The 57671-nt window shown below is 55.5% G+C and carries 49 protein-coding genes (2 of these 49 running past the window's edge); 39 read left to right on the top strand and 10 right to left on the bottom strand.

The annotated features are described in order from the left end of the window. The 14 genes from FLT43_RS24655 to FLT43_RS24715 all read left to right on the top strand — a co-directional run. Positions 1 to 928, top strand: partial view of a RelA/SpoT family protein gene (locus tag FLT43_RS24655; RefSeq protein WP_087441623.1) — the end only. It extends 1250 nt beyond the left edge of the window; 928 of the gene's 2178 nt are visible here — the last part of the coding sequence; its start codon lies off the left edge, out of view; it ends in the stop codon at positions 926 to 928. A gap of 127 nt (positions 929 to 1055) precedes the next feature. Next, positions 1056 to 1499, top strand: coding sequence for a D-aminoacyl-tRNA deacylase (gene dtd / locus FLT43_RS24660; protein ID WP_087441622.1), 444 nt, complete (start codon positions 1056 to 1058; stop codon positions 1497 to 1499). A 169-nt stretch (positions 1500 to 1668) separates the two neighbouring features. Continuing rightward, positions 1669 to 1812 (top strand): hypothetical protein, encoded by a 144-nt coding sequence (locus tag FLT43_RS29495; protein ID WP_164776455.1) that lies wholly within the window; start codon positions 1669 to 1671, stop codon positions 1810 to 1812. A 191-nt stretch (positions 1813 to 2003) separates the two neighbouring features. After that, on the top strand, positions 2004 to 2435 hold the full coding sequence (locus tag FLT43_RS24665) for a flagellar basal body rod protein (protein ID WP_087441621.1): 432 nt from the start codon (positions 2004 to 2006) through the stop codon (positions 2433 to 2435). Positions 2436 to 2553: 118 nt separating this feature from the next. Next, complete coding sequence (locus tag FLT43_RS24670) at positions 2554 to 4122, top strand: coproporphyrinogen III oxidase (RefSeq protein WP_087441620.1); 1569 nt, start codon at positions 2554 to 2556, stop codon at positions 4120 to 4122. 536 nt (positions 4123 to 4658) lie between these two features. Next, the gene (gene hisS, locus FLT43_RS24675) at positions 4659 to 5909 is read left to right on the top strand and encodes a histidine--tRNA ligase (protein ID WP_087441619.1); all 1251 of its coding nucleotides are present in this window, start codon (positions 4659 to 4661) and stop codon (positions 5907 to 5909) included. An 86-nt stretch (positions 5910 to 5995) separates the two neighbouring features. Then, a complete protein-coding gene (gene aspS / locus FLT43_RS24680; protein WP_087441618.1) occupies positions 5996 to 7783 on the top strand; it encodes an aspartate--tRNA ligase in 1788 nt (595 codons plus the stop codon). Between the two features lie 118 nt (positions 7784 to 7901). Further along, entirely contained in the window at positions 7902 to 8654 is a 753-nt protein-coding gene (locus FLT43_RS24685) for a tRNA threonylcarbamoyladenosine dehydratase (protein WP_087441617.1), read from the top strand. A gap of 5 nt (positions 8655 to 8659) precedes the next feature. After that, positions 8660 to 9985, top strand: a complete 1326-nt coding sequence (locus FLT43_RS24690) for a replication-associated recombination protein A (RefSeq protein ID WP_164776456.1) — start codon at positions 8660 to 8662, stop codon at positions 9983 to 9985. A 90-nt stretch (positions 9986 to 10075) separates the two neighbouring features. Then, positions 10076 to 10528 (top strand): fluoride efflux transporter CrcB, encoded by a 453-nt coding sequence (gene crcB / locus FLT43_RS24695; RefSeq protein ID WP_244194118.1) that lies wholly within the window; start codon positions 10076 to 10078, stop codon positions 10526 to 10528. Further along, positions 10525 to 10890: a fluoride efflux transporter CrcB gene (crcB, locus tag FLT43_RS24700; protein WP_087441615.1), complete on the top strand. Its 366-nt coding sequence runs from the start codon at positions 10525 to 10527 to the stop codon at positions 10888 to 10890. The genes crcB (FLT43_RS24695) and crcB (FLT43_RS24700) overlap by 4 nt, the downstream gene beginning before the upstream one ends. 60 nt (positions 10891 to 10950) lie before the next feature. Beyond that, positions 10951 to 11484 (top strand): PCYCGC motif-containing (lipo)protein, encoded by a 534-nt coding sequence (locus tag FLT43_RS24705; protein ID WP_087441614.1) that lies wholly within the window; start codon positions 10951 to 10953, stop codon positions 11482 to 11484. A 169-nt stretch (positions 11485 to 11653) separates the two neighbouring features. Further along, positions 11654 to 11962: an ArsR/SmtB family transcription factor gene (locus FLT43_RS24710; RefSeq protein WP_006679667.1), complete on the top strand. Its 309-nt coding sequence runs from the start codon at positions 11654 to 11656 to the stop codon at positions 11960 to 11962. 223 nt (positions 11963 to 12185) lie between these two features. Continuing rightward, positions 12186 to 13529, top strand: a complete 1344-nt coding sequence (locus tag FLT43_RS24715; RefSeq protein ID WP_087441613.1) for a hemolysin family protein — start codon at positions 12186 to 12188, stop codon at positions 13527 to 13529. Positions 13530 to 13609: 80 nt separating this feature from the next. Here the strand turns inward: FLT43_RS24715 and mnmA are convergent, their stop codons facing one another. Further along, positions 13610 to 14710 (bottom strand): tRNA 2-thiouridine(34) synthase MnmA, encoded by a 1101-nt coding sequence (gene mnmA, locus FLT43_RS24720; protein ID WP_087441612.1) that lies wholly within the window; start codon positions 14708 to 14710, stop codon positions 13610 to 13612. Between the two features lie 222 nt (positions 14711 to 14932). Then, positions 14933 to 15202 (bottom strand): DivIVA domain-containing protein, encoded by a 270-nt coding sequence (locus FLT43_RS24725; RefSeq protein WP_279627753.1) that lies wholly within the window; start codon positions 15200 to 15202, stop codon positions 14933 to 14935. A gap of 288 nt (positions 15203 to 15490) precedes the next feature. Here FLT43_RS24725 and cymR point away from each other — a divergent pair, with 288 nt between their 5' ends. The 19 genes from cymR to FLT43_RS24820 all read left to right on the top strand — a co-directional run bounded on the left by cymR (position 15491) and on the right by FLT43_RS24820 (position 39171). Continuing rightward, positions 15491 to 15910, top strand: coding sequence for a cysteine metabolism transcriptional regulator CymR (gene cymR, locus FLT43_RS24730; protein WP_087441611.1), 420 nt, complete (start codon positions 15491 to 15493; stop codon positions 15908 to 15910). 19 nt (positions 15911 to 15929) lie between these two features. Next, positions 15930 to 17093, top strand: a complete 1164-nt coding sequence (locus FLT43_RS24735) for a cysteine desulfurase family protein (protein ID WP_087441610.1) — start codon at positions 15930 to 15932, stop codon at positions 17091 to 17093. A gap of 116 nt (positions 17094 to 17209) precedes the next feature. Beyond that, complete coding sequence (locus FLT43_RS24740; protein WP_087441609.1) at positions 17210 to 17707, top strand: PRC-barrel domain-containing protein; 498 nt, start codon at positions 17210 to 17212, stop codon at positions 17705 to 17707. Positions 17708 to 17733: 26 nt separating this feature from the next. Further along, positions 17734 to 17949 (top strand): hypothetical protein, encoded by a 216-nt coding sequence (locus FLT43_RS24745; protein ID WP_006679674.1) that lies wholly within the window; start codon positions 17734 to 17736, stop codon positions 17947 to 17949. Between the two features lie 234 nt (positions 17950 to 18183). Continuing rightward, positions 18184 to 20142: an anaerobic ribonucleoside triphosphate reductase gene (locus FLT43_RS24750; protein ID WP_087441608.1), complete on the top strand. Its 1959-nt coding sequence runs from the start codon at positions 18184 to 18186 to the stop codon at positions 20140 to 20142. Next, on the top strand, positions 20139 to 20624 hold the full coding sequence (gene nrdG, locus FLT43_RS24755) for an anaerobic ribonucleoside-triphosphate reductase activating protein (RefSeq protein ID WP_087441607.1): 486 nt from the start codon (positions 20139 to 20141) through the stop codon (positions 20622 to 20624). Before FLT43_RS24750 ends, nrdG begins: the two co-directional genes overlap by 4 nt. Positions 20625 to 20674: 50 nt before the next feature. Further along, positions 20675 to 21745 (top strand): AI-2E family transporter, encoded by a 1071-nt coding sequence (locus FLT43_RS24760; protein WP_087441606.1) that lies wholly within the window; start codon positions 20675 to 20677, stop codon positions 21743 to 21745. A gap of 230 nt (positions 21746 to 21975) precedes the next feature. After that, a complete protein-coding gene (locus FLT43_RS24765; RefSeq protein WP_087441605.1) occupies positions 21976 to 25290 on the top strand; it encodes a SwmB domain-containing protein in 3315 nt (1104 codons plus the stop codon). Between the two features lie 96 nt (positions 25291 to 25386). Continuing rightward, complete coding sequence (locus FLT43_RS24770; RefSeq protein ID WP_087441604.1) at positions 25387 to 25731, top strand: hypothetical protein; 345 nt, start codon at positions 25387 to 25389, stop codon at positions 25729 to 25731. Between the two features lie 928 nt (positions 25732 to 26659). Then, complete coding sequence (gene alaS, locus FLT43_RS24775) at positions 26660 to 29302, top strand: alanine--tRNA ligase (RefSeq protein ID WP_087441603.1); 2643 nt, start codon at positions 26660 to 26662, stop codon at positions 29300 to 29302. A gap of 159 nt (positions 29303 to 29461) precedes the next feature. Next, positions 29462 to 29722: an IreB family regulatory phosphoprotein gene (locus FLT43_RS24780; RefSeq protein ID WP_006287029.1), complete on the top strand. Its 261-nt coding sequence runs from the start codon at positions 29462 to 29464 to the stop codon at positions 29720 to 29722. A 49-nt stretch (positions 29723 to 29771) separates the two neighbouring features. Beyond that, on the top strand, positions 29772 to 30188 hold the full coding sequence (ruvX, locus tag FLT43_RS24785) for a Holliday junction resolvase RuvX (RefSeq protein WP_087441602.1): 417 nt from the start codon (positions 29772 to 29774) through the stop codon (positions 30186 to 30188). 9 nt (positions 30189 to 30197) lie between these two features. Next, positions 30198 to 30494, top strand: a complete 297-nt coding sequence (locus FLT43_RS24790) for a DUF1292 domain-containing protein (protein WP_006676956.1) — start codon at positions 30198 to 30200, stop codon at positions 30492 to 30494. Then, positions 30491 to 30793, top strand: a complete 303-nt coding sequence (locus FLT43_RS24795; protein WP_087441601.1) for a DUF1292 domain-containing protein — start codon at positions 30491 to 30493, stop codon at positions 30791 to 30793. The genes FLT43_RS24790 and FLT43_RS24795 overlap by 4 nt, the downstream gene beginning before the upstream one ends. An 81-nt stretch (positions 30794 to 30874) precedes the next feature. After that, positions 30875 to 31936, top strand: coding sequence for an endolytic transglycosylase MltG (mltG, locus tag FLT43_RS24800; protein ID WP_087441600.1), 1062 nt, complete (start codon positions 30875 to 30877; stop codon positions 31934 to 31936). 17 nt (positions 31937 to 31953) lie between these two features. Next, complete coding sequence (locus FLT43_RS24805; RefSeq protein ID WP_087441599.1) at positions 31954 to 32889, top strand: peptidase U32 family protein; 936 nt, start codon at positions 31954 to 31956, stop codon at positions 32887 to 32889. Between the two features lie 17 nt (positions 32890 to 32906). Beyond that, positions 32907 to 34250, top strand: coding sequence for a peptidase U32 family protein (locus FLT43_RS24810; RefSeq protein ID WP_087441598.1), 1344 nt, complete (start codon positions 32907 to 32909; stop codon positions 34248 to 34250). An 864-nt stretch (positions 34251 to 35114) separates the two neighbouring features. Beyond that, complete coding sequence (locus FLT43_RS24815; RefSeq protein WP_244194117.1) at positions 35115 to 37211, top strand: methyl-accepting chemotaxis protein; 2097 nt, start codon at positions 35115 to 35117, stop codon at positions 37209 to 37211. A gap of 118 nt (positions 37212 to 37329) precedes the next feature. Then, positions 37330 to 39171: a peptidoglycan D,D-transpeptidase FtsI family protein gene (locus FLT43_RS24820; RefSeq protein ID WP_087441597.1), complete on the top strand. Its 1842-nt coding sequence runs from the start codon at positions 37330 to 37332 to the stop codon at positions 39169 to 39171. Between the two features lie 89 nt (positions 39172 to 39260). Here FLT43_RS24820 and FLT43_RS24825 read toward each other — a convergent pair whose 3' ends face one another. Further along, entirely contained in the window at positions 39261 to 40409 is a 1149-nt protein-coding gene (locus FLT43_RS24825; protein ID WP_087441596.1) for an AI-2E family transporter, read from the bottom strand. Between the two features lie 144 nt (positions 40410 to 40553). Between FLT43_RS24825 and FLT43_RS24830 the strand changes: the two genes are divergently transcribed. The 6 genes from FLT43_RS24830 (at position 40554) to FLT43_RS24855 (ending at position 48159) form a co-directional block, all read left to right on the top strand. Then, the gene (locus tag FLT43_RS24830; protein ID WP_087441595.1) at positions 40554 to 41924 is read left to right on the top strand and encodes a polysaccharide deacetylase family protein; all 1371 of its coding nucleotides are present in this window, start codon (positions 40554 to 40556) and stop codon (positions 41922 to 41924) included. A 542-nt stretch (positions 41925 to 42466) separates the two neighbouring features. Next, complete coding sequence (locus FLT43_RS24835; protein WP_087441594.1) at positions 42467 to 44221, top strand: ABC transporter substrate-binding protein; 1755 nt, start codon at positions 42467 to 42469, stop codon at positions 44219 to 44221. 80 nt (positions 44222 to 44301) lie between these two features. Next, the gene (locus tag FLT43_RS24840) at positions 44302 to 45258 is read left to right on the top strand and encodes an ABC transporter permease (RefSeq protein WP_087441593.1); all 957 of its coding nucleotides are present in this window, start codon (positions 44302 to 44304) and stop codon (positions 45256 to 45258) included. Positions 45259 to 45273: 15 nt separating this feature from the next. Continuing rightward, complete coding sequence (gene opp4C, locus FLT43_RS24845) at positions 45274 to 46197, top strand: oligopeptide ABC transporter permease (RefSeq protein WP_087441592.1); 924 nt, start codon at positions 45274 to 45276, stop codon at positions 46195 to 46197. A gap of 10 nt (positions 46198 to 46207) precedes the next feature. Beyond that, positions 46208 to 47191: an ABC transporter ATP-binding protein gene (locus FLT43_RS24850; RefSeq protein ID WP_006676968.1), complete on the top strand. Its 984-nt coding sequence runs from the start codon at positions 46208 to 46210 to the stop codon at positions 47189 to 47191. Beyond that, complete coding sequence (locus FLT43_RS24855; RefSeq protein ID WP_087441591.1) at positions 47188 to 48159, top strand: ABC transporter ATP-binding protein; 972 nt, start codon at positions 47188 to 47190, stop codon at positions 48157 to 48159. Before FLT43_RS24850 ends, FLT43_RS24855 begins: the two co-directional genes overlap by 4 nt. An 89-nt stretch (positions 48160 to 48248) precedes the next feature. On the opposite strand, the gene FLT43_RS24860 is transcribed toward FLT43_RS24855, so the two are convergent. The 7 genes from FLT43_RS24860 to FLT43_RS24890 all read right to left on the bottom strand — a co-directional run. Beyond that, positions 48249 to 50150: a serine hydrolase domain-containing protein gene (locus tag FLT43_RS24860; protein WP_087441590.1), complete on the bottom strand. Its 1902-nt coding sequence runs from the start codon at positions 50148 to 50150 to the stop codon at positions 48249 to 48251. A gap of 258 nt (positions 50151 to 50408) precedes the next feature. Next, positions 50409 to 52655 (bottom strand): DUF2304 domain-containing protein, encoded by a 2247-nt coding sequence (locus FLT43_RS24865; protein ID WP_087441589.1) that lies wholly within the window; start codon positions 52653 to 52655, stop codon positions 50409 to 50411. 219 nt (positions 52656 to 52874) lie between these two features. Then, entirely contained in the window at positions 52875 to 53930 is a 1056-nt protein-coding gene (locus FLT43_RS24870; RefSeq protein WP_244194116.1) for a ferrochelatase, read from the bottom strand. Then, entirely contained in the window at positions 53923 to 54915 is a 993-nt protein-coding gene (locus FLT43_RS24875) for an ABC transporter substrate-binding protein (RefSeq protein ID WP_087441588.1), read from the bottom strand. Before FLT43_RS24875 ends, FLT43_RS24870 begins: the two co-directional genes overlap by 8 nt. Next, on the bottom strand, positions 54916 to 55785 hold the full coding sequence (locus FLT43_RS24880) for an ABC transporter ATP-binding protein (protein WP_087441587.1): 870 nt from the start codon (positions 55783 to 55785) through the stop codon (positions 54916 to 54918). Then, entirely contained in the window at positions 55782 to 56876 is a 1095-nt protein-coding gene (locus FLT43_RS24885) for a FecCD family ABC transporter permease (RefSeq protein ID WP_087441586.1), read from the bottom strand. The genes FLT43_RS24880 and FLT43_RS24885 overlap by 4 nt, the downstream gene beginning before the upstream one ends. 420 nt (positions 56877 to 57296) lie before the next feature. Further along, a protein-coding gene (locus tag FLT43_RS24890) for a hypothetical protein (protein ID WP_127510916.1) crosses the window boundary here: on the bottom strand, positions 57297 to 57671 show its 3' portion. It continues 21 nt past the right edge of the window; 375 of the gene's 396 nt are visible here — the last part of the coding sequence; its start codon lies off the right edge, out of view; its stop codon occupies positions 57297 to 57299.

Below are 57671 nucleotides of genomic sequence, written 5' to 3' on the forward strand. Positions count from 1 at the left end.
CCGGACGATAGGGGCGAAGGTGAACGGCCGTATTGTGCCGCTCGATCATCAGTTGAGGACCGGCGATATCGTCGAGATTCTGACGTCGAAGCATTCTTACGGACCGAGCGCGGACTGGGTCAAAATCGCGCAGTCGTCGCATGCCCGCTCCAAAATCAAGCAGTGGTTCAAAAAAGAGAAGCGGGAAGAGAACGTTCAAAAGGGCCGCGAAGGAGTCGAACGGGAATTGAAACGGCTCGGACTGGAGCCGTCGGCTTGGATGACCGACGACAAGCTGCTCGAGGTCGCGAAGAAATTCACCTTCAACGATATCGAGGACATGATGTCCGCCATCGGCTTCGGCGGCATTACCGCCTCCCAGATCGTGACCCGCTTGACGGAAAAGCTGCGCAAGGAAACGGAAGAGGCCAACCAGATCGAATTGACCCACGAGGTCAAGGAAGTCAAGAAGGAGCCGGAGCGCAAATCCCGGCCTGCCCATGGCGTCAAGGTCGAAGGCATCGACAATCTGCTCGTTCGCTTCGCCCGCTGCTGCAATCCGGTGCCTGGCGACGAGATCGTCGGGTATGTCACGCGCGGACGAGGCGTATCGATCCACCGGGCCGACTGCCTGAATATCCCGACGACGATCGACGGGGAAGAGGCGGAACGGATTATCGATGTGCAATGGGGCGATTCCTCAGAGGCGAATTACAGTGTCGACATCGAGATTACCGGCATGGATCGGAGAGGCTTCCTCAACGAGGTGTTGCAGGCCGTCTCCGAGAGCAAGACGAATATCGCCGCCGTCTCGGGACGTTCGGATCGCAACCGGCTGGCGATGATTCATATGACGATTCTCATCCGCAATACCGACCATCTCCATTCGGTGGTCGAGAAGATCAAACGTGTGAAGGACGTGTATACGGTGCAGCGGATCATGCAATGAGCTCGCTGCACTTCTTTGGCATGTTAAGAGGTACACATATTTTTTGAACACATATTTAAAGAGGTTTCTTCAAAAGAGGTAAGTCAATAGGCCGTTCAACTACTGCAGGAAGGGATGATAGGTTAGCATGCGAATCGTGGTTCAGCGGTGCAAGGAAGCCGCGGTAACGGTGGAGGGAGAGACGGTCGGGACCATCGGGCAAGGCTTGATGCTGCTCGTCGGCGTGACCCATGAGGATACGGAGCAGGACGTGAGCTGGGCTGCCGACAAAATTGCCGGGCTGCGCATCTTCGAGGATGAATCGGAGAAAATGAACCTGTCGGTTCAGGATGTAGGCGGGGCAATATTGTCTGTCTCGCAATTCACCCTGTACGGCGACTGCCGCAAAGGACGGCGCCCCAACTTCATGGCTGCCGCGCGGCCGGAACAGGCGGAGCTGCTTTATGACCGCTTCAATGAGCGGCTGCGCGGGCTGGGGCTTGCTGTGGAGACCGGCCGCTTCGGAGCGATGATGGATGTGCAGCTCGTGAATTGGGGGCCGGTCACGCTCATCTTGGACAGCCGGGAGTAGTCTCATCCCGGACAAGCTGGCCCTGCAAGCCTGGAGAGAATGCATGGAATAACGGAATAATTGATCGCGGACGCGGCCCATACTAGGGAGGAACCCTGCGCCTGCTGCCCTACCGTATGCTTTTCTTGGCATTCGGGACCGGCCGGCAGCTGCGGAAAGGAGCCGTATCGTGCGACAATCTTTGCATCAGCTCGCGATCCAGTACAGCACCTGGGCAGCCGTTCAATCCGTCAAGGAAGCGGCTGCGCTCTTGCGGGAGGAGCAGGCCGAGCAGGACGCTCTTCGCCGCCAAGGAGCCAATGTAAAGCGATAGCCGCGGTCATTCGATGCCCGGTCTTCTTCCATCAGGAAGGGGCCGGGCATTGCTGTCTGTTTCGCCGGCTGGGCCGCCGGGGTATAAAGTCGTACGGAAGGACTTCCGCCAGCAATCCGCAACTATATCTTGGCGCACAGGATAGGAAGGGTGACAAAATACGATATCAGGAGACGGCGAGGTGACGGAAGATGAAACGAATTCAGGCATATACGCGGACGGAGAACGAGGCGGAGACGCTGCGTACACAGCTTATCGCGGCAGGCTGTACGAGTATCGAGGTCGGGGAACTGGGAGGCCCGCTTGGCAGCAAGCAGATGCTGTTCGCTCCGTTCATAACCGGCAGTGCGAACGGCTCCGCTTATAACGGCGGGATATCTGCCGTAGGCCCGGGCGGCATCGTGTCGATGCGCGACGACGGGCAAGAGGCGCTCATGACGACCCCTGCTACGGAATTGACCGATAATGAAGGAGGGAGGGACGTTGCTTCCTCCGAGCGGATGGAGGAGCCGGACGGGCTGCGCTATGTCGTCACCGCCAAGGCCGATGATGCGGACTATGATGATGCCGTCCGGCTCATCCGCGAGAACGGCGGATATTTTGACCCGGGAGAAAAGGGCTGACATCTTCCCTTTATTTTGGAAAGTCAATATGATAGGATAAGGACTGGCGCCCGCATGGTTGGGCGCCTTTTTGGGACGAAGGGCCAACTGGGCCGTGTGAGGGGGAGCTTGCAGGAAAATGCGCATTACATTAATCGCCAATGAAGCGGCGTTTGAACGTTCGCTTATTCATATTGTTCAATTGTTCATCGAGCAGCCGGAGGTCACGTATCACGTAAGCCAGCAGCCGGAGGCGGAACGGGCAGAGGAAGCCGAAGCGGTCATCCGACTCGAGCAGACCGAGCCGGAGGGCGGGCTCGCGCCTGAATCGTTCCCGCTCGCGGCAGCGGGCCGCGTTCGCGTCCGGGCTACGCTTGAGCGGAAGGATGGCGCTTCGCTGGAAGCCGTCAATGAACGGCCGGTTCCTGTGGAAGCGACCTATGAGCAGTACCGCAAGCAGGTGAAGAATGCATTCTCCCATGCGCTGCTGCAGGTGCTGACCGCTTGGACCGGCATCGAGCAGCCGTGGGGCATTCTGACCGGCGTCCGCCCGACGAAGCTGATGCATGAGGCCCGGCGGCGCGGACTGTCGCAGGACGAAGCGAAGAAGATGCTTCGCGAAGAATATTTAATTACGGACGGCAAGATCGGGCTGATGGAACAGATTGTGGATCGCCAGTTGACGGCGCTGCCCGACTTGGATCAGCTTCAGAACCAGTTAAGCATTTATATCGGAATCCCGTTCTGTCCGACCAAATGTGCGTATTGCACCTTCCCGGCATACGACATCAACGGGCGTCAAGGCTCGGTCGATTCGTTCCTTGGCGGGCTGCACTATGAAATGCGCGAGATCGGACGCTTCCTGAAGGAGCGGAATATTCCGATCACGACGATATACTATGGCGGCGGCACCCCGACCAGCATCACGGCGGAAGAGATGGACATGCTGTATGAGGAAATGATGACCTCTTTTCCGAATGTGGAGCAGGTGCGGGAGATTACCGTCGAGGCGGGACGCCCGGATACGATTACGCCGGAGAAGCTGGATGTGCTGCGGAAGTGGAATATCGATCGCATCAGCATCAATCCGCAGTCTTACATTCAGGAGACGCTCGATATTATCGGCCGCCATCACAGCGTGGAAGAGACGGTGGAGAAATACAAGCTGGCGCGCGAGCTCGGCATGAACAATATCAATATGGATCTCATTATCGGGCTGCCGGGAGAAGGGACGGCGGAGTTCGCCCATACGCTGCGGGAGACGGAACGGCTCCTGCCGGAATCAGTGACGGTCCATACGCTCTCGTTCAAGCGCGCCTCTGAGATGACCCGCCACCGCGGCGAGGAGAAATTCAAGGTGGCCGCCCGGGAAGAGGTCGAGCGGATGATGACGATGGCGGCGGAATGGACGGGGGCGCAAGGCTATGTTCCGTATTATTTGTACCGCCAGAAAAATATCCTCGGCAACCTGGAAAATGTCGGCTATGCGATGCCGGGTACCGAGAGTCTGTACAATATTCTTATTATCGAAGAGATACAATCGATTCTCGGCCTGGGCTGCGGCGCATCCTCCAAATGGGTGCATCCGAAAACCGGCGCGATTACCCGCTTCGCCAACCCGAAGGAACCGAAAGTATACAATGACAATTATGTGGAAGTGACGCGCAAAAAAATAGAAATGATGAAGGAATTGTTCAAAGAGGCCTAAAGGAAACGCTTGCTTTTTTGTAATCTGTTTGTAATCTTTGCTTCATGTTCCTTTAATATTTGCGTCCTATACTGAATGCATGACCCCCTTTTTAATATATTCTTTTGCTGGACCTACATCTGATGTAGGTTTTTTTCTTGACTTTAGCGTGCTACATCCTTACAATGTTCTTTATATTCTGACATAGCAAATTGATTCAATGACGGGAACAAGTAACCCGCCCCACATGTGCAGAGAGAGGTTCCTAGGCTGGAAGAACCTTGATGATGGACGGACGAAGGACATCCCCGAGAACCGGCGGCGAACTCCATTCGGAATGGATGTGTAGCCGTTCGGCGCTTGGCGTGCGTTATACGTGAATGAAGCGCGGGAAGCGCTCCGGAGGCATATGGGCCAGCGAGGGAGAGCGGACAGCGGAATGTGGGTGGCACCACGGGTGATTGGATTCGACAACCAACTCTCGTCCCTTAGCAAATGTTACATTTGCAGGGCGGGAGTTTTTTTATTTTCAGGAAGCAGGCAGGAGGAGGAAGAACATGGCTTACCAGAAGCCGACAGGCACGCAGGATTTGCTGCCGGGCACCGTCGAAATATGGCAGACGGTCGAGCGCAAAGTCCGCGATCTGTGCCGTCGATTCAACTACAAGGAAATCCGCACCCCGATATTTGAACAGACTGAGCTGTTCGAGCGTGGCGTCGGCGAGACGACGGATATCGTGGAAAAAGAAATGTATACGTTCAAGGACAAGGGCGATCGAAGCATGACGCTTCGTCCGGAAAATACGGCAGGCGTCGTCCGCTCCTATGTGGAGAATAAACTCTACGGCGAACCGGATGTGACGAAGCTGTATTATATCGGGCCGATGTTCCGTTATGAGCGGCCGCAAGCGGGACGCTACCGCCAGTTCCATCAATTCGGCGTAGAGGCGTTCGGGGCTGCGGATCCGAGTCTGGATGCGGAGATTATTGCACTAGGATATGAATTCATGAAGGAAGTCGGGCTGACCGGCGTCCGCGTGGAGATCAATTCGGTCGGCAACGTGCCGAGCCGCGCGGCTTACCGGGAGCGCCTGCTTCAATTTTTGGAGCCGATGAAGGAGTCGCTGTGCAAGGACTGCCAGTCCCGGATGGAGCGCAATCCGCTGCGCGTGCTCGACTGCAAGGCGGATCAGGACAAATTCGGCAATGCGCCTTCGATTCTGGACAGCCTCGATGAAGAGTGCGCGACGCATTTTGCCAAGGTGAAGCAGTACTTATCGGCGATGGGGGTCGACTATGAAGTGAACCATCGCCTTGTACGCGGACTCGATTATTATACGCATACGGCATTCGAGTACAAGGCACAGGGTATTGGCGCCATCGATACGGTCGGCGGCGGCGGCCGCTACAACGGCCTGGTGGCGGATATCGGCGGCCCGGATCAGCCCGGCATCGGATTCGGCATCGGGCTTGAACGAATTGCGCTGCTGTTGGAGAAGCAGGGCGTCGATTGCAATGAGACGTCGCCGCTCGACATATATCTGGTCGGTCTCGGCGAACAGGCCGAGGCTGAGGTCACGAAGCTGCTGAACGATCTGCGGCGCGAAGGACTGGCCGCCGAGAAGGATTACCAGGGCCGCAAGATGAAGGCGCAGATGAAATCGGCTGATCGCATGCATGCGCGATACGCCGGAATTCTGGGAGATGACGAGCTGTCCCGGGGCGAGATTGCGCTGAAGGAGCTGGCCAGCGGGGAGCAGCGGTTCGTGCCGCTGTCCGAATTGGCGCAGCAATTGAAGCAGGTTTGACCTGCCGAGACGCCGCGTGCCGCCAAGAGGCAGACGAATGCAAAAACATAGATGAAGAACGAACGATGATGAGGAGAGTGGAGTTCATGATGTATAAGACGCATTCCTGCGGAGACATAACGAAGGCCCGCATCGGAGAGACGGTCACTTTGAACGGCTGGGTACAGCGCCGGCGGGATTTGGGGGGCGTATTGTTCGTCGATCTGCGCGACCGCACCGGTCTGGTGCAGATTGTATTCAACACGGAATTTTCAACCCGCGCCCATGAGATTGCCGATCGCTTGCGCAATGAATTCGTCGTGGCCGTGAGCGGGCAAGTCGTCATGCGCGACGCGGAGACGGTCAATCCGAACCTGCCAACGGGCGATGTCGAAGTTCGCGTGACGGACATTGAAATATTGAACGGGGCCAAAAACCCGCCGTTCTTCATTGAAGACGGCATCGAAATTGATGAGTCGCTTCGCCTGCGGTACCGTTACCTGGACCTTCGCCGTCCGGAAATGCAGCGTACGCTGAAGCTGCGCTCCACAGCGTCCAAAGTGATCCGCGATTTCCTGGACGATCAGGAATTCGTCGAGGTGGAGACGCCGATTCTGACGAAGAGCACGCCGGAAGGAGCGCGGGATTATCTCGTGCCGAGCCGCGTGCATCCGGGCGAGTTCTTCGCTCTGCCGCAATCCCCGCAGCTGTTCAAGCAGCTGCTGATGGTATCGGGTCTGGAGCGCTATTACCAGATTGCCCGCTGCTTCCGCGACGAGGATCTGCGGGCCGATCGCCAACCGGAATTCACGCAAGTCGACATCGAGACCTCCTTCCTGTCCGAGGAGCAGCTGCAGGGCATGATGGAGCAGCTGATGGTCCGCCTGTTCAAGACGACGATCGGCGTGGACATTCCAACGCCGTTCCAGCGCATTACGTATCAGGAAGCGATGGAGAAGTACGGCTCCGACAAGCCGGATCTGCGCTTCGGCCTGGAGCTGGTCGACGTCTGCGACCTCGTGGCCAACAGCGGCGTCAAAGTATTCGGTTCCGTCATCGAGAAGGGCGGCGTGGTCAAGGTGCTGAACGCCAAAGGCTGCGGCACGTGGAGCCGCAAAGATATCGATGATCTCGGACCGTACGCGGCCCGTTACGGGGCCAAGGGCCTGGCGTGGATTCAAGTGAAGGACGGCGAGTTCCGCGGACCGATCGTCAAGTTCATGAACGAGGAAGAGATCGCCGCCCTGCGCGAGCGGACGGGCGCCGAGGACGGAGACCTGCTGCTGTTCTCCGCCGATACGCGCAAGGTCGTATACGATGTACTCGGCAACCTGCGCCTCTACATCGGCCGCAGACTGAATCTGATCGACGAGAGCGTGTTCAAGTTCGCTTGGGTCGTCGACTTCCCTCTGCTGGACTATGATGAGGATGAGAAGCGCTATGTTGCGGCACACCATCCATTCACCCGTCCAAAAGATGAAGACCTGCATCTGTTCGATTCGGATCCGGGCCAAATCCGGGCCCAGGCGTATGACCTTGTGCTGAACGGCTACGAAGTCGGCGGCGGATCGCTGCGGATCTACAAGCGCGATGTGCAGGAGAAAATGTTCTCGGCGCTCGGCTTCTCCCCGGAAGAAGCGCAAGAGAAGTTCGGATTCTTGCTGAACGCATTCGAATACGGCACGCCGCCGCATGGCGGGATCGCCCTCGGTCTCGATCGTCTTATCATGCTGCTGGCAGGACGCACGAATCTTCGCGAGACGATTGCGTTCCCGAAAACGGCCAGCGCGGTCGATCTGATGATGGACGCGCCGAACATTGTGGAGCCGGCTCAATTGGAGCAGCTTCATATCAAATCGGCCGTCAAGAAGAAAGACAAGAAAGAAGAGCAATAACACGTCCGCTGCACCGAGCAGCTTGAACAACGCCCCTTGCCGATCTATGCTATATAGCAGGCGGCCAGGGGCGTTGCCATTATACTCGGGCGATAGGGGCCCGCAGGAGGAATAGCTGATGTTGCATCAATTTTCGCGTACAGAATTAGCCATCGGCCCGGAAGGGCTGGACAAGCTGAAGAACAGCACCGTCGCCGTGCTCGGCATCGGCGGCGTCGGCGGCATCGCTGCGGAAGCGCTCGCGCGCACCGGCATCGGGCGCATCATTCTGATCGACAAGGATGTCGTCGACATCACGAATGTGAACCGTCAGATTCACGCCTTGACGACGACAGTCGGACAGAAGAAGGCGGAGCTGATGCAGGAGCGGATTAAGCTCATCAATCCGGAGTGCGACGCCATCGCCTTGAATATGTTCTATACGGAAGAGACGTATGAGGAGCTGTTCGCCTACGATCTCGATTATGTCGTGGACGCTTCGGACACGATCTCTTATAAGATTCACCTCATTAAGGAATGCTTGCGCCGCAACATACCGATTATTTCGAGCATGGGGGCGGCCAATAAAATGGACCCGACGCGCTTCCAGGTGGCGGACATCTCGAAGACGTCAGTCGATCCGATCGCGCGGGTCATCCGGCAGAAGCTGCGCAAGGACGGCATCAAAAAAGGAGTCAAGGTCGTCTTCTCGACCGAGGAACCGTTGAAGCCGCGCGTTGACGTGACCGAGAAGATCGTTCCGGATACGGCCCCGGATATCCGCAAGGCGAAGCAGCCGCCGGCCAGCAACTCCTTCGTGCCGCCGGTAGCGGGGCTGATCATGGTCAGCGTCGTCGTCCGCGATCTGCTTACTACGATAGAATCACGGTGATGAACATGGATTTATTCTCCTATCAGGAAGAGCGGGATCCAGGCATGCGTCTGCTTGCCGACCGGATGCGCCCGCGCAATCTTGACGAATATATCGGCCAGGAGCATATCGTCGGGCCGGGCCGCCTGCTGCGGCGGGCTATCGAGGGCGATCGTATTTCTTCGATTTTGCTGTATGGCCCGCCGGGATGCGGCAAGACAACGCTGGCCAATATTATTTCGGAGCGGACGCAGGGGGAGTTCGTCCGTCTCAATGCGGTCGATGCCTCGGTCAAAGACGTGCGCGCGGTCATCGAGCAGGCGGAGAACAACCGCAATCTGTACAATACGAAGACGATTCTGTTCCTGGACGAGGTGCACCGGTTCAACCGGTCGCAGCAGGACGCGCTGCTGCCTGCCGTCGAGAAGGGAACAATCATCTTCGTCGGCGCCACGACGGAAAATCCGTTCCACCACGTCAACGGAGCATTGATGAGCCGCTCAACGCTGTTCCAGCTTAAGCCGCTGACGAAGGAGCATTCGCTTATCGCGATGCGGCGGGCGCTGGCCGATGCGGAACAAGGGCTCGGCTTCATGAAGGTGGAGGCGGAGCCGGGAACGCTGGAGCATATCGCCGCGATGGCGAACGGCGATATTCGCCGGGCGCTCAACGCGCTGGAACTGGCGGTCATGACGACCTCGCCGGAGGCGGACGGAACGGTCCGCATCACGATGGAGGTCGCGGAGGAATCGGTGCGCAGGCCGCTCGTGCAGGCGGACGAATCGGTGCAATACGATGTGCTGTCCGCCTTCCATAAGAGCATCCGCGGCTCCAGCGATGCGGCGCTGTACTGGTTCCTCTACGCGGTAGAGAAGCTGGGCATGGACCCGATGACCTTCATCCGCCGCCTGACGATCGCCTGCAGCGAGGATATTGGCCTGGCCAATCCGCAGGCGATGGTTCAGGCGGTGAGCGCGATGGAGGCGTACCACCGCATCGGATGGCCGGAGTCGAAATATATTGTCGCCCAGGCGATACTGTTCGCCGTCGAGAGCCCGAAGTCGAATTCGATTCCGGCAGCCATCGCTCGCGTCATGGCGGCATTCGACGATTATCCGTCGGCTCCTGTGCCGCTCCATCTGCGCGATGCGCATTATAAGGGGGCCGAGAAGCTGGGGCATAAGGGCTACAAATATCCGCATGATTATCCCGGACATTATGTCGATCAGCAATATTTGCCGGATTCGATTCGCAACCGGGTCTTCTTCATGGCGAGCGAGCAAGGGACCGAGGCGAAGATGCGCCTCAATCAGGAACGGAGACGCCAACCGAAGCCGGATAATGGGGACTAAGGGTAGCGAACGAACGGCTCCTAAGGCGGGATATACCTAATCATTCATGTAGCGGAGCTCAACAAGCAGCACCGGAAGGAGAGGGAAGCGATGATGCCGAAGCATGCAGATAGAGCGGGAGCCGCCGCAATGCGAAGAGCAACGGGAGCCGCCGTCGCGGCAGGGGGCAGCGCAGGAGCCTGTCTCCGGTATGGCATCGGCCTGCTGCTTCCTTTCCATCCGGCGGCAGGCTTCCCATGGGGGACCTTGGCCGTTAATCTGGCCGGCTGTCTCTTTCTCGGATGGTTCTTCACCTGGCTGACGGAGCGTCCCGGTCTGTCTCCGCTATGGAAGCCGCTGCTCGGAACCGGGCTTACGGGGGCGACCACGACGTTCTCGACCTTCGCGGTCGAAGCGCTGGAGCTGTTCGCGGCCCACCGATATGCCGTGGCGGCTATCTATCTGACGGCGAGCATCGGCTTCGGACTGGGACTGGCCTGGCTCGGAATGCGCTGGGCGGCACGGCCCAAGCCGGCACGCGCATGCGAGGAGGGGCAGCGATGAATATGCTGTGGGTAGCGCTTGGCGGGGCGCTTGGCGCCTGGAGCCGCTATGAATTGGGCGCTTATATTACGAAGCGGGCAGGCAGCCGCTTCCCGTGGGGGACGCTGCTTGTCAATTGGAGCGGCTGCTTCCTGCTGGGCCTGTTGGCCGGGATGCGACAGGTGCTGCCCGGTCCGCTGTACGTCTTTGCCGCCGTCGGATGGTGCGGCGCCTTTACGACATTTTCGACTTTCAGCTTCGAAGCATTGACGCTATGGAAGGACAAGCAGCGCGGCCGCTGCGCGTTGTATCTGTTCCTGACGGCAGCCGTCGGGCTCGCCGCTGCGGCGGGAGGACTATGGCTGGCCGGCCTGCCAGGATAGCGCGGGCCGCAAGGTCAAGCGCCGTATCGATCGCAATGAAATGAAAATGGAGGGGTCGACATGTTCGAAGCAAGGCGTTCCTCAACGGGACGGAATAAGATTCAGATGCTTATCGGTGCGGTTATAGTAACGGTATCGGTGCTCGGAGCGGCCGGATGCAGCGCCGGCCATGCCGGGATGGGCAAGCCGGAGGTTGCAGAGCGGCTGATGCCGAATGGGGATCTGCGGCAAACGACCGCGTCCGCGGACCAGCTTCCCCCTTTTATGGACGATAAGAGCGAGGAGATGCAGTTGATATATAAGCTGGCGGCCGCCAACCATGAGCTGCTGACCTCGATGCCTTGCTATTGCGGCTGCGGAGATTCGGCAGGACATCAGAGCAATCTGAACTGCTTCGTCGCGGAGATCGAAGAAGACGGCGCCGTCGTATGGGACGATCACGGCACCCGCTGCGGCGTATGCCTTCATATCGCGGTAGAGGCTTCCAAGCTGAAGCGCGAAGGGATGAGCGACATCGATATTCGCAATGCCATCGACGAGAAATACGAAGAAGGATATGCGGAGCCTACGCCTACCCCGATGCCCTCCGTATAAGCGGGCTGCACCGCTTCGCGTGCCGTCATTTTCCTTGAAACGCCATGTTTAAATTGAACCGCTTTGTCATATCCTACAGGCAACAGCTCGCCAACATATGAGGATATGTTCATCCCCGTCCGGAGACGGTGAAGAAGGGGATGGACCAAAGGACAAAGGAGAGACAATGATGGAATATTTCCTGGGAAAAGATCTGGATCCTGAAGTGCTCGAACATGTATCGCAAACCTTCAAAGCGCTGGGAGATCCGACGCGGATACGGATATTGTCCATGCTTGCCAAGGAAGAATGCGCAGTGAATCAGCTTGCGGAGACGCTGCAGCTGTCCCAGTCGGCGGTATCCCACCAATTGAAGACGCTGCGGGCCTACCGGTTTGTCCGTTACCGGCGGGAAGGACAAAATATTTTATACATTTGTGACGATGACTATATTATCGGATTGTTGAATGAAGCGGTCCGATATGCTTCCAAATTATAAAAAAGCCCCGTTTCCGAGCAAAACGGGTGATAGGACGCCTTAAGGGCGGAATATACTTAATGTCAACCGGGCGCACGGCAAGGGGATGCCATTTCATCGGTTTTTCGGGCCGTGCCGCCATTTGACGGTGATGTACTTTCTTATATAATGTTCTTAATGCAATTATTTTTAGATGATGGGGAGGTGTACCTGTCTATTCCGATGACGGGGAGACAGGGAAAGTTTGGGTGATCCGTTACCGATAGGCTTAGGCATTTTTTTGGTTCCATTTCTTGTATTTTTGAACGGTTTTTTTGTCGCTGCTGAATTCGCCATGGTGAAGGTGCGCGGCAGCCGGATTGATACGCTGGTGCAGGAGGGCAATGCGAAGGCGCGGTTCGCGCGGCATGTGACCGAGCATCTGGACGCGTATTTATCCGCTTGCCAGTTGGGCATTACACTGGCTTCTCTCGGCCTGGGCTGGATCGGGGAGAAGACGGTGGCGCAGCTGCTCAGAGAGCCGCTGGCGGCCCTTGGCCTCGGCGAGGTCGTATTGCGCAGCGTGTCGACCGTGATTGCGTTCATCATCATTACGGTGCTTCATATCGTGCTGGGCGAACTCGCGCCGAAATCTTTGGCCATTCGCAAAGCCGAGGCGATTACGTTGTTGACGGCGGCGCCGCTCCGTTACTTTTACAAGATTATGTATCCGTTCATCTGGCTCTTGAACGGAACCGCGAACCTGCTGCTGAAGTTATTCGGTATTCAACCTGCTTCCGAGCATGAGTCGGCTCATACGGAAGAAGAAATACGCATTTTGATGAAAGAAAGCTACAAGAGCGGTCTGATTGACAACACCGAGCTTGCCTTGGTTGATAACATTTTTGACTTCACAGAGACGCATGCGCGCGATATTATGATCCCGCGCACGGATATGGTCTGCCTCTATGCGCAGAATTCATTCGAGGAGAACAAAGAGAAAGCAATCACGGAAATGCATACACGCTATCCGGTGTGCGACGAGGACAAGGACAATATTATCGGCTTTGTCCATATTAAGGATTTGGTGAAGGCGCCGCCGGGGATTGAAGATATACGTGAAGTAATGAGACCGATGATGAGCGTGCCGGAATTGATCTCCATCAGTGCGCTGATGAAGATGATGCAGAAGAACAAGGTGCAGATTGCCTTGCTCATCGATGAGTTCGGCGGAACCGCAGGTCTGGTTACATTGGAAGATATTATGGAGGAGATCGTCGGCGAAATTCAGGATGAATTCGACGAGGAACGGCCGCAGATCGAGAAGCGGGACGAATCGAATTATTCGATTGACGGCCGCTTGCTGATCGAGGAAGTGAATTCCTATTTCGGCACCGATATCGTATCGGACGATTATGATACCATCGGTGGCTGGATCTATGCCCAGGTGGAAGTGCCGCCGCGGGTAGGCCAGACCATCGCGGTCGAATCTCAGTTCGAGTTCATCGTGGAGGAGACCGATCATCTTCGCATCGCGCGGCTGCATGTCCGCAAGCTCGATGCCCCGGCCTGCGACGAAGTCGATTCTTCGGCCTCCACAACCGTATAGAATACATGAATCCCCCCTTGCTGCCAGAGCGAGGGGGGATTTGTTGTGTTCCGGGCTTGCGGACGGAGCACGACTTGCGATTAGTACTTCAGCTTATGGACCGCGTCGATCGTTCCTCCGCCCAGACAGACCTCGCCGTCATAGAACACGACGGCTTGTCCCGGCGTAACCGCCTTCTGATGCGAGCCGAACATCACTTCATAGATCCCGTCGCCGCTTCGCTCGACTGTGACCTCCTGATCCGGCTGCCGGTAACGGAATTTCGCCGTGCAATGCAGCTTGTCCGGCGCCTCGCCCGCGATCCAGCTCACGCCGGCCGCCCGAAGCCCGGTAGAATACAGGCTTGGATGATCGCCCTGGACGACATACAAAATATTGCGGGCGACATCCTTCTCCGCCACGAACCAAGGCTCGCCCGTGCCTGAGCCGCCGATGCCGAGGCCTTGGCGCTGCCCGAGCGTATAGTACATCAAGCCGTCATGACGGCCTTTGAGTTCCCCGCTGCGGATATCGATCATGTCCCCAGGCTGGGCAGGCAAGTACTGGCTCAAAAACTCCTTGAAATTGCGTTCGCCGATGAAGCAGACGCCGGTGCTGTCCTTTTTCTTCGCGGTGGAGAGTCCGGCTTCTTCCGCAATCCGGCGCACTTCCGGCTTCGGCAGATGGCCGATCGGGAACATGGCGCGCGCGAGCTGATCCTGATTCAAGGCATTCAGGAAATAGGTCTGATCTTTGTTGCGGTCGATGCCGCGAAGGAGCTTGGCCTGACCGTTCTCCCGCACGACGCGGGCATAATGGCCTGTGGCCACGTAATCGGCGCCGAGATCGAGCGCTTTTTGCAAGAACTCCCCGAACTTAATCTCCCGGTTGCACATGACGTCCGGGTTCGGTGTCCGTCCGCGCCGGTACTCCTCCAGGAAGTAGGCGAAGACTTTGTCGTAATATTGGCGCTCGAAGTTGACCGTATAATAAGGGATGCCGATCTGCTCGCAGACCCGGCGCACGTCTTCGGCATCGTCCTCTGCGGTGCAATGTCCGAATTCGTCGGTATCATCCCAGTTTTTCATAAAAATGCCGATTACATCGTATCCTTGCTGCTTGAGCAGCAAGGCCGTAACGGAGGAATCGACGCCCCCCGACATGCCGACGACGACACGGGTATGGGCATTGGCAGTTGTCATGATATCACCGTCTTTGCTGCGGGCCGGCCGGTCTAGGCGTAGAGGGCCGCTCCCGGCCCGGAACCCGTCGATTTATAGTATCACTCTATTGTAACATACCGGTTGAAATAGATGGGGGAAAATAACGATTCACAAAGCGCAGCCTGCATGTTTCTAGTATGGGCCGCTTTGCCGTGAAACTTTCCTTCCCGCTAATCTTTTGTTCTCCCGAAAGAGTAAATTTCAAGCTCCCGAATGCGCTGCATAATATATGTCAGGCTCAGACGTGTCAGGAGCGTCTTCATACAGCAGATCAGCGATCTGCGCTTGCAGCTCTTGGATGATTTGGTTATAGGTCTGGTAATCCTTGATAATCAGGTCCAAGTACTCGTTAACCTGATCTTCGTCATACCCGCGAAACGTGCGGTCAAATTCTTGGTTATGTATATCTAGCGGAGTGAACCGGACTCCAAGTTCCGTCGGGCGCAAGGCCGCTAATTTATCATTTATCATAGAGCATCATTCCTTTCCTCCACGGTTCTGCGCGTTATGGTCGAATGTTCCATTATGAACATTATAATCGAAATTGGGTCCGGGAGCTGAAGATGGAATTACGGGCCCGCTCTTATTCTGCAAGATCCCCCTATTTTTCCAATGAACTTTGTGCGAAAGTTCTTCATAAAATCCGAATAGCCTGTCAGATTATTGTCCATAACGGAGATAGTTATGTTACGATATACGGGGTGCCTTAATCGGAATACATTGAATTGGACAGGAACAACCAATAAATGAGGTGTAATAATGAAAATATCAACGAAGGGCCGTTACGGGCTGACGATTATGATGGAGCTGGCCAGGAGCTACGGCGAAGGCCCGACTTCCTTGAAGAGCATCGCGGAGAAGAACAATCTCTCCGAGCATTATCTTGAACAATTAATTGCGCCGCTCCGCAATGCGGGCTTGGTTAAGAGCATACGGGGAGCCTACGGCGGATATATATTGCCGGAGAGCCCGGAGCAGGTCACGGCAGGCGAAATTATTCGCGTGCTGGAAGGTCCAATCTCTCCGGTCGACTTCACGGAAGAGGATGATCCGGCCAAGCGCGATCTGTGGCTTCGTATTCGCGACAGCATCGCCACGGTGCTCGATTCGACAACGCTTGCGGATCTGATCTCGTACAAGGATGAGAACGTGCAGGAAAGCTATATGTTCTATATTTGACGATCGCGAGGGAAGCGAAATGGAACGAATTTATTTCGATCATGCCGCGACGACGCCGCTTCATCCGGAGGCGGCGGAAGCGATGATCGCGGTCATGCGGGACGTGTATGGCAATGCCTCCAGCGTTCACGCCGCCGGCCGCGAAGCGACAGCGGCCTTGACCCGGGCGCGGGACAGCGTGGCGGAGCGGCTCGGCTGCCGGCCGCAGGAGCTTGTCTTTACAAGCGGCGGGACGGAGAGCGATAACGCGGCGTTGTTCGGCGTTGTCCATACCGCCTGGCTGAAGCACGGACGGGAACGTCCGCCTCATGTCGTAACTACGGAAGTGGAGCATCATGCGGTGCTCCACGCTTGCCGTTATGTGGAGCAATTCGGCGTGGAAGTGACCTACGTCGCGCCGGACGAGACGGGTCTCGTCGCGCCGGAGCGCATTCAGGAGGCGCTCCGGCCGAATACTTGCCTGGTGAGCGTCATGACGGGCAACAACGAGGTGGGTACGCTGCAGCCGATTCGCGAGATCGGCCAGATGGTGCGCGAGCAGGGGATTGTGATGCATACCGACGCCGTTCAGGCGCTCGGATTCCTGCCGTTCCAGCTGCAGGATTGGCCGGTCGACATGGCCAGCTTCTCCGCCCACAAGATCAATGGGCCGAAGGGAGTCGGCTGCTTGTATATCCGTCAAGGGACGGAATGGGAGCCGATGCTTCACGGGGGCAATCAGGAGCGGAAGCGCCGGGCGGGGACGGAGAATGTGGCCGGAATCGCGGGCTTCGCAGCCGCGCTTCGCATCGCGGAGAATGAACGGGAGGACAAGGTGCGCCTGACCACACAAGTGAGGGCTTCGCTCTGGTCGAAGCTGGTGTCCGCACTGGGAGAACGGGTCGCGTACAATGGGCATCCGGAGCACCATCTGCCTCACATTCTTAATGTGAGCGTGTTGGACGTTCCGACAGAGACGCTGCTGATGAATCTTGATCTCGCAGGCATTATGGCGGCCAGCGGCTCCGCTTGCACATCCGGTTCCTTGGAAGTGTCGCATGTGCTCGAAGCGATGAAGCTGTCCGAGCTTCGCACGAGCACCGCCGTTAGATTCAGCTTCGGATTGGGCAATACTATAGAGCAAGCCGATATTGTGTCGCAACAAATTGCAACCATCGCCAATCGCGTCCGTAGTAGAAATTAAGGAGTCCGCTAGACATCATCGAGGGGCGGGACCCGCGGCGAGTGGAGCGCTATCGGCGGACAGGCGCGCCCGTGCGGCGAAGCCGTATGTGCCATGAACCGAAGGAGGGTCCCGGAATGAAGTTGCTGGAGCTGATCGGCCTGCCTGTGTTCGATATCGGTACGGGCAAGCAAATATCCAAAGTGAAAGATATCTGCATCACCCCCGAATGGGAGATTACCCATCTTCAGCTTGTCAGCCGCGTCCGTAAGCAGGATATGCTGGTACAGTGGAAGGATGTGACCGCATTCGGGGATGACGCGGTCATGATTGCGAGCGGCGAAGCCGTGCAGATGAAGGCCAGCGCCTCGCTGGAACGGGCATTTCTGTCGGGAGAGGCTGCATTGAAAGGATTGCCGGTCATGACTTCGGAAGGCTCCCAGCTCGGATGGGTCGCCGATGTTTATTTTCAGCCCAATATGGATAACCAGATAACAGGTCTGGAAATTTCAGACGGCCTGCTTGCGGACCTTCTGGAAGGAAGACGGCAGATTGAAGGAATGAGCCGCTTGAAATGGGGCACCGATGTAATCGTCGTGGAAGAGAGCGGAAGCGCAAGCGCGCAATCAAATTAGTCTAATGGACGGAATGGTGAAGAACGATGATGCGATGCCCGAATTGCAATTCCAAAGATATCGGGAAAATTGGCGCCCACCAGTTCTACTGCTGGGGATGCTTTATCGAGTTGACCGTTAACGGCGATAAAATGTCGGTGTTCCAGGTGGAAGAAGACGGAACGTTGAGCTCGCTCGACGATTTATTTTTTGGCGATGAATTTATGACCCCACCCTATCCGGAAGCGCATGCTTCTTCATAACGGAATGGACACATATCGGAATAAAGCGAACAAAAGCGTTCATGCTGCCCCCGGGCGGTGCATGGACGCTTTTTGCCGTTCCGGCGGCCGCCGGGCTGTGTGACAGATCTCATATTGCAAGCTTCCTCATTTGTAGATAATACATATTGTGTCTTTTTCAAAACAACCATACTACATATAGTGTTTTAGGGTGTTGAAATATCAATAGAGATGATATGAAAGGGTGGAGTAGCGATGACGATCATGCCGCGATTGCGCGATGCGAACGTTGCCGAAGAGAGTGCGGGAGGTGCCGGACCGATGCCTTGGGCATCCTGGGGGAGCGCCCGGAAGGGGGATGGCGGCACGCTGCCGGACAATCATCCGCTGACGGGGTCGCTGCACGAGATTGTACGGGACAGCGATTCGGATCTGATGCGGGAGAATGCGAATGTGGACGGCCGATCTCCGATGGGCATCATGAGCAAGATGGCCAGCGAATGCTCACGTTGGTATGCGATGAATTATTTGCTCGCTCCGGAAGCGCGGGAAGCGATCGAGGATAATCTGTTGTATCCTCACGATCTTGATTTCTATGCGTACGGAACGACGACCTGCTGCCAAATCCCGCTTGGACAATTGCTGAAGCGGGGCTTCAATACCGGCCACGGCCATATGCGGGAGCCGCAGGATATCAAGAGCGCGCTCGCTCTGGCCTCGATCATTTTGCAGGCGAATCAGAACCAGCAGCATGGCGGACAAGCGTATCCCGCCTTCGATTACGATCTTGCCCCGTATGTAGGCAAGACGTTCCGGCGCCATCTGGCCTACCTTGAATCGCTGCCGCTGCAGCCGGAGCTCGACCGGGAACAGGAAGCTTGGCGGCTGACGGAGCGCGACGTGTACCAGGCATGCGAAGCCTTCGTCCATAACGCCAATTCGATGCATTCGCGCGGCGGGGGACAAGTTCCGTTCATTTCCATCAATTACGGGACCGATACGTCGCGTGAAGGGCGCATGCTCGTCAGACAGCTGCTGATGGCGACGAGAGCGGGCTTGGGCAAGGGAGAGACACCGATCTTTCCGATTCAGATCTTCAAAGTAAAAACAGGCGTCAACTTCGGAGAGCAAGATCCGAACCGCGATCTGTACGAGCTGGCGCTGGCGACGACGGCGGAGCGGCTGTTCCCGAACTTCGCCTTCCTGGACGCGCCCTTCAACAAGGAGCATGACGACGGAACGCCAGAGAGCGAGGTCTGTTATATGGGCTGCCGCACCCGGGTCATGGCCAATGTGAACGGCCCGTCGACGCCGCAGGGGCGCGGCAATCTGTCCTTTACGTCACTTAATCTGGTCCGGATCGCGCTGCTCGCCCGCACGAAGGAAGCTTTTTTCAGCCTGCTGGACGATATGCTGGACATTGCCGTGAGACAGCTGGCCGCTCGCTATGAGTATCAAGCACGGAAGCGGGCCCGCGATTTCGCCTTCCTGATGCAGCAGGGCGTCTGGCGCGGCAGCGAGCGGCTTCAGCCGGAGGACGAACTGCGTGACGTATTGAAGCAGGGCACGCTCAGCGTCGGCTTCATCGGGCTGGCCGAGGCGCTTGTCGCCCTGACCGGCTCCCATCACGGCCAATCCGAGGAGGCACGCCAGCTTGGTCTTGACATTGTGGCCCATATGCGCCGCCGGATGGATGAAGCTGTGGCATCTAACGGGATGAACTATTCGCTTATCGCGACCCCGGCAGAAGGGCTGTCCGGCAAATTCACGAAGCGCGATCGGGATGATTTCGGCCGCCTTCGGGGAATTACCGATCGTGATTACTATACGAATTCATTTCATGTTCCGGTCTATTATCCGATCAAGGCGTATGACAAAATCCGCATCGAAGGGCCGTACCATGCCTTGTGCAATGCCGGTCATATTACATATGTCGAGCTGGACGGCAGCGCCAAAGCGAACCCGCAAGCGCTCGATCGGATTGTGCGTGCCATGGCAGAGAACGGGATCGGCTACGGATCGATGAACCATCCGGTTGATCGCTGCCGCTGCTGCGGCCACCAGGACACGATCGAGGATGGATGCCCCGTCTGCGGCGGTACCGATGATGACATTGAGCGCATTCGCCGCATTACCGGTTATCTGGTCGGCGATATGAGCAAATGGAATTCGGCCAAGCGGACGGAGGAGACCGAGCGGGTGAAGCATCGATGAGCTTGCGGGTGATGTCGATTGTGCATGACAGTGTCGTGGACGGCGAAGGGCTAAGGACGGTCGTGTTCGTCAGCGGCTGTCCCCACCGCTGTCCGGGATGCCATAATCCAAGCTCCTGGCGCAGCGACGCCGGCACGCTGATGAGCGTCGAGGCGGTGGCGGCCGATGTGCTCTCCAATCCGCTGACCGATCTCACCTTATCGGGAGGCGAACCGTTCCTGCAGGCCCGTGCGCTTGCGAAGCTGGCCCGCATCGCGAAGGAAGCGGGCCGGACGGTCTGGTGCTACACCGGATATACGGTGGAGGAGCTGCTGCAGGACGGAACCCGGGATCAGCGGAAGCTGCTGCAGCTGACGGATGTGCTGGTGGACGGCAGGTTCCTGATTGAGCGCCGCCGCCCTGGCCTCCGCTTCCGCGGGAGCGATAATCAGCGCATCTGGAAAATGAGGAATGGCCAGCCTGACGAGTTAATTTTCGTTTAGCTACACATACTTTACTGTACGATGCTCGTCCGAACGGAGTGTGGAATACAGTGGAGCGTTTTTGGAAAAACAAGCTGTTCGTCAATGGCGTATATGTTCTGCTCGCCCTGTTCATCCTGTACCTCTTATACTTGTTGAAGCCGCTTCTGGGCAATGTGTACGGGATTGTGAAATCGGTGCTTGCCCCATTCCTCATCGCGATGATTATCGCCTACGTGCTTAATCCGGTCGTCAATATGCTGTGCGAACGCAAAGTTCCCCGTTCGATGGCGGTGCTGCTCATTTATGCGGTATTCATCGCCTGTGTCACCGTGCTGCTCGTCAATATGATTCCGATGATTATGAAGCAACTGGAGGAATTGAATGAGCAGATGCCCCACTTGAATGCGAAGGCCGAGGAACTGATGGATGGCCTTAGCGAGTCGTCTCTGATGCCCATGTCGGTCCGAAGCAGTCTGAACGATTGGATTTACGGCATGGAGAAGCGGGTGGGGAAGGTCATCACCGAATTTATGAACAACCTCGGCGCTACGCTTAACATCCTCATGATGGCGCTTATCGTGCCTTTTTTGATTTTCTATATATTGAAAGACTTCAACGTCTTCGAAAGGACGGTTATTGCCTATGTGCCGAAGACTCACCGCAAGCACATGGTCATGATGCTCAAAGAAATCGATAATGCGATCGGCAGCTATATCCGGGGGCAAGTCCTCGTCTGCGCCATTATCGGGGTGCTGGCTTATGTCGGTTATTGGCTGATTGGACTGCCATATGCGCTGCTGCTGGCCCTGTTCGTGGCCATTTTCAACATCATTCCGTATCTCGGTCCTTATTTCGGAGCGGCTCCCGCACTGATCGTCGCTTCGACCATGTCTTTGAAGATGATGATTTTCGTCATTACCGTCAATACCATCTGTCAAATTCTCGAAGGGAACATTATTTCGCCCCAGGTGGTTGGCCGGACGCTGCATATGCATCCGCTCTCGATTATTTTTGCCCTGCTCGTCGGAGAGCGGCTTGCCGGCATCATCGGAATGATTCTGGCCGTGCCGGTGTTTGCCGCGCTCAAAGTCGTCTTGTCCCATGTGTTCGCCTATTACGTGCGCCGCAAAACGGTGTGACCGAAGTCGGGATGACTATAGCAGCAATTAAGAAGATTCGCTGGCAATGAACAAGCTCCAGCCGAACTTTTGACCCCCTACCTAAGATGTGATTTGTTGACGCTTCTCTCTGGCGAAAAACAAATGATGCGCCACTTGCGTTAAAGAAAGTGGATGCGGCGAAGGAGCACCGTCGTACGGCATATCCGCAAGGATACATCGGTCCGTTGGACCAAAGGAGGGGTTCACACGTGAAAAGAGCATTGGCCGTCTTACTCACGGCGGCAATGGCGATGGAGCTGTCCATCAGCACGGCCTTGGCGCAGTCGCCCGACGAAATTGCTCGCGCAGACCAAGCCTGGCACATCATTACCGTTGATTCTGTAACGCCGAGTTCCGGCTCGGAAGACATTGATATTCAGCCGCAGCTGAGTATGGCGTTCCGCGAGGCGGTAAGCAAGGGCAAGGGACATATTACGATCAAGAAGCGAAGCGGCGAAGCCGTGGAGACGATTGCCGTGGACAGCGATCAGCTCCGGCTCGACGATAAGCAGACCAAGGCGATCATTACGCCTTCGGTCAAGCTGGATTATCGCACAACTTATACGGTGCAGGTCGACTATGGCGCCTTCACGAGCGAGCATGGGGAATTTCTTGGCATTTATGATCCGGCGGTGTGGTCGTTCACGACGAAGGCGGAGCAGGGCATTCCGGTGCTGGAGCAGTTAGCGCCCGCCCGTGGACAGAAGGATGTGCGCGTCGATGCGAATCTGGCGCTTACGTTCAATGAACCGGTATGGAAATCAGAAGGCAGCATTCTCATTAGAACCGCCAATGACGGCAAGGTGTATGAGGCGATCTCTGCCTCATCGAACCGGATCGGCGGGGACGGAACAAGGATGATTACGATTGATCCGGTGCTGGATATGAAGCCGGATACGGAATATATCGTGGAAATTACGGCAGGTGCCTTGCGCAATGGAAGCAAACAGGCTTATCCCGGCCTGCAGGGGGACAACGTCTGGCGGTTCATGACGGGCAAGCAGGACGTGACGGCGCCGGTGCTGTTATCGGCTTCAATGCAGAATGCCGACACGATTCGGCTGACCTATAACGAGGCGCTTGACCCCGCATCGGTTCCGCCGGAATCCCGCTTCTCCGTTACGGTTAATGGAGATTCGCGGAGCATCGCGAATGTGGCGGTAGCGGGCAGCGCCGTCGACGTGAAGCTGAAGAGCGGGATCGCCTACGGTCAAGTCGTGCGAATCAGCTATACGCCGGGCAAGGACCGGAATATTCAGGACGCTGCCGGCAATGCCGCGGCTGCGCTCGATCGGACCCCAGTCAGCGATACGACGGATGCCACGCTGCCGAAGCTGCAGCAGGTGACGGCCAAGGGGACGCAGATCGTCTTCGAATTCAACAAAGAGCTTGATGCGGTATCGTCCAAGGCCGCAGATCAGTTCACCGTCCGGGTGGACGGCAAGACGAGAGCCGTCACCCGCATCTCTCAGGATGGGCGCAAGGTGACGCTGTCGCTGCTTCACCTCATCACGAATGGCCAGGTCGTGAAGATCCGGTATGCGCCCGACCGCTACCCGCTGCAGGATCGGGCCGGCAATCCGGTGCCTGTCATCAGCGAGCAGTATGTACGCAACGTGAACGATACGAAGCCGCCGGTGCTGGAAGCGGCCGAAGTGAACGGCAGCGTGCTGCGGCTTGTATATAATGAAGGGCTAGCGGCGGATCAAGTGCCGCATCGCAGCCATTATTCGGTGCTGGTGAACCGGACGGCACGCTATGTCCAGACCGTTCAGATCCGGGGGAACGCCGTGGAGCTGGCGCTCGATTCCAGCGTCTCCGATCATGATGAGGTGACCGTATCCTATGCGCCTGCCGATCCCCGTCTGACGGATCTGTCCGGCAATGCGGCCGCCGCCTTCACGTTGGCTAAGGTCGCGAACAAGACGGACAACGAGGCGCCGGTGCTGCGCAGCGCCTCGGTCAAGGGCGCAACCGTGACGCTGAACTTCTCGGAGAAGCTGCGGGAATCGCCGGCCCCGGCGTCATCCCAGTTCTCCGTGCAGGCAGACCATGCCAGCATGCGAGTGAAGAGCGCCTCTGTCAAGGGCGACAAGGTGACGCTGGCGCTCGATGAGAGCGTGAACCCGTACAGCGCTGTAACGGTCTCCTATTCGCCGGGGACGAATCCGCTGCGGGATCTGAACGGCAATGCGGTCTCATCGTTCGCCAACGCGGCGGCCGCGAATGAGACGGACGGTTCGGTGCGGCCCGGCGACATTCAGCCTGCTTCGCATGACTGGTTCCTTGACAGCGGATGGTATCTGTTGTCCAGTTCGGCGGCGGAGACCTCATCCGATCGTTCCCGTTACGGCCAATCCGTCAGACAGTATACGCTGCCAGCCAGCAAGTTGAAGTCCTCATTCGATTATGTTATGCATAACGGCACGCGCAACCATCTGGCATTCGAGGTGCCGGCCTCCGAGCCTGCGGCGATGGTAGCCGTTCCGCTGTCCGCGCTGAAGGATGTGTATAGTAAAGCGAACGATGCCGTCTTCTCGATTCGGTATGGCGACATCCTGTACTCGGTGCCGCTTCGCGAGCTCGACTTCGGCCGGCTGGAGCGCGAATGGGGCGGCAGCGCGGCCTATCTGCTCCTGCAAGCGGAGAAGGCGGGTGGGGCGGACGCGAATGCGCTCACGAGCTATCTTCAGGCGACAGGGGCGAATATCCGCGTCCAGCCGGTCGACTTCTACGCTTCTACCTTCGCCGGTTCGACCAGCCCGCGGGCGCTTGAAGCACAGCTCGAGTACAAGGTGCGGACGACTGGATATGTCGATAGCGGCAACGCTTCGGCTGTCCGCTACGATGCTGCCCTGGCGAAGGCGGGCTTCGTGCCGACGGTGATGAAGCAGGGAGCCGGAGTGACGGTGTTCGGCTTCCTGTTCAAAGGCAATCAAGCGGTCGCGATGATGGACCGCAGCAAGGATTTCCAAGATATTCGAAGCCATTGGGCGCGGGAAGCGATCCGCGAGCTGGCTTCTAAATATATTATTGAAGGCGTCAGTTCCACCGCCTTCGCGCCGAACGCGAACATCACGCGCGCCCAGTTCGCGACGCTGCTCGCCCGCTCGCTCGGACTGCAGGGCGATCCAAGCGCCGCCGCCGGGTACCGTGACGTGAGCACGTCCAGCAAGCTGGCGCCTTATATCGGCGCCGCGACGAAGGCCGGCATTATCGGCGGCTTCGAGGATCGGACCTTCCGGCCGAACGAGTCGATCAACCGCGAGCAGATGGCTCTCATGCTGGTGCGCGCCATGGATTACGCCGGCTATGCCGTCACCGCCGATCCGGCGGCCTTGAACAAGTTCAAGGACCGCGATCAGATCGGGCGCTATGCCGTGACCGGGGTCGGCAAAGCGGTGACGAGCGGCATCGTGAAGGGCATGACGTCGTCCACCTTCGATCCGAAGGGAACGGCGACGCGGGCGCAAGCGGCCGCGATGCTGAAGCGGATGCTGCAGCAGATTCAATATTTGGGATAGCTGGGCGAAGCCCATTGGGCATGCCTGCAGCGCGCCAATGGGCGGCCCCCCGGCCCCCTGCCGAGGAGAGGAGCTTCGGCAGGGGGCTCTTTTTATATGGGGGAGCGATGGCGGGAGCAAAGGAATCGGCTCCGGGGCGGCTCCGGGTCGGAGATGTGGAGCAATGATTCCGAAGTCGCGCTGGTGATTTCCAGTCTTGAATGCACATCGTGGTACACCCGATTGAAAAAAGCTGAAGGAGTACAGTTTTTTATCACTTGCGTGATGAATTCGCTAGAATTGCGCAAAACTGCATCCTTTCGCCGGATTTGGCCTAAAACAAGCGAGAACAATGTGGAATTGATGCATCCTGGCAGCATTTTCCCCTTAGGCGGAGGGGAAGCGGGGAAAAGCTGTAAGTTTCAGGCTGTTGGAAAACCCCTGTTTTTTTCGGAGGGGTGATTACCTAATCGAAACTTGGCATTCAGAGCGTCATCGCCTTCTGGAGACATCATAATCTCCTGGGGTTTTCACGTGTGGAGGGAATTGCTGCTATTTTACAGGAATTTCGGCTCAATGAGTCCACATTTCGAGGAATTGCTGCAGTTTTACAGGATTCCCTTTCTGGTGAAGTCGTCCTACCGAATTGCTGTAGTTGTGCAGGATTTTGCCTACTGAATCAACGTGTCTTGAGAAAACGTGCAGTTTTGAGGACTTCGCCTATCGGATAGACATTTCATTGTGCAGTTTTTAGGCACTTCGATTCAGATAAAATTTTTCTACTGAGAGACAAGTCCTGATAAAGTGCCCAAAAATCCTTTGGACTTTCTCAACAGCCTGAAGTTTGCAGGATCCTTCGGCTCCGTATGCAAGTCCCCATAGCCGAATCTGGCAGGGCGAATGACACTTGCCTGGGACGGATCCAACCATCACTTCAGAAGCGCATTCGGATGGGGACATAGCCGCGTCATTGACAAGCACCGCAGGTTTATTTATACTATGTTATCGGATAAATAGCACAAATAGGCATAAAGCGAAGACAAAACCTATAGTAGGCTGCAGCCCTTGATCCAGAGAGAAGATTCCGGCATCGATATGAGGCCGGGTGGAAGAATCTTCATCAAGAAGAACAGCTGAACGCTAGTTTTGGAGCGTGAACGAACTTCACCGGGTCGGACCCGTTATCAACGCTAAGGCGATCGCCCGCTGGACGGCCGCCGGACTGCGCCGCGGCATGACTGAACGATGAGCCGCCTGTCCGGAGACGGTTTCTTGCCGGGGGATAACCAGGGTGGTACCGCGATGGATTTCAATCGTCCCTGATTTATCAGGGGCGATTTATTTGTATAAGTCAATAATAACTTTGTGACAAATGGAGGCGTCAGTACGCATGAAAGCCAATGAGATTCGCGCAAAATGGTTGGAATTTTTCGAGAGCAAAGGCCATCATATCGAGCCGAGCGCTTCGCTCGTCCCGCATAACGATCCGTCCTTGTTATGGATCAATGCCGGCATGGCGCCGTTGAAGCCGTATTTTGACGGGCGCGTGAAGCCGGACAATCCGCGGATTGCCAATTCGCAGAAGTGCATCCGCACGAACGATATCGAGAATGTCGGCAAGACCCGTCGTCACCATACATTTTTCGAGATGCTCGGGAACTTCTCCATCGGTGATTATTTTAAGGAAGAAGCGATTACCTGGGCATGGGAGTTCCTGACCGACAAGCGCTGGATCGGGTTCGATCCGTCCCGGCTGTATGTCACGGTCTACAACGAGGATGAAGAGGCATACAAGCTGTGGAATGAGAAAATTGGGCTGCCGGCGGATCACATCATCAAGACCGGGGACGACAACTTCTGGGATATCGGGGAAGGCCCGTGCGGTCCTTGCACGGAGATTTTCTACGATCGCGGCGAGAAGTACGGCACGCTGGAGAGCGACCCGGAATGCTACCCAAGCGGCGAGAACGAGCGCTATCTGGAAGTATGGAATCTCGTATTCTCTCAATTCAATCACAATAAGGACGGCAGCTACACCCCGCTGCCGAATAAAAATATCGATACCGGCGCAGGGCTCGAGCGGTTCGCTTCCATCCTGCAGGATGTCGACTCGAACTTCGATACCGACTTGTTCCAGCCGATTATTCAGGCTAGCGCCCGCGTTGCCGGCGTAACTTACAAGGAGAATGAGAAGCACGATGTCGCGCTGAAGGTGATTGCCGACCATGTGCGCACGGTGGTGTTCGCTGTCGCCGATGGCGTACTGCCTTCCAATGAAGGCCGCGGCTACGTCATCCGCCGTTTGCTGCGCCGTGCGGTCCGCTATGGCAAAGTGCTCGGAATCGACCGGCCGTTCCTCGTCGAGCTCGTCCCGCATGTCGGCGACGTCATGGGAGGATACTACCCGGATATTGTCGAGAAGCGCGAATTCATCGAGAAAGTCATTCGCAATGAAGAGGAGCGCTTCCACGAGACGCTGGCCGATGGGCTGGCTATTCTCGGAGAAATGGCGGACGCCGCCCGCGCGGAAGGACGGACGCAGATTACCGGCGCAGAAGCGTTCAAGCTGTATGACACGTACGGCTTCCCGCTTGATCTGACGGAAGATTATGCCGCCGAGCATGGGCTGACGGTCGATCATGAAGGCTTCGATGAAGCGATGCAGGCGCAGCGCGAACGGGCGCGTGCCGCGAGACAGGACGGGGCAAGCATGAAGATTCAGGGCGGACCGCTGGCGGAGTTAACGATTAAAAGCGAGTTCGTTGGTTATAATGAGTTGGTAACCCAATCCAACATTGTCGCGATGTTCGCCGGCAATGAAGCCGTCGAGGAAGTGAAGGCGGGAGACTCCTGCCAGATCGTGCTCGATCGCACCCCTTTCTATGCGGAGAGCGGCGGACAGGTAAGCGATGGCGGCACATTGACTGCACCGGGGACGGCAGCCGTCGTGGAAGAGGTGTTCAAGGCGCCTCACGGACAACATGTGCTTGTCGTCCGGGTAACGGAAGGTTCGCTTCGCACCGGCATGAACGTGCAGGCAGCGGTTGCCCGCGCCGAACGGGAAGACATCGTGAAGAACCATACTGCGACCCATCTCCTGCACAAAGCTCTCAAGCAGGTGCTCGGCGAGCATGTCAATCAGGCAGGCTCCCTTGTAGAGGCGGAGCGGCTTCGCTTCGACTTCACGCATCTGGGCGCTATCCAACCGGACGAGTTGCAAGATATCGAGCGCCGGGTCAACGAGCAGATTTGGAACGGCATCGGCGTCGTGATCGAGTCCAAGGCGATTGACGAAGCGAAGGCGATGGGCGCGATGGCGCTGTTCGGCGAGAAGTACGGCGATATCGTGCGCGTGGTCCAAGTGGGCGATTACAGCATCGAGCTGTGCGGCGGATGCCATGTCCGGAACACGTCGGAGATCGGATTATTCAAAGTGGTGAGCGAGAGCGGGATCGGCTCCGGCGTCCGTCGTCTGGAAGCCGTTACGGGCCGTCACGCTTATCAATATATGGAATCCCAATTGGAGCTGTTGAAGCAGGCTGCCGGCCTGTTGAAGGCGAACGCAGCCGACGTGCCGAAGCGGGTCGAGGGGATGTTCGCCCGCGAGAAGGAACTGGCGCGCGAGAATGAATCGCTGAAGGCGAAGCTGAGCAGTCTCGAAGCGGGGCAGTTGACCGACCGGGTCCGCTCCGTAGCGGGAATTCCGGTGCTGGCGGCGCAGGTCGACGCCGGCGGCATGGACGCGCTGCGCACGACGGCCGATGAGCTGAAGGCGAAGCTTCCAGGCTCTGTGATCGCGCTGGCCTCTGCAGCTGACGGCAAGGTGAACCTGGTCGTCGCTGTCGCTCCGGAGCTGGTGAAGCAGGGATTGCATGCAGGCAAGCTGATCAAGGAGCTGGCTTCCGTCTGCGGCGGAGGAGGAGGCGGCCGTCCGGACATGGCTCAGGCCGGAGGCAAAGATCCAGGCAAGATCGACGATGCGCTTCGCCTGCTGGACGCGCTGGTAGCTAAGCAGCTGGAAAGCGGCAAATAGGGCTGTTGATCCAGCCGCCTGGAAAATAGTAAAATAAGAACAAACCTGAACGCTTCATCGTTTCGACAAAAATTTATTGAATAATACAGGCTATGAAGCGGAATATTTTCGCGTTTGTTCGGGTATGTGTTATGATAAGAGTAAAGCGAGGTGTCGGCGATGAATTCCATGGATAAGACGATGAAGTTCAATGTGAAGGCAGAGGAGCAGGAGGCATCCAGCCAAGATATATTGCTGTCTGTCTACGATGCCCTTGTCGAGAAGGAATACAATCCCATCAACCAAATCGTCGGTTATCTACTATCCGGGGATCCCGCTTATATCCCGCGGCATAACAATGCTCGAAGCCTGGTACGGAAGAAGGAGCGGGATGAATTGATCGAGGAGCTGGTGCGCTTCTATCTCAATCATCACCGTTAACAAGCGTACGGGCTCCCGAGTTCATCGGAAGCAGACATAGGAGACGATAATGAAGATTCTCGGCTTGGATTACGGGGACCGCAAGATCGGAGTCGCGGTCAGCGACGCGTTCGGCTGGACGGCGCAAGGCCTCGAAGTCATCGTTCGGCGGAAGCCTGATGACGACCTGCGGCGGATTGGCGAGATCATCAAGGAACACGGCGTCGAGGAAATTGTTATCGGATTGCCGAAGAACATGAACGGAACGATTGGACCGCGGGGCGAAATAAGTAGGTCATATGCTGAAGTCTTGAAGCAGTCGTTCGGATTGCCCGTTCACCTGTGGGATGAGCGCTTGAGTACGGTATCGGCGGAGCGCACTTTGCTCGAAGCGGATGTTAGCCGGAAGAAGCGCAGACAAGTCATTGATAAGATGGCGGCAACCATAATTTTGCAGACGTATCTTGACTATCAATCAAGAAGGTGAGGGGTTACCATGACACAGGACAATTATTTGCAAGAGGAACCGGAAATTATTTATATCCCGGACGATGAGGGCAATGAAGAAGAATTTGAGGTCATCATGAAATTCGAAGTGGATGGTTCTGATCGGAAATATATGATGGTAATTCCTGTTGATTCCGAAGACGAAGAGACCGATGAAGTATATGCGTTCCGCTATGAAGAAGACGGTGATGATCTGAAGCTGTACATCATCGAAGATGAAGAAGAATGGAATATCGTAGAAGAGACATTCAATACGCTGGTCAGCTCCGAGGAGGATGAAGCGTGAGCACCGATGAGGGCATCCGGTTCATTGAACGGTTGAAGAGCGTCTATGGCGATGCGGTGGAGATGACGGACGAGCGGGGGAAGAGCCGAACCTGGTCTCTTGTCGCGGAGTTCGAGTATCGTGGACGGGCGTACGCCGTGCTGCAACCGGGCGAAGGCCCGGACGTCGCAGAACCGGATCTGTTCCGCATCGTGCCGGAAGGCGACAACGGCTGGCAGCTTGAGACGATAGACGATGACGAAGAATGGGAAGACGTGATGGAGCGCTACGACGAGATCGCGTTCGCCGATCAATTCTAGCCGCTTCATCGCAGACAGTGATAATGAACTCGTGAAAAAGGGCGGAATTTCCGCTCTTTTTCCATGTAGGAGTGTGGATGAATGAAGACTGGAACGAAGGTGATGACCGCTTTCCTAATTCTGATTATCCTGGCGGGAGCCGGCGTAATCGGTTATGTGTGGAACGGCATGCAGCCCCTGCCGACAGAGGAGCGCGAGATTACCGTCACTATCGAGCCGGGCACGGGAACGTCCAGCATCGCTTCCCGTCTGGAAGCAGAGGGCGTTATTAAGAATGCACTTATTTTTAAAGGTTATTTGAAATATAAAAATGAAGGTTCCCGCTTTCAGGCCGGGACATATGCTTTCTACCCGGGTGTTACGTATGACGAGATTATTGCCAGTTTGAATCAGGGCGATGTCGTTCCGGATAAAATGATCCGCTTTACGATTCCGGAAGGCTATACGGTCGCGCAGATTGCCGACAAGCTGGCTGACGAAGGGTATGTGAACAAGGACATCTTCCTCAAGTTGACGGAGGACATCGCATGGTTATCAGGACACTCCGAGTTAACGGCGCTTATTCCGACCGGCGATGACATCAAGCATCCGCTGGAAGGGTATTTATTCCCGGAGACATACGAGATGAAGGAAGGAAGCAGCGAGGAAGAGATCATCCTTCGTATGCTGGAGGAGATGCGGCAGCGGTTGATGGACATCTCTCCGGGCTGGGAGGACGAGCTGCAAACTAAAGATCTAACGCTCCATCAATGGCTGACCGCTGCGTCGCTGATCGAACGGGAGGTCGTCGTCGATGAGGAGCGCCCGCTTGTGGCGGGGGTTATCTTCAACCGCATGAAGCAGAGCATGAAGCTGCAGATTGACGCCACGGTCCAGTACGCGCTGGACAAGCCGAAGGAACGGCTGTATTATAAGGACTTGGAGATTGAGAGCCCTTATAACACGTACCAGATTAACGGCTTGCCGCCGGGTCCAATCGCGAGTCCGAGCAGCGCGTCGCTTGAGGCGGTACTGCGTCCGGAGCCTTCCGACTATTTGTTCTATGTTACGAAAAAGGACGGAAGCTTCACTCATTTGTTCGCCAAAACGTATGAAGAGCATTTAAAAAATATCGAAAAAAGCAAACAGACAGCAGGAGAATAGAAAGTGGGGAAGGAACGATGACGTATCAACCCGAATTGCTCGTCACTGCCAGCAGCACGGAAGAGGTCGCGCGTCTGCTTGAAGCTGGCGCGAATGCGGTCTTGGTAGGGGAAGAGAAGTACGGAGTGCGTCTGCCGGGCAATATGACGCCCGATAGCATTGAAGCAAGCTTGCTGCATGCCCGCGCCCGCGAGGCGAAGCTGTATGTAGCGGTGAACAATATATTTCATAACGACAGGCTTCAAGAATTGGCCGACTATTTGCGCTGCCTGGAGCAGTTGAAGGTGGATGCGATTGTCTTCGGAGATCCTGCCGTGCTGATGACCGCGCGCTCAGCCGCGCCTTCGCTGAAGCTGCACTGGAACGCCGAGATGACGTCCACCAACTACAAGACGGCGAAATACTGGCAAAAGCGCGGTGCGAGCCGCATCGTCGCGGCGCGCGAGCTGAATATGGAACAGGTGCTGGAAATGAAGCAGCAGCTGCCTGACATGGATGTGGAGATTCAAGTGCATGGCATGACGAATATTTATCATTCCAAGCGGCATCTGGTGAATCATTACTTCGCACATATCGGGGAGCATGACGAGATGGGCCGTGCCGATATGAGCCGGAAGCTGTTCCTTATTGAGCAGGAACGTCGTGAGGAGAAATATCCGATCTTCGAGGATGCGAACGGCACGCATATTATGAGTTCGGATGACATTTGCGTGCTCGAGGATCTGAAGCCGCTGCTGGATGCGCGGGTGGACAGCTTCAAGATTGAAGGGCTGTTGAAGTCCGTATCCTATAATGAGACGGTCGTGAAGGTCTATCGGGAAGCGATTGACAGCTATCTTCGCGATCCGGAGCAGTACCGTTTCCACGAAGAGTGGATGGGTCGCATCCGGGCCGTACAGGATCCGGAGCGCGAGCTGTCGTTTGGGTTTTTCTATAAAGATCAGGTGTATTAAGAAGGGAGCGAACAGCGATGACAACCGAAGCGAAGCCTGCCAAATGGAAAGGCAAGCGGTATCGACTGGATAAGCCCGAATTGCTCGCTCCCGCCGGAAACCTGGAGAAGCTGAAGTTCGCGATTCACTATGGTGCAGACGCCGTCTATATTGGCGGGCAGAAATACGGTCTGCGCTCAAATGCGGACAATTTCAGCTTCGAGGAAATGCGGGAAGGCGTAGAGTTCGCCCGGAAGTACGGAGCGAAAGTATTCGTGGCGACGAACATTTATGCTCATAATGAAGATCTGGAAGGCATTGAGGAGTACCTGCGGCAGCTGGAGCAGGTCGGCATCAGCGCCATCATTGCCGCCGACCCGATTATTATCGAGACGGCACAGCGCGTGACGCCAGGGCTGGAGGTGCATGTCAGCACTCAGCAGTCTATTGCCAATTGGCAGACGGTCCAGTTCTGGAAGGAAGAAGGCGCGCCGCGCGTCGTCCTTGCTCGGGAGACCAGCCTGGAAGAGATTGTGGAGATGAAGCAGCATGTCGACATCGAAATCGAGGCGTTCATCCACGGCGCGATGTGCTCCTCGTATTCGGGACGCTGCGTGCTGTCCAATCATTTCACGAACCGGGATTCGAACCGGGGCGGATGCTGCCAATCCTGCCGCTGGAAATATGATCTGTTCGAAGACGGGCGGCCGGATCCGGATCGGGTCGTCACTCCGGAAGAGGCTGCAGGCTCTCCGGTGCTGGAGCAATTCCGGCTCGGTGTGAATCAGCTCGCCCTTGCGGATGAGGAGGAGCATGCCTTCTCGATGAGCTCCAAGGATCTGTGCATGATTGAGCATCTGCCCGATCTGATCGATGCCGGCGTAGACAGCTTCAAAATTGAAGGCCGGATGAAGTCGATTCACTATGTGGCTACGGTCGTTAACGTGTATCGTCAAGTTATCGATGCCTATATGGCCGATCCGGACAATTATGAGTTGAAGCAGGAATGGCTGGATGAGATTCGCAAGGCGGCGAACCGTCCCGTCAATACGGGCTTCTTCTATGACGAGCCGGATCATGAGGATCATATTTATGAACCGGTAGAGAAAGCGGCGCCGTATGACTTTGCAGGCCTGGTCATGGACTACGATTCGGCGACGGGCATGGCGACAATCCAGCAGCGGAACCACTTCAAGCCGGGAACGGAAGTCGAGTTCTTCGGCCCGAACGGCACCTTCTTCAAGCAGACGATCGACAAGCTGTGGGATGCCGACGGCAATGAACTGGATGCGGCGCGTCACCCGCTGCAGCTCGTGCGGATCGAGGTGAACGAACCGGTTCGCTACTTCGACATGATGCGGAAAAAGACAGCAAAGGCTTAACCGAATCCCAGCCTGCTCCTATCCAGGAGCAGGCATTTTATTTATTCATTTACACTGAAGATTATTGGGTGCGTGCGGCAGATGTGCCGTTCTTTTTTTTGTTGGAGCAGGAATGGTGGAAGAGACGACATAGGTGCAGGTGGCGGTCAATGAGTCTCGGGTGCCATATGAGCGCTATCCCCGTGGCGCAGGAAAGTTCTCTAGTTAGTGCATTGAATGCTCCATATGAGCATTATCCCCGTTAGGCAGGAAGAACAATTATGCCTCGAATGTTCCTTATGTGCAAACACCCCTCCGCTCAGGAGTATGTCAAGTAAGTCTCGGCTGCCATATGAGCGCTATCCCCGTAGCGCAGGAAACTCTTCAAGTATGCATTGAATGCTCCATCTGAGCGGTATCCCCCGTTGGACAGGAAGTTAGACTAAAGCCTAACTATTAGTGCATTGTGAACCAACTCTTTTTGCGCGGGTAGCAGATCGTCATAATGTGTAGGAACCTGAGTGGTTGGGAGAGTGAACGTAAGACGTACGGGTACACCTGAGTGGTTGGGAGAATAAACGTAAGACGTGTGGAGGGCACCTGAACGGTTTGGAGAGTCTTCATAAGGTGTTGCTGGGAGGACTTTGGAGGAATCATAGAAGTTAAGCTAGCGCGGCTAAGAGCGCGAACGGGAGCTTGGGTGCATCATTTATGGATCGTTTTGTTCTGCATTTTTTGTTTTTGTGCACATTTAGTCACAAAATCGTGGATGTGCTTCCAAATATGTGAAAGGGATTCCGCGCGAAGTTGTCGAAGTAGTGCATAAGACATGGTTGTAGGTCAAATGACCTTGATATTGTTGATGGAGGAGAGGTGCTGCTGTCCATGCATACACGACTACGCGGAAATGCCGGGGAACAACGCGCCACCGGTACTAGACATTCTTTCCATCCGCTGCGTTCGGTCGGGATGAAGCTGTTTCTCGTCTTTTTCGTAACCATTGCGCTTCTTGTCGGTTCGGTGGGGCTGTTTTCGTTTTTTCAGGCACGAAATATTATTCAAAGTCAAATCGCCCAAGCACAGGAACAGACGTTGATTCAAGTGGGGGAGAAGCTGGATTTATTCTTCTCCAACTACTCTGAATTATCCACCCAGATTCTCTTCAACCAAGATATACAGGCCGCTTTTTTAGAAGCCGCGCTTCAGCGTGAGGGCAATGAATATGAGAAGCTGCAAAATCGGGTTCGGGTTGAGAATCACTTGAAATCCTATGTGATCGGCAATCCGACTTTGCACGGCATCTACTTGCTTCCCGTGAATGAAAAGGAGCCTGCCTTCACATCCGGCTCATCGGCGGAAAAGCTTAAGGACCTGCGCCAGGCGAGCTGGTTCACGCAGGCGCAGCAGCAGCAAGGGGAGGTGCTGTGGCTGCCTACGAAGGCAACTGGAGTCTCCGGCACAAGCCCGGATGCGGCGTTCGGGCTTGCCCGGGCCGTTAAAAATACATATACGGGTAAAACGCAATATATCGTATTCGTGGAAATCTATTTGTCGGGACTGCGGGAGCAGATCCGCTGGAAGACGGAGGAGGGCGCTTTCGCCCAGATCGTCGATGCCGATGGCAAGCTGGTCTTCTCGGAGCAGACGGAAACCGTTAACGAGCCGCCAGGCACCCGGCTTGCTGCCGAGCCCGACCGTGCGAGCGGACGGGGAGAGACCTCGGATGCGAATGGCAGCGAGCTTCTTGGCGCTTATTATCGTTCCCCTGTGACAGGTTGGACGCTGAACGGCTTCACGCCGGCCAATGTATTGCTTCAGGATACGATCACGATCCGGAATGTGTCGTGGGCGGCGATCGCCATCTCGCTTGCTGTCGCGCTGCTCATCGGCTGGTATGTCATCCGGAGCATCGGCTATCCGCTTGAACGGCTTAGCCATCTGATGGAGGAGGGAGCGAGGGGACGGCTCGGCCTGCAGATGAGGCACCGATCCCAGGATGATATCGGGCGGGTGGCGGCCAGCTTCAATGTCATGATGGCTCGAATCGGCGAACTGGTCGGACGGACGGAGGAATCCGCCCAGGCCGTGCAGGCGACGGCAGGGAAGCTGACGGAGGCATCCCGCGCGACCTCTCAGTCCGCCGAGGAGATTGCGCTGGCTACGGAAGAGATCGCGCACGGTTCGACGATGCTGGCTGCCGAAGCGGAGCGGGGCAATGAATGGACCGGCCGCACATCGGCGCAAATGCTGCATGTGATCGATTTGAACGTGGAAATGTACAGTGCGGCCACGGAAGTGGAGGCAGCCGGACAGCGCGGCTCCGCTTATATGGAGGAGCTCGGGCGCAAAACCGGGCTGACCGAGAGAAACATTCACGCCCTTGTCGGCAAGGTCGATGCACTGAAGAGCGGATCGGGGGCGATTCGCAATATTCTTGACCTGTTGACGCAGATTGCGAAGCAGACCAATATATTATCGCTGAATGCCGCGATCGAGGCGGCACGTGCAGGCTCCGCGGGGCGGGGATTCCTTGTCGTCGCAGATGAAATCCGCAGCCTGGCAGATGAGTCGGCGCGTGCGATTGAACACGTCAGGGACAGAACGGAAGCGATCGAACGGGAAATGTCGGAGACGATCGAGATGCTGAGCGGAATCCGTCCGGTGTTCGAGGAGCAGCTCGCTGCTGTGCATGGAGCCGATTCGCTCTTCCAGGAAGTTCAGCAGCATATGGGCCTGTTCATGGCGAAGCTGGATCAGGCGACGGAAGCGGTCAACGAACTGGATGAGACGCAGCGCATGCTGACGGGAGCGATGACGAATGTCGGGGCGGTGGCCGAACAGTCGGCAGCGACGACGGAAGAAGTCGCTTCCTTGAGCGGGGAGCAGAAGTCGGTATCTGAGCAGCTGGTGTCGTTGTCGCAAGAGCTGGAATCCGTGTCGAAGCATCTGATGGAGCGGCTTGCCCAATTTCAACTAAATTAACGAAAAACCGGCGTTATACTGCCCTCTGCTTCAGGGGGGCAGTTTTTTTGTATGCGTTTCCGTCGATACTGGACTTAGGAGCATGCTAGATTGGAGTATCCACGGAAGGAGGATTGGCATGGAGGCGCGCAAATGGAAAATCGGCATCACGCAGCTTGCCGGGCTGTTGACGCTTGCCCGGGGACGGATAGCGGCGGCAAGCATCTTGATTGCGGCAGTGCTTGGCATCTACATTATGCGGCTCGGCTGGCTGCAGCTGATCGAGCCGCATCGTCCCGTGCAGGGGGGCATACATACGCTTCTGCAGCGTTCCATTATACAGCGGGAACGAGGCATCGTGCTCGATGACGGCCGGGGGTCGATCCTGGATCGCAGCGGCCGTCCCTACACGGGAGCGGCCGTGCAGGCCGCCGTCTTGTTCCCCGTTCATCGCGATTCGATACCATCTGAAGCGGTGCGCACGCTGGCGCTCTGGTTCCATACGACGGAGCGAGACGTGCGGGCGCGCTGGGAGAGCGTTACCGAACCGCTCGTATGGCCTTCGTCCCGGGACGGCAAGCTGCCCCATCCGCTCACGCCGGAGCAATCCCGGAAGCTGAATGCTTCCGGCTGGGACGGGGTGCGCTCCCTTCCGATCACGGTCAGGTATCCGCTCGGCAAGAATACGCCGCAATGGATCGGCTTTGTCGCGCAATCCGCCGGGGAGCAAGCCAAAAGCGGGATGTCCGGGACGAGCGGAATGTCAGGACTGGAGCGGTCGTTCGAGCCTCTGCTCCGGAGTCTCGGACCGACGATTCTCGTCCATTATACTGATGCGGATCAGCGCCCGTTGTATGGTCTCGATATTCGGATCCGGCGCCCGGACAATCCGTATTATCCGCTGCAGCTTGTCACGACGGCAGATCGCGAGATCGAGGCTGCCATCGAGCGAGCTGCGGATGAAGCGGGATTGACGAAGGGCTCTGTCGTCGTGCTCGATGCGGCGACGCGCGATATCGTTGCGATGGTGTCCCGCCCGGCCGCCGATCCGAATCATGTGATGCCCGAGCAGGGGGCCTGGAATAACCGGGCGCTCAAAGCGCTGCCCCCTGGCTCCGTATATAAGCTGTTCATCGCCGCTGCCGCGCTCGAAGCCCAAGTCACGGATCAGCAAGAGCAATTCCATTGCAGCGGCGACTATGGCAAATACGGTTTATCCTGCTGGCTTAAAGACGGGCACGGAACATTGACGCTCCGCGAGGCGTTGGCGGAATCCTGCAATGTCGTGTTCGCCGAGCTTGCCGAACGGATGAGCGCCGCCGGGCTGGAGGCATTCGCCAAGCGGGCAGGGCTGGCAGGAATTGTCGGCATGAGTTCTTCGGATGGGCGCGGGCATAATGAGTTGAAGCATTTTGATGGAGAGGAGGCGAGCCGGATATTTGCGGCGGGAGACGAAAATGGAACGATTGACGGGGGAGAGAAAGCGCAGCTTGGCATCGGTCAGCGCAATGTGCGTCTTACGCCGTTGGCGGCTGCCAATTATGTCGCCACGCTGCTTCAGGACGGAGCGGCAGGAGAGCCTCGTCTCGTCCAGGAGCTCCGCTATGCGAACGGACTGTCTTTCGCCCGCTTCGCTGCCGGAATAGGAAGCGAACGGGTGATGAAGCCGCAGACGGCAAGACAGGTGCGCCGTTGGATGGAGGATACCGTCGCCTATGGAACGGGACAGTCGCTTCGTCAAGCGGCCTGGCGGCTGGCGGGCAAGAGCGGGACCGCGCAGGCCGATGCTTATGGAAGCGGGCGGCTGCATACATGGTTCGTCGGCTATGGTCCGGTGGAGAAGCCCAAATATGCGGTGAGCGTCGTCTGTGAGGATGAGCCCGCCGGGACCTCCCACCGGGCAACCGCCTTGTTCGGCAAAGTCATGGATTTGCTCGCCGAGCATGAGAATTCCGGCTTGCCGCGCCACAGCACGAGGTAACGGCCTGTTCGGGCTTGCCGCGCCACAGCACGCGGGTAACCGTCTGTTCAGGATGTCCGCGCGGCTGCGGCTGCGTGCCGGCCGGAAAATTATTTATTGTCCGAATCCCGCACGGTTCCGTCATTCGCATCCGGTCCTTCCGGGAAAGGGGAGGCATCGAACTCTTCTTTTGGCATACGAATCCATTTGTTCAAATACCCTTGATCATAGAGAGCCTTGACCAAGATAAGAAGAATAGGGGACAGGACGACCCCGACGACACCAAATAACGACAAAGATAATATCATAAAGGAAAGCATCGTAAACGCAGACACGCCCAACGTATTGCCCGTAATTTTCGGATCTAATATTTGCCGGGTAATCAGCGTGACGCCCAGAACGACCGTGAGCCAAATAGCGAGCCAACTGTTCCCCGCGATGAACAAGTATACGATCCATGGAATAAAGATGACCGGAACGCCAAGCAGCGGCAGCAGATCGAACAAAGCGGACAAGAGTCCGATCAGCAACGCATTGCTCACGCCAAGAAGCAGCAGCGAGATGAAAATGATGCCGAATGTAATCGAGATCAGCTTCAGCTGTGCTTTCAAATAGGCAGCGATCCCTTTAATAACATTTTCCTTCAGAAATGTATACGCATGTCGAAATGTTTTGGGCGTATGGGTGCGCGCGGCTCTTCTCCACGTATCGATCTCGATGCTGAGGAAGTATGCCAGTATAATCGCGATGCCGAAATTGACGGTGAACGCCGAGAAGGAGGAAACATTATTGATAATCCAGCTTAAAAAATCGAGCGCGATTTGCGAGCCTTTCTTCGCGATCGTTCCGACATATTCATTCAGGCGCGTCGTCATGTCTTCGGGGAGCGCCTCGTATTTCTGATGAAGGAACGCGGTAATGTTCGCAAATTCCTTCTGAAGGACTTCAATATATTTGGGCATTCTCTGTTGGAGTTCAATCGCCTGCTTCATCGCAATAAAGCCAAGTCCAAAAATAGCGCCCAAAATGAGTAAAATAAACAGCCCTACCGACAGGGCGGAAGCGATCGCCTTGTTGACGCCGCGCCGATGGAGAAATCCGGCTAGCGGTTCAATAAGCATGTACACAATGAACGCGAGGAAAATAGGCTTGGCGATGGAATACAGATAACTGAAGCTATACATGATAAGGTAGATCGTCAGTATGAGCAGTCCAATGTCAAAAGCCGTTCTCCAATATTTACGGTAAAACGCGATCATAAAATAACTCCTTTGCTCCCGATTCTTTGCTTGGATCTCATTGTACACGAAAATGAATTCCAGTGCCTATTCTTTCATGATATGTTACAATAAACTTGACGCCTCACAGGGGTATAGATATAAGAATGAAACGGGGAAATTGGGATGGAAATCATTTTGTTATGGTGCTTTTACATCCTGACGTTTTATGCGTTTCTACCAGGTATCATCAGCCGATTATTCGGTTTCCGCGTGTTCCAAAAGGGCAGATCGGATTCGAAGCTGGCGCTGACGTTCGATGACGGGCCAGATCCGGAATATACGCCGCAGCTGCTGGATTTACTGAAGACATACAACGCCAAGGCAACCTTCTTTGTCGTTGGCATACATGCGGAGAAGCACCCCGAATTGCTGAAGCGAATGAGCGATGAGGGGCATTTGATTGGCATCCACAACTACGTCCATAAATCCAACTGGCTGATGCGTCCGAAAACGGTGAAACAGCAAATTCGCAAAACGTCGGATATCATTGTGTCCGCTACTGGACAACGATCTCACTATTATCGTCCTCCGTGGGGGATTGTCAATTTATTTGATTATGGCAATCTCGGTCATCTTCAAATTATACTCTGGTCCGGCATGTTCAATGATTGGCGGAAGAAGGTCGGCGAGGAACGGCTCTTCCGGCGCATGATGAAGCGTTGCCGGGGCGGAGAGGTGCTGCTCCTGCACGATTGCGGGCATACGCTTGGTGCCGATAAGGAAGCTCCCGGCATCATGATGAAGGCATTGGAGCGGTTTTTGAAGGAAGCGGCGGAGCGCGAGCTGTCCTGCGTTCGCGTAGATGAGCTGATCAAGGAGACCGAGAAGGAGAAGATCAGCAATCCTTCCTGGTTGAAGCGCGGCATTATCAGCGGCTGGCTTCTATATGAGAAGGCGTTCCATGTGCTGTACGGCCTCCAGACGACGAATCGCCAAGATCCGGTGTTTCATTTCCGGATCCGCCCGTATCATGGGCAGACGCTTCAATTGGATGACGGCATCGAATTGAAGCGGGACGATGAGTTACTGGAGCTGCATTTCGATAATAAGCGGCTGTACGAGATTGGCCGGCGTTCGCGCTCACCCGTCCAGCTTGCGATACAGATGATACGCGCCGTAGAGAAATCGTTGCCGGAGCTTGCGGATTATATTATGGATCATCCAGAGCTGAAGGCGAATGTAAAGGCGTTGTACGGCGTAAGCATGATTCATCGGGGACCGGAGCAATTCGGGTTCACCGTGCGGGAGCTGCCGCGAGGCTTATTTTCCTGGTGTACGCGCCAATATTTGCGTCTGCTGATGAGCGTCATTCATCCTCAAGGGAAGATGAGACTGAGAGAGCACTCGGAGCAGATGGTTCCCAAAGTGATGGTCATGTCCGTCGAAACGCTCCTTACCCGCTATGGCAAGTCACGCAAGCCGGTGATGGAGCCTCAGCCGGAGCGAATGATCATTTTAGACAAAGGAATGGAAAAAGCAACGCATTATTTGTAATTTTTTAGATAATAAGATAACGACGATGCCGCCCCATTCTATTGGAATTACATAACAATAATGGGGCTTCTCTTTTTGTTTCTTTTTTTGAACGGAGAATGCAAGGTTTATGCAAAAAAATGAAAGAACATGCAAATGAACGCCGGTGATGGATTTTTGTGAAATTTGTCTTCTCTAAGATGGACATTTTGACGAAAAATGCGACTATCCTCCGTACTCGGCATGCCGAAAACCGCGCGCTTCCCGGACTTTTCTACTACAGTTGATAAAAAAAGTTATCGTCATAAAACCACAAACTTTCAAATTAAAAAGCATAAAGGGATTTACAAAACCGAAATTATAAAGTAGTATTATGAAAAAATATTCGTTTCCTGCTCATGAAATGGGGGTTTTTTGCAAACTTATTTGACCAATGTTCTATAAAGCGTTAACGAACGTTTTTTACTCATCGCGATGATTTTTTATGTATACAACTTTATAACTACTTCAAGTTACAAAGGTTACAAAAAACATCAGAAATTGAACATCAGGGGGAGAATGAAGTGAAGAAAAGATTCAGCATCATCATGTGCCTGCTCCTGTCCTTGACGCTCGTGCTGTCCGCTTGCGGCGGAAGCGATAGCGGCAACGGCGATTCCGCAGGACAAGCTAATCAAGAGTCATCCAACAATGGTGGCACAGATAACGGTACAGACGGCGAGTTGGTCTCTGACGGCTTGATTCCGGCAACGGACAAGAGCAAGTCTCCAGCAACGGCGACAAACCGGACAGATACAGCTATCATTGGCATCACGGCACCTAGTGGTATCTTCAACCCGGTCTATGCTGAATCTGCATATGATAAATACGTAATGCTGTCATTGTTCAACGGCTTGCTCCAAATCAACAAAGACGGCACCTATTCCGAGGACTTGGCGGAAGAATACACAATTTCGGACGACAAGCTTACTTACACATTCAAGCTGAAGGACGGCTTGAAGTTCAGCGACGGTACCGCATTGACGGCGGAAGACGTTGCATTTACATTGACCGTACTGCATGACAAGTCCTATGACGGCCCGAGCGATATCATCAAGGACGCGGCCATCAAGGGCGGCCAAGAATATAAAGACGGCAAAGCGACTTCCATCGAAGGCATCAAGGTTGTCGATCCGAGAACAATCGAAGTCACTACGTTGGAGCCGCGCGCGCTCGCACTGGGCGCCATCGGTGACGTAGGCGTATTGTCCAAGGCATATTACGGCAAGGACTACAAGCAAGGCGATCTGTCTTATATGAAAGATTTATTCACGAAGCCGCTTGGTAACGGCGCTTACAAGCTGGACAAGTTCGTTCCGGGACAGGAAGCAGTATTGTCCGCGAACGAGAACTTCCATCGTGGCGCAGCGAAGATTCCGAACCTGATCTTCAAATTTACTACGGATGAGACGAACGCGCAGTTGCTGCAAACCGGTGAAACCGATATGGACATGGTAACCGTATCGAAAGACCAAGTAGAGCAGCTTCAGGAGCTGGGCTTCCTGGATATCAACCTGTTCCGCACGAACGGTTATGGTTATATCAATTTCAATCATAACAAAGAAATGTTCAAAGATAAGCGCGTCCGTCAAGCATTGGCTTACGGCCTGGATCGCGAGCAAATCGTTGAGGCTGTATACCAAGGCTATGCCGATGTTATCGACATTCCGCAATCGAAGGACTCCTGGTCTTACACGGATGAAGTAACGAAGTACGATTTCAATTTGGAAAAAGCGAAGCAGCTTCTCGATGAAGCAGGCTGGACGGTAGGAGCCGACGGCATCCGCGAGAAGGACGGACAGAAGTTCAAGATTACGTTCACCGCTTCTTCTCCGAACCCGGTCAATGACGCGATCATTCCGGTCGCCCAAGCGAACTGGAAAGAGCTCGGCATCGAGCTTACTGCAGAGCAAATGGACTTCAATGCCGTTATCGAAAAACGTAAAAAAGGCGACTTCGACATGATGTTCCTGGCTTGGGGCTTGACTCCGGATCCGCAATCGAGCGAAAATGTGTTCAAGACGGGCGGTTCTCAAAACGACATCGGATATTCGAATCCGAAGCTTGACGAATTGTTCGAAAAGGCCGGCAAGGAAGTTGACGTTGAGAAGCGTAAGCCAATCTTCAAAGAAATCTACCAAGAGCTGAATGAAGACTTGCCTTACATCTACCTGTATCAACGCCGCGACATGTGGGCAACGAACGCACGGATTCAAGGCTTCGATATGTCGCCATACCGCTTCTTTACGTATGATTTGAGCACTATCCAAATTCAATAACGACTTCAAAAGTGCTGCATACCGAATGCTCAGCCATCAGGCTGGGCATTCGGGTTTATTTCATGCTAGGAGGAATAATTATGAAACAATACGCCTTGCGGCGGCTGTTACAGCTGATTCCGACCGTTATCGGCGTGTCGATTCTGCTGTTCGCGGTCTTCGCGATGGCGCCGGGGAACTTCATCGATTCCAACCCGACGCTGTCGAAGGAGCGCGCAGCCGAGCTCAAAGCGATTCATGGCTTGGACAAGCCGCTCGTTGAACGTTATTTCACTTGGGCTGAAAATACGCTCAAAGGTGATCTCGGATTGTCATTGCAGCACAAACAGCCAGTCACCACGGTCCTTAACCGTTATATGTGGAACTCCTTTTTGATTGCCGCTATCGTGCTTGTGCTCAGTTGGGCTATTGCGATTGTAGTCGGCGTTTTTGCCGCGATCAAGCAGCACTCTTTCTTTGACGGCATGGTTACGCTGCTCGTCTTTGCGCTGATGTCGCTTCCGTCGTTCTTTGTCGGGTTATATGCCATCAAAGTGTTTGCCGTCGATTTGGCATGGGCGCCGGTCGGCGGAATGTACACATCAGGCAGCAATGCGACAGGGTTCGCGCGCTTCTGGGATCTGCTGCAGCACTTGGCGTTGCCTGTTGCTGTGCTGACGGCACTGAGCGTCGGCAGCTTGACCCGTTATTTCCGGACGAGCATGCTGGACGTTATCCGTCAGGACTTCATTCGGACCGCCCGCGCCAAAGGGTTGAAAGAACGCACCGTCATCTTCAAGCACGCGCTGCGGAACGCTCTGCTTCCTGCAATTACGCTGCTTGGGATCGAATTGCCAGGGTTGTTCTCCGGGGCCATTATTACGGAGAAAATCTTCAACTGGCCTGGTGTCGGCCGCATTAACTTGGACGCAATCAATGCCCGTGACTACTTCCTGTTGATGGGCTTCACGATGTTCCTGGCTCTGCTGACGATGCTGGGGAATTTCTTAGCAGATTTACTTTACAGAGTCGCCGACCCTCGTGTCCGGATGAAGTAGAAAGGGGAGTTATTTGTGTCTCAAACGGTAGCTGAATCCGTTAAAGGAGCTAATGTGCGCCAGGCCAAACCGGCTTCCCCGTGGAAGCTGGCATTTAAACAACTGCTGAAAAACAAATTCGCGGTCACGGGAGCAATCGTCGTTATACTTATGTTTATCATCTGCTTCCTGGGACCGGTTGTGTCTCCTTATTCGTTGGAGACGATGAATATCAAGAACGGCAACAAGCCGCCTAACGCCGCACATTGGCTCGGCACGGACAATCTGGGCCGCGACATTCTGCTGCGCGTCATGCTGGCGGGCCAAGTCTCTCTGCTCGTAGGCCTCGTCGCCATGGCTATCTCCGTGACGCTGGGCAGCTTGATGGGCGCGCTTGCCGGTTACTATCGCGGATGGGTAGATACAGTTATTATGCGTCTTGCCGACATTATGATGTCGATTCCAAGCTTGCCATTGCTGATTATTCTCGGCGCGATCTTGTCCGATATGAAGGTTCCGCCGGAGCAGCGGATATATCTCGTCATGTTTTTGCTCGGATTTATGGCATGGCCGAACTTATCCCGTCTCGTGCGCGGGCAAATCTTGATGCTGCGCGAACAAGAGTTTATGCAGGCGGCTGAAGTGCTTGGCCTGCGCGACCGACGCAAAATATTCCGCCACTTGCTGCCAAATACGGTACCGATCATTATCGTCGTAGCAACCTTGCTGGTAGGCAGCTCCATCCTGTACGAATCGGTATTGAGTTATTTAGGTCTCGGGGTCGTTCCGCCGACACCTTCATGGGGCAATATGATTTCGGCAGCGAACAATATGATAGAATTTAAGAAGCGGCCGTGGTTGTGGATACCGCCAGGAGTATGTATTTTCTTGACGGTAATTGCCATCAACATCATCGGGGATGCCTTGCGTGACGTGCTCGATCCGAAAATGAAGAGGTAGGAGATACGATATGGCAAACAATTTGATCGAATTTCGCAATCTGCGGACGAATTTCTATACCAGTGGTGGCGTCGTGAAAGCGGTCAATGATGTCAGCTTCTCGATCAGAGAAGGCGAGACGCTGTGCGTTGTAGGCGAATCCGGCTGCGGCAAGAGCGTTACAGCCATGTCATTGATGCGACTCGTCGCGCCTCCGGGGAAAATCGAAGGCGGAGAGATTATTTATAAAGGGCAAGACCTGCTGAAGCTCAAAGAGCGTGAAATGCGTCAGATTCGGGGAAATGAAATCTCGATGATTTTCCAGGAGCCGATGACGTCGCTCAACCCGGTCTTGAAAATCGGTGAACAGCTGGTTGAGCCGATTTTGCTGCACCGGGGCGGAACGAAGAAGGAAGCGCGCAAGCGGGCGATCGATCTGATCGAGCTCGTGGGCATTCCGCGCGCAGAGCAAATCTTCGACGCCTACCCGCATGAGCTGAGCGGCGGCATGCGGCAGCGGATTATGATCGCGATGGCCTTGACCTGCGATCCGAAGCTGCTCATCGCCGACGAGCCGACGACGGCGCTGGACGTTACGATCCAGGCGCAGATTCTTGACCTGATGCGCAACATTAAGAGCGAGTTCAAGACGGCGATTATGCTGATTACCCACGATCTCGGCGTCGTGGCCGAGATGGCCGATCATGTTGTCGTTATGTATGCCGGCAAAGTCATTGAAGAGGCGCCGGTCATCGAATTGTTCCAAAATCCGAAGCACCCGTATACCCAAGGGCTGCTGAAGGCGAAGCCGATTATCAATGAGCGCCGGGAACGGCTCTATACGATTCCTGGACAAGTTCCGAATCCGGTTGAACTGGGCGAAAATTGCTATTTCAATGACCGTTGCGAGCATTGCATGGCGGTGTGTACGGAGAAGCAGCCGACGCTCAAGACCTATGAGAAAGGACATAAGGCGTCATGCTGGCTGTATGAGAAGGAGGGGAAAGCACAATGAGCCAACAAGCCTTACTCGAAGTTCAAGATCTAAAAAAATATTTCCCCATCCAGGGCGGTCTCTTCTCGCGGACGGTCGGACATGTGCGTGCGGTTGACGGAGTCAGCTTCACCCTGCAAAAAGGGGAAGCGCTCGGCTTGGTAGGCGAGTCCGGCTGCGGCAAGTCGACCACGGGACGGACGATTCTTCGCCTGCTTGACAAGACGGAAGGGAAAGTCATTTTCAAAGGCACTGATATTCATTCATTAAATAAAAAGCAATTGCGCGGCATGAGGCCGCAAATGCAGCTTGTATTCCAGGACCCGTACAGTTCCTTGAATCCCCGCATCAAGATCGGGGATGCGATTGGCGAACCGCTGCTCGATCACGGTCTCGCAAGCAAGAGCGATATTCGCGACCGCGTCAAAGAGATTTTGACGATTTGCGGCTTGGCTCCATACCATATCGATCGCTATCCGCATGAATTTTCCGGCGGTCAGCGCCAACGCATCGGAATTGCGCGCGCGCTTATCATGAATCCGGACTTCATCGTGGCGGACGAACCGGTATCTGCCCTGGACGTATCGATTCAGGCGCAGATCATTAACCTGCTGAGCGATTTGCAGGAACAAAAAGACTTGACTTACTTGTTCATTTCGCATGATTTGTCCGTTGTCGAACATTTGTGCAACCGAATTGGCGTTATGTACTTGGGCTCGCTTGTTGAAATGGCTCCGCGTGACGAGCTGTTCAAACGCCCGCTGCATCCGTACACGCAAGCGCTGCTGTCGGCCATCCCGATTCCGGATCCGACGCGCAAGTCGGAGCGGATCGTGCTTCAGGGCGACATTCCAAGCCCGGCCAACCCGCCAGCAGGATGCAAATTCCATACGCGCTGCCCGTTTGCAAAGGATATTTGCAAGCAAGCCGTACCGGAATTCCGGGAAGTTGCCAGCGGACACCACGTGGCTTGTCATCTGGTCGAGTAGTCAAGTTGCCAGTCATCATGGCATACACCTAACTTGGAAAGCAAAAGCGCGGAAGCAACTCCGCGCTTTTATTGCGTTATTCAGTTAATTTAAGGGGCAAGACTCCATTTCGACGCTAAATAGAGCAGCGCGGCAGCCTCTTGGCGTGTCATTGCTTGCTTGGATTTGTAATCTGCCGCTCCGTCGGCCGACAGGATTACCTCAGGGCCGTAAAATTTCATGCCTACTATAAATTTGACCGCATCTTCGGCCCAGGCATCTGTATCCTCGGCCGTGCTGCCTTCGACCGTCTTGGCGCCCATGGACAGCATCACTTTTGCCATCATTGCCGCTGCCTCTTGCCGCGAAATCTTCTCCTTCGGCCTGAATAATTGATCCGCAGGCGCTGTAATAAAGTCATATTCTAAAGCGCTTTGAATCCATCCTGCTTGCGGGACCCCATTGATATCTTTGAGCTTCGCCGCATTTTTGGAAGGAGGAATCCCGATCCATGTCATCACCTGTTCCACAAATTCCGCTCTTGTTAGCGGCTCCTCCGCGCCAAAGGTTCCATCCGCTTTGCTCTGAACGACTCCCAACTGATGCAAGCCATTGATGTATTCCGCATAAGGGTGTTGATCCCCGATATCTGTAAAACGCTGAGGCGTGCCGAGCTTCTCTACCCAGACGAGCGGATCGGTATTGGAGTACATATACCCAATCGAACCGTCCGGATTGGCCTTGAAGGCAATTTTGCTGCCATGCTCATCTTCGAATAAGAGAGGCTCGATCGGTTGGGCGGTTTGCTTGCCCTTCACATTCTCTAGTACAAGCTGCCCGTCGGCGGTCGCATGAATTCGAGTAATAAGGTAGCTTATCCGTACATCCCGATATACGCCTTCGAAGCGTCTCAGCTGGTCTCGCGTGAGCGTAATATAGGTTTGCTTTTCTTGCTCTTGCTCTGGATAATACCGATCCATAAAAGCCTCAAACAGCTTCTCGCGCAAATTTCCGGACTTATTATAAACGATAAATGCGCCTGCATTTTGCTCCGGCAGCAGCCACAGCCATGAATGGAAGCCGCGCGGCGCAGCACCGCCTTTGCCGATTACATATTGTCCGTTATAGGAATCTTGATAACTATATTCGAAGCCATACGCCATATTCGGCACCTTCGGATGAATAGCGACATGTGTCTTACTCATCTCTTTGACGGTCTCTTCCTTGAGAATTCGGCTGTCACCTAATTTCCCTTTATTTAAGTAAGCCATCATAAACTTGGCCATATCGCTTCCGGTCGTTAACATGCCGCCATAGGGCATATCATTCGGGATAAAATTATAAGGCTGTGTAGCTTTGTTGTCAGGCCCGTACCCTACAGCTAACCGCGGGATAAGATCCTGCGTCAAGAGAAAATGGCTGTCGTTCATGCCGAGCGGCTTGAACATATGCTCCTTCATATACTGATGGAACGGAACTCCGGTCATTTGTTGAACGATATAGCCTTGAAGCATGGACGCCATATTATCGTACTTATACACTTCACCAGGTTTTCGGGTGACGGTAGGCATCCAGCTTTTTACATAATCTTTGAGCTTCACTTCTGTAGACAAATCATCGGACATCGAATCTCCGACAGGGGGATCGACGATATCGAATCCGGTCGTATGCGTCAATAAATGCTCCATCGTGACGGGGGAAGTCGTATTGTTCTTCATTTTGATATCCCCCAAATAATTCTGAACATCACGGTTTAACTCAATTTTCCCCTGCTCGACAAGCTGCATTACCGCCGCTGCCGTGAAGACTTTGGACACCGATGCGATGCGGAACAAGGTTTTCTCGGGATCGACCGGGATTTCTTTCTCGACGTCCGCATACCCATACCCTTTCTGCAGCAGCACCTTCCCGTCTTTTACCACGACAAATACCGCTCCCGGCACCCCCAATGCCTTAACATCCTGCCTCGCGAAAAATTCATCAGCGAAGGCTTCCACGTCCTGAGCATTCATAGCTGGTTGTGACTTGCTTGTTGAGCTTGCTGCTGAGGACGATGCTTGAACCGGAGCAACGCTTGGCGATAGCGTGGAAACTAGTAACAGCCCGGCCAATAGGGCCATTATTTTTTGCCGATTGCGTACATTTTTCAAAATAAACTCTCCTTTCTCTGCTTCATAAGAGCTATCCTTTCCCATGGATAACGTCATTGTATTATTCGAATCTGTCCCTGCGCTTTCACTTTCCTTACAATAAACTAACACTGTTCCCGCTTACTTTCTGATGCCAATGTCCGTAATGAGAACGGCGCCGGTCTCGGTTCGATCGAATTCAAAGCTTACCCTGCTCAATAGCTGCGGGTTGAACCGAGTGTTAACCTGAGAAAAGTCACTCAATGGAAAGCCGTAATTTTGGAATACAGGCTCTGTGGCAGCACCGGAATTGGCAAAAGGCGCTTTCAGCAGCTTGCCTTCAATCATCGGTACCAGCTTTGAAATATGACTTAACGGAAGACTCGCTTGGTTCCCGTTTTTATCTTCCACTTTGATTGTGAAATCAAGTAAGCCTTCCTGATAGGAGGCATTCTTTCTTTCGCTCTTGTCAGCGATCGAGAACACGAAAGAATCATTTTCTGCCAGATCTAGCCCTTTCTCGGGCAGGACGACCGTATAGGAAGCGGCCTGTGGATTGTTGCTTCGATCCCACCCTACCTGCACAGCGCTGTACAAATCCTCGCCGAATTTCATTTTGACTCTTGCTTCCTTCCAGTCCCGTAAATTCTCTCCCATGAGCTTGCCTCCGGGAAGCGTCGTGCTGCGTAAATCGATATCCTCATCGAACGAAGCGATCATCGTTGTCCGGGAATCGTTATAGTCGCTAATATACATCGTATCGGGAAGCCACTCTTTGGCATAGCCGAGATCCTGGAACACGGCTTCATATTCCTTCTTATTTTTCAATGTGGCATCCAAAAAAGAAGAAATCAAAACTTTGGCTGCCGTTTCCTGCTCTTCCCTCGGCATCAACTGCTTCAAATTAAAGAGATGGTTCCCCAATCCTACGCTATCGCCCCTGCTCCACACCCGGTTGAACTGGCCATGATTGGCCCCGTAGATGTATACGGCCGCCTTCATGTAATCGTCCTGGCCGCTAAAATGGGTCCGATGATATTGGCTTGAGCCGCGGAAGGTGTTCACATCCATATCATGTGATCCCTGCAAGGCCAGGTAATTGACATTTGCCGCCGGCATCGGCTTGCCGGAAGGCCGATACTGCAAGTCCGTACTAGCGATCGCGATAAGGGAACGAATATTGAAGTTATAATCGAATGTGATGCTGCCGTTATCCGGATGTGCGCTTAATTGGTTATAAGCAGCGGCAATCGTAATCGCTTCTCCGCCTCTGGAGTGGCCGATCAGCGCAATTTGATCCATATCCACCTTTTGATAAAATGGATTGGTTGAGTCCTGATTCCATGCCTTCCACGTCTTAAGATGTTCAAGCATCAGCATTCCTCGTGCAGGATTCTCCTTCTCCAGAGCACTGAACATGAACATGTCATCCCACGGCGAGACGTTCAAAAAATTCTCGTCGATCGACACGAAGATGTAGCCGCGGCTGGCCAGCAGTTGGCCAAGATATTCATAGCCCGGATCGGAATAGTCTGTCATGAGATGATTGCCATGCACAATCAGAACGAGCGGGAACGGCCCATCCCCTTCGGGATACCATACCAAGCCGTTTAACGGCATCGCATCCGGGCCAAAGCCTACGGTTTTCGTTCTCAGGGACGACCACTTCTGGACGAAGGCTGAACCATCTACAGGTTGGGTGACGAGCGACTCGGTTTGATTAAATTGCGTGCGATAGCTGTTTTGGCTGCCATACGTTCGTGTTTTAACCTTGTAGGTTCCTTCCTCGGCCGGATTGCCTAACAGAGCGTTCTGATAACGAGCTGCTGTTCTAAGTTCTTTCAAATGGACCCCGCGAACCTGCGCTTCGCCGTCATGAATAGTCCAGTAACCCGTAAATCCGATCATGGCCGTTGTCGAAAGCAACAGGACCAGTGCCGTAATCTTTTTTGTCTTGGTCGCATATTTGTATCCGCCCTTGACAACCTTGTACAGGGCCGCGCCCCATAGCGAGAGCAGAACGATTAACCCAAGAATATAAACGAGCGTCGTGTACATCGGTCCCATAAAACAGACAAATAACAGCATGAAGGCACTGAAGAACAACCATAAATACCGGGTTGGGATTTTTTTGGCCAGATGCAGCACCAATGCAAGGATGCCGCCCGCGACAGCGACGAAAATCAATGAAACGATCGTGCCGATAGCCAGGTCGGGGAAACCGCGCGCTCCTAACATATAATTGGCTTGTAAAAGAACGAAAAACAACGTGATGGCTCCCAAAGCGATCGAAGCACCCATCCATCCTGCTGATAAGGGCTTTACTTTCATTCGATCCCTGTTTACTCTGCCGGCCCACTGCCTGGCTCTCTCTATCATCCGCTCCATACCAAGAATCCTCCTAAAGACATGTATAGTTATCGAGCAACTATAGTTCATGTTACAAGGGTATTCTTTCTCGGCGCTTTCATCATTCTTTCAGTAATCTTACATTTGAAACGTAAATGAAAACACGGAACTTGAAAAGAAAAAGCGCGGAATGCATCCGCGCTTGAATGGCGTTATGAGGTTCCTGCCGGCAAGGAAGATCCCTGAATGAACGGCGTGTCAGGCTGAATATTGTCCGGCGAGCAGATGACGGGAGACAATGTCTGCTATGAATTCGATGAAGTCCCAGGCATCATTGACAGGCTCTGTCCGCACGAACTGCATGCCGCATGCTTCGGCCAGCCGCTTCGCGTCCTCGCCGAGATCGTGATAGACCTCGACATTGTCTGTCAGCGAGGTCAGCTCGCAGAGCACGACCGCTTGGCAGCCATGGCCGGCTGCTTGCCGGATGACGTCCTTCACATCCGGGCCGAGCCAGCGCTGGGGCGCGGGCAAGCCGCTCCGGTACGCGATGTCCCAGCGTCCGATCTCCGCCGCTTCCGCGATGAGCCGGGCGAGGCGGCCATATTGGGCGATAAACGCAGTATGGGCCGAAGGCAAGCCGGGCTTGCTGTGCACGGTGAAGATGACCCGTGCCGCGGGCAAGCTGGCGGCAGGGAGCCAGCGGTAAGCATCGCGCAGGCGGCGGGCGATCAGCCGAATGAAGGCGGGATGCTCCTGCCAGTCCGCCACAGCGGTTACCCGGATAGGCGGGTCCGCTCCATCTCCCGCCCGCGCGGCCTCGTGCATATACATTCCGGTTCCGGCGCTGAAGGGGGACAGATGCAGCAGCGCCAGCCGGGAGATGCCGTCGGATGCCGCTTGCCGTACGGCTTCGGAGACGAAGGAAGGCGAGTGCTTGTAGCCGATATAGACGGGAACCGGGGCGCTGCACAGCTGCCCGAGCCGCTGCGATACCGCTTCCGCCTGTCTCGCGGTAACGGCATAGAGCGGATCGCATGCCGCCGTCTGCCGGTAACGGCTCACGCCTTGGGCCAAGGCGCCGGGGGAACAGCGGCCGCGCATAATATGCTCATACAGCTGCGGCACCTCATCGATCGAGCGGCAGGCGCCATATGCGGCTAGCAGGACGGCCTGCGCCGGCTTGCCCGCATTCGCTGCTGCCGGCGGTGCATGCGCAGTCCCCGCCACTTCCGGCAGTTCAGCCGCAGCCCCTGCCGCTGCCGGCCCGGGCGGATCTCCCGCCACCAGCCGATCCTGCTCCATCTCAATCATGATCGGCTTCCTCATCCTTCCATAAGTCCGGGTGAAGCCATGCCGACATCTGCAGCATGCCGTCTACGGTATAACGATTCGGCGCGAGCAGATCCCTCGCCTTCATCGTCGTGATGCGCCCTTGCTGTACGGCGGTCAGCGTATTCCACTGCGGATCGGCTTTCAAGCCGGCCAGCCATTCTTCTCCCGTGCCGTCCCAATCGCCGAGAACGATGTAATCGGGATCGATCTTGATCAGATCTTCAATCGACGCTTTGATCGATTTGGCGATGCCGAGCGCATCTGCTGCAGGGTTCGCTCCGGCCAGGCGGATCATATCGTAAGCGATATTGCCCGGCCCGATCACATAAGGGCCCGTATTCGGGCCGACGGGGGAGAGCACCAGCACGGTCGGCTTCGCCGTCAGCTTCGCAGTGCGCGCCGCGGCCTGCTGTAATTTGGCCTCGATTTCCTCCGCGATAAGCACTCCCTTATCGGCTTCTCCCACCGCTTCGCCAATTTTCCGATAGTTCCCCATCACCGCTTCAAATGTGCCCCATTGATCGAAGGTAATCACGTTGACGCCGGCTTGGCGGAGCAATTCCTCGGCATCGCTCTCGGTATGATGAACCTTCGTCAGCAGCACGAGATCCGGCTGGAAGGACAGGATCGCTTCGGGATCCAATCCGGTCGCCCCGCTAATCGGGTTGCCGGCCTGCTTCCCCATGTCCGCGTTGACTGCGAGATAGGGGTTGGAGATGCTCTTCGGAATCGCGACCAGCTGCGCGGGAGCGATGAATTCCAAGACCGCGTCCGCCGTATCGAGTGATACGGGAGCGACCTTGAGCTCGGTATTGTCTTCTGATGCAGAAGCGGGGGCGGGTTGCGGCACCGTGGTCGAAGCGCCGGACATTCGGTTGGTCAGGATGGCGGCCAAGCCGATGACGACGATGACCGCCGCCAGCCCGATGATCATATTCCGCTTCGCTGTATCATGTTGTCTCATCTAAATGAATTCCTCCTGGTTAGCTAATGATGTGTATATCGATGGTTCAAACTCGGGATCCGCCGGATCGAAGGCGAGAATCGATAAGCCTCTCGTCCCGTGCTCACGGCGGATGACGGCGTGAATGCCATATACCGTATAGAGATGCTCCGCGGTCAGCACTTCCTCCGGCGGTCCGATCGCCAGGATGCGCCCCTCGTGAAGCAGCAGCAGCCGATCGCAATAGCGGGAAGCCAGCGACAGATCGTGCAGGGAAGCGGCTACCGCCAAGCCTTCGCGGGCCAATCCGCGCAGCAGGGACAGCGTGCGAAGCTGATGGCGGATATCGAGCGCCGAGATCGGCTCATCCAGCAGGAGCAGCTGCGGCTCCTGAGCCAGCGCCTTGGCGATGAAGGCGAGCTGGCGCTGCCCGCCGGAGCAGGCGTGAATATAACGGTCGCGCAGCGGCTCGATGCCGCATTGGCGCAGTGCCTGCTCAGCGCAAGCGCTGTCTGAAGCGGACAGGCTGCGGAAGAGGGAACGATGGGGATGGCGGCCCATCGCGACAATCTGCCCGACGGTGAAGTCGGCGTCAAGCGAGCAATCCTGCGGAACATAGCCGATGAGCCGGGCCCGCGCCGTGGCGGAGTAGGCGGCATGCGGCCGGCCTCCGAGCAGCAGCCGCCCCTGCGCCGGGCGCAGCAGTCCGCACATCATGCGGATGAGAGTCGATTTCCCGCTGCCGTTGGGGCCGATAATGCCGACGAGGGAGCCGCGCCGAAGCTCGAACGAGATATCATGGATAATGGTTCTGCCCTCCATGGAGCAGGACAGCCGCTCCGCTTGCAGCAGCCTGTCCGTGCCGGGCTCTGTCCTTCGCTTGTCCTTCATGCGAGATTCCCCTTTCTTCGGCGCAGCAGCATCATGATGAACAGAGGGGCGCCGATGCAGGCGCAGACGACGCCGACCTGAAGCGTTACCGGCTGCAGGATCATTCGTGATGCGAGATCCGCCAGCACGAGGAAGGACGCCCCGAACAGCGCGCTGAGCGGAAGCAGGTACCTGTGGTCCGCTCCGGCCACCAGCCGAATCAGATGCGGGATGACCAATCCGACGAAGCCGATGATGCCGCTGACGGAGACGGCGGTTCCCGTCAGGAGGGAGGCGAGCAACAGGATGACGTAGCGCGCGCCTTGCACGGGAACGCCGGATGCCTGCGCATGCTCGTCTCCCAACAGCAGCAGATTCAGCGTGCGGCTGAACAACGCGATCAGGATGACCGCTATCGCAATCGGGAGCGCGATCAGCTGCACATGCTCCCAGGTTCTGGCCTCCAGCCCGCCCTGGAGCCAGAAGACGATGCTGCGCAGCTGCTGCTCATGGGGCGCGCTCGCAATCACGACATTGATGACCGCGGACAGGAGCGCATTGATGCCGATGCCAAGCAGCAGCAGCGTCGTCACATTCGGCTTGCCGCTGGCCCGCCAAATGGCAAGGATAAGGATGACGGCAGTCAAGGCGCCGGCGAAGGCGGCCAGCGGCAGCGCGTAGGAAGCGTGCTGCGCGAAGCCGGAAGCAATCACGATGACGGCCCCTGCCGCCGCTCCCGAGGATACGCCAAGATAGCCCGGCTCAACCAGCGGATTGCGGAATACGCCTTGCATGGCGGTGCCTGCCACGGAGAGAGCGGCGCCGACAAAGACGCCGACCAAGACGCGGGGGAGGCGGATCGCCGTGACAATCGTCAGTTCGCGCTCCGGAATGCCGGCATGGTCCAACCAGCCGATGGCGTACAGGATCGCCTGCAGCGTATCCGCGAACCGGATGGAGACCGGGCCGATGGAGCAGCCGGCGATGATGGACAAGAGCAAGGCCGCCAAGGCTGCGGCGCCAAGCAGCACGATGCGCGCATGTCCACGGGCCGGATGGCGGCGCTGGACGGGGAGATGGCTTGGGCTGCTTGCTTCAGTCTTGGAGTACATAGATACCACCTTTCCCGTTCGCAACAAAAATAGTCCGGTACAAATAAGTTGTATTAGGTAAACATTTATTACTATAGCGCATGCCTGGAAAGCCGTCAATGGATGAATAGAGCCGGGCGAATTCATATTCATTCCCGTCTATCCGTCCGGGATTGGAAAGACGTTCAACTATAGACGTGTTCGGCATGGCGATGTGCGGCAATACAAATGGCGGACTACGGAGAAAAAAATAAGCAAGGAAATAGGGCGGAAACCGCAAAGGCGGGTGTTTCATAGGCATTGACGAAAATGATGATTGGAGTGACGCATGAACGGACAATAGGCGGCGGGGAAAGGCGAGAAAAGGCTAGAAAAAGCGAGAAAATGATAGAAAAGGAGAGGCGGGGGAAAGCGGAAAAAGGATAGAAAGGGAGAGGAAAGCTAGGGAAGGAGGTAAAAGAGGAAAAGCAGGGGAAAGAAAAGTAAAGGAGGATAAAAAAAGGAGAGGAAAGCTAGGGAAGGCGGGGGAAAGCAGGAAAAGGCGGAAAGTACGAAAAGTACGGCGCGGGCAAAGCGGCAGCAGGCAAAGTGGTGGCAGGCAAAGTGGCGGCGGGCAAAGTGGCGGCGGTTAATGTGGTAGCGGGCAAAGTGGAGCGGGCAAAGTAGTAGCGGGCAAAGTAGTGGCAGGCAAAGTGGTAGCGGGTAAAGTGGCGGCGGGCAAGCGGGGGAGCGGCGGATGGTGGAGGAGGAAGCGAAATCCTGCGTGAATGCAGCAATTTTCGTGACTTTAGCCGCGATCTGATGAAATTCCTGCAA

The sequence above is a fragment of the Paenibacillus thiaminolyticus genome (genome assembly GCF_007066085.1).
Lineage (GTDB): Bacteria > Bacillota > Bacilli > Paenibacillales > Paenibacillaceae > Paenibacillus_B > Paenibacillus_B thiaminolyticus.

What these genes read in the sequence shown, in the direction of transcription:
- aspS (WP_087441618.1), top strand. Translation starts at nt 5,996, where the DNA reads ATGATGTATAAGACGCATTCCTGCGGAGACATAACGAAGGCCCGCATC.
- FLT43_RS24810 (WP_087441598.1), top strand. Translation starts at nt 32,907, where the DNA reads ATGACAACCGAAGCGAAGCCTGCCAAATGGAAAGGCAAGCGGTATCGA.
- FLT43_RS24865 (WP_087441589.1), bottom strand. Translation starts at nt 52,655, where the DNA reads ATGGAGCGGATGATAGAGAGAGCCAGGCAGTGGGCCGGCAGAGTAAAC.
- FLT43_RS24805 (WP_087441599.1), top strand. Translation starts at nt 31,954, where the DNA reads ATGACGTATCAACCCGAATTGCTCGTCACTGCCAGCAGCACGGAAGAG.
- nrdG (WP_087441607.1), top strand. Translation starts at nt 20,139, where the DNA reads ATGAGCTTGCGGGTGATGTCGATTGTGCATGACAGTGTCGTGGACGGC.
- FLT43_RS24780 (WP_006287029.1), top strand. Translation starts at nt 29,462, where the DNA reads ATGAATTCCATGGATAAGACGATGAAGTTCAATGTGAAGGCAGAGGAG.
- FLT43_RS24855 (WP_087441591.1), top strand. Translation starts at nt 47,188, where the DNA reads ATGAGCCAACAAGCCTTACTCGAAGTTCAAGATCTAAAAAAATATTTC.
- FLT43_RS24740 (WP_087441609.1), top strand. Translation starts at nt 17,210, where the DNA reads ATGAAGTTGCTGGAGCTGATCGGCCTGCCTGTGTTCGATATCGGTACG.
- alaS (WP_087441603.1), top strand. Translation starts at nt 26,660, where the DNA reads ATGAAAGCCAATGAGATTCGCGCAAAATGGTTGGAATTTTTCGAGAGC.
- cymR (WP_087441611.1), top strand. Translation starts at nt 15,491, where the DNA reads ATGAAAATATCAACGAAGGGCCGTTACGGGCTGACGATTATGATGGAG.
- FLT43_RS24885 (WP_087441586.1), bottom strand. Translation starts at nt 56,876, where the DNA reads ATGTACTCCAAGACTGAAGCAAGCAGCCCAAGCCATCTCCCCGTCCAG.
- crcB (WP_244194118.1), top strand. Translation starts at nt 10,076, where the DNA reads ATGATGCCGAAGCATGCAGATAGAGCGGGAGCCGCCGCAATGCGAAGA.
- FLT43_RS24870 (WP_244194116.1), bottom strand. Translation starts at nt 53,930, where the DNA reads ATGATTGAGATGGAGCAGGATCGGCTGGTGGCGGGAGATCCGCCCGGG.
- FLT43_RS24820 (WP_087441597.1), top strand. Translation starts at nt 37,330, where the DNA reads ATGGAGGCGCGCAAATGGAAAATCGGCATCACGCAGCTTGCCGGGCTG.
- FLT43_RS24770 (WP_087441604.1), top strand. Translation starts at nt 25,387, where the DNA reads ATGGGGGAGCGATGGCGGGAGCAAAGGAATCGGCTCCGGGGCGGCTCC.
- FLT43_RS24875 (WP_087441588.1), bottom strand. Translation starts at nt 54,915, where the DNA reads ATGAGACAACATGATACAGCGAAGCGGAATATGATCATCGGGCTGGCG.
- FLT43_RS24860 (WP_087441590.1), bottom strand. Translation starts at nt 50,150, where the DNA reads ATGAATGCTCAGGACGTGGAAGCCTTCGCTGATGAATTTTTCGCGAGG.
- FLT43_RS24690 (WP_164776456.1), top strand. Translation starts at nt 8,660, where the DNA reads ATGGATTTATTCTCCTATCAGGAAGAGCGGGATCCAGGCATGCGTCTG.
- FLT43_RS24830 (WP_087441595.1), top strand. Translation starts at nt 40,554, where the DNA reads ATGGAAATCATTTTGTTATGGTGCTTTTACATCCTGACGTTTTATGCG.
- FLT43_RS24710 (WP_006679667.1), top strand. Translation starts at nt 11,654, where the DNA reads ATGGAATATTTCCTGGGAAAAGATCTGGATCCTGAAGTGCTCGAACAT.
- FLT43_RS24705 (WP_087441614.1), top strand. Translation starts at nt 10,951, where the DNA reads ATGTTCGAAGCAAGGCGTTCCTCAACGGGACGGAATAAGATTCAGATG.
- FLT43_RS24850 (WP_006676968.1), top strand. Translation starts at nt 46,208, where the DNA reads ATGGCAAACAATTTGATCGAATTTCGCAATCTGCGGACGAATTTCTAT.
- ruvX (WP_087441602.1), top strand. Translation starts at nt 29,772, where the DNA reads ATGAAGATTCTCGGCTTGGATTACGGGGACCGCAAGATCGGAGTCGCG.
- FLT43_RS24745 (WP_006679674.1), top strand. Translation starts at nt 17,734, where the DNA reads ATGATGCGATGCCCGAATTGCAATTCCAAAGATATCGGGAAAATTGGC.
- FLT43_RS24750 (WP_087441608.1), top strand. Translation starts at nt 18,184, where the DNA reads ATGACGATCATGCCGCGATTGCGCGATGCGAACGTTGCCGAAGAGAGT.
- FLT43_RS24670 (WP_087441620.1), top strand. Translation starts at nt 2,554, where the DNA reads ATGCGCATTACATTAATCGCCAATGAAGCGGCGTTTGAACGTTCGCTT.
- FLT43_RS24725 (WP_279627753.1), bottom strand. Translation starts at nt 15,202, where the DNA reads ATGATAAATGATAAATTAGCGGCCTTGCGCCCGACGGAACTTGGAGTC.
- mnmA (WP_087441612.1), bottom strand. Translation starts at nt 14,710, where the DNA reads ATGACAACTGCCAATGCCCATACCCGTGTCGTCGTCGGCATGTCGGGG.
- mltG (WP_087441600.1), top strand. Translation starts at nt 30,875, where the DNA reads ATGAAGACTGGAACGAAGGTGATGACCGCTTTCCTAATTCTGATTATC.
- FLT43_RS24665 (WP_087441621.1), top strand. Translation starts at nt 2,004, where the DNA reads ATGAAACGAATTCAGGCATATACGCGGACGGAGAACGAGGCGGAGACG.
- FLT43_RS24735 (WP_087441610.1), top strand. Translation starts at nt 15,930, where the DNA reads ATGGAACGAATTTATTTCGATCATGCCGCGACGACGCCGCTTCATCCG.
- FLT43_RS24840 (WP_087441593.1), top strand. Translation starts at nt 44,302, where the DNA reads ATGAAACAATACGCCTTGCGGCGGCTGTTACAGCTGATTCCGACCGTT.
- FLT43_RS24790 (WP_006676956.1), top strand. Translation starts at nt 30,198, where the DNA reads ATGACACAGGACAATTATTTGCAAGAGGAACCGGAAATTATTTATATC.
- dtd (WP_087441622.1), top strand. Translation starts at nt 1,056, where the DNA reads ATGCGAATCGTGGTTCAGCGGTGCAAGGAAGCCGCGGTAACGGTGGAG.
- FLT43_RS24825 (WP_087441596.1), bottom strand. Translation starts at nt 40,409, where the DNA reads ATGATCGCGTTTTACCGTAAATATTGGAGAACGGCTTTTGACATTGGA.
- FLT43_RS24685 (WP_087441617.1), top strand. Translation starts at nt 7,902, where the DNA reads ATGTTGCATCAATTTTCGCGTACAGAATTAGCCATCGGCCCGGAAGGG.
- hisS (WP_087441619.1), top strand. Translation starts at nt 4,659, where the DNA reads ATGGCTTACCAGAAGCCGACAGGCACGCAGGATTTGCTGCCGGGCACC.
- crcB (WP_087441615.1), top strand. Translation starts at nt 10,525, where the DNA reads ATGAATATGCTGTGGGTAGCGCTTGGCGGGGCGCTTGGCGCCTGGAGC.
- FLT43_RS24880 (WP_087441587.1), bottom strand. Translation starts at nt 55,785, where the DNA reads ATGAAGGACAAGCGAAGGACAGAGCCCGGCACGGACAGGCTGCTGCAA.
- FLT43_RS24815 (WP_244194117.1), top strand. Translation starts at nt 35,115, where the DNA reads ATGCATACACGACTACGCGGAAATGCCGGGGAACAACGCGCCACCGGT.